The organism is Streptomyces azureus (assembly GCF_001270025.1).
GTDB lineage: Bacteria > Actinomycetota > Actinomycetes > Streptomycetales > Streptomycetaceae > Streptomyces > Streptomyces azureus.
The window spans coordinates 57,196-98,882 of record NZ_DF968198.1 but is presented as its reverse complement, the minus strand read 5'-3'; the positions used below and the strand labels follow the sequence as shown (position 1 = coordinate 98,882).

Here is a 41,687-nt window from a genome sequence, read left to right as displayed (position 1 = left end):
GCCGGTCGCCGGTGCGGGCTGCGCGGCCAGCGGGCCGGGCGCACCGGTCGTCGGCAGATTCGGGCCGACGGGACCGCCGCGGTGCACGTGCCCGGAGCCGGCCGGCGGCTCGGGCAGCTCCCGGCGGACCGGGTCGCGCTGGTCGTAGTCGGGGCGTGACGCGTCGTAGTCGGAGCGCGGCTGGTCGTAGGAGGGGCGCTCCATGGACTGTGGGCGGTAGTCCTGGGACGGGGAGCCGTAGGCGTCCTGGGAGGACGAGCCGTACGAGTCCTGCGACCCATGGGATCCCTGCGACCGGTGTGATCCCTGTGATCCATGGGATCCGTACGACTCCTGCGAGGACCCACGGGAACCGTACGAGTCCTGGGATCCGTACGAGTCCTGTGAGCCGTAGGCGTCCTGGCTCGGTGACGCGTACGGATCACGCTCGGGGAAGCCGAGGCGCTGCTGCTGCCAGCTGTACTCGTCCTGTGTCGGCCGCGGCCAGGAGCCGGGCTCGGGGCGCTGGTACTCGGACGGGTACGCGGGACGGGGGCTGGGAAGTTGATCTCCGCGCGTAGGCGGGAGCTGATCGCCGGCCGTTCCCGGCAGTTGGTCGGCGCGGTGGCGGCCGTACCCCTCGTAACCGTCGCGGTCCTGCCGCGCGGCCGGAAGCTCGGGCTCCTCGTAACGCGACTGGGGCCGGGCCTGGGGCGCCGGTGTGGCCGGGGGCTCGCCCGCGGAGTCGTCGACGGTGATCGCGATCCGGATCGGGCGGCCGCACTCGCGGCTCAGGGTCTCGCTGACGACGGGAGCCAGGCGGCCCTCGAGTACGCCCTTCGCGAATTCGTTCGGTACGGCGAGCAGGGCCGTGTCCGCGACCAGCGCGAGCGGCTGGCAGCGGCGGATCCAGTGCTCGTCCTTCGCCTCGACGCCCTGGCCGCGGCCCTCCCCGAGGAGCTGCTCCAATACGCGTGGCCACACTGCGGCAAGATCGGCAGGTACGTCAGCCACAGGGCACGCTCTCTCACAGGTCCCACGAACGTGTGGTTCTGGGACGGCTCGGGATGTAAATCGGGTGGGGCAGGGATAAGGGAACGAATCGGAGTTCCGTCACGGTAGTCAGGGCGGCCACTGCGGTTCAAGTTGTTGTCCCCAGCCTGTGGACAAGTGTCTCCGGGTGGCTGCTGGTTTGACCGGATGGCGTAGCCGCGCGTACCGTAACCAGGTCGAGTTGTCGATGGCTGCTGCCGCCTGCCTCCGATGGGCACAGATCATTTGGGTGATCGGTAAGCGGTGCACTCGGGCGTAACTGCGAGCTACTCGTGGGCGCACGGTGACAGCCAGGACGGCACCCCGCAACTACCGATTTCTTCTGGAGCCCCCGAGTGAGCAAGCGCACCTTCCAGCCGAACAACCGTCGTCGCGCGAAGACCCACGGCTTCCGGCTGCGTATGCGCACCCGTGCCGGCCGCGCGATTCTCGCGTCCCGCCGTAGCAAGGGTCGCGCCCGTCTGTCCGCCTGATCCCGGTCAGGTCATGACATCGTGCTGCCCACCGAGAACCGGCTGAGGCGGCGCGAGGACTTCGCGACCGCGGTGCGGCGAGGACGCCGGGCAGGACGCCCGTACCTCGTCGTCCACCTTCGAAGCGGTGCCACGGACCCGCATGCGCCTGGGGAGAGCGCTCCCCCGACGCGTGCGGGTTTCGTCGTGAGCAAAGCCGTGGGCGGTGCGGTCGTACGCAACAAAGTGAAGCGCAGGCTTCGCCACCTGATGCGCGACCGAGTCGCCCAGCTGCCCCCCGGTAGCCTGGTAGTGGTACGAGCGCTGCCCGGTGCGGGCGACGCCGACCATGCACAGCTGGCCCGAGACCTGGATGCCGCCCTCCAGCGGCTGCTGGGAGGGGGCGCGCGATGAAGTACCCGCTGCTTGCACTGATCAAGCTCTACCAGTGGACGATCAGTCCGCTGCTCGGGCCGGTCTGCAAGTACTACCCGTCGTGCTCCCACTACGGCTTCACGGCCATCGACCGGCACGGTGCCATCAAGGGAACGGCACTCACGGCCTGGCGCATCCTGCGGTGCAACCCGTGGTCGCTGGGCGGTGTGGACCATGTCCCGCCGCGCAAGCGCCCGCGGTGGCACGAAATGCTGCGGAACGCGTGGCGTGCACGCAAGGGCGGGCCCTCCGCCGCCGTCCCGGCCACCGAGGGACAGACTTCTCCCACAAGTCGGTCCAGTCCTTCGAGCCCGGCCGCAGAGACACCGTCCCATGCCCAAGGAGCATGATTAGTGGACACGATTGCCAGCCTCTTCAGCTTCATCACCACACCCGTCTCCTGGGTCATCGTCCAGTTCCACTCGGTGTACGGCGCCCTCTTCGGGCCTGACACCGGGTGGGCCTGGGGCCTGTCGATCGTGTCCCTGGTGATCCTGATCCGTATTTGCCTGATCCCGCTCTTCGTGAAGCAGATCAAGGCGACCCGGGCCATGCAGACGCTCCAGCCCGAGATGAAGAAGATCCAGGAGCGCTACAAGAACGACAAGCAGCGTCAGTCCGAAGAGATGATGAAGCTGTACAAGGACACGGGTACCAACCCGCTGTCCTCGTGTCTTCCCATCCTGGCGCAGTCCCCGTTCTTCTTCGCCCTGTACCACGTGCTGAACAGCATTGCGTCGAACGACACCATCGGCGTGATCAACACCAGCCTTCTGGAGAGTGCCCAGAAGGCGCACATCGTCGGTGCGCCGCTGGCGGTGAAGTTCACCGACAGCTCGTCGAAGGTGGAAGCACTCGGTGCCTCCCTCACCGATGTCCGCGTGGTCACCGCCGTCATGATCGTCCTGATGTCGGCGTCGCAGTTCTTCACCCAGCGCCAGCTGATGACGAAGAACGTCGACACCACGGTGAAGACGCCGTTCATGCAGCAGCAGAAGATGCTGATGTACGTCTTCCCGATCATGTTCGCCGTCTTCGGCATCAACTTCCCCGTCGGTGTCCTCGTCTACTGGCTGACCACCAACGTGTGGACCATGGGCCAGCAGATGTACGTCATCCACAACAACCCGACGCCGGGTTCCAAGGCCCAGGCCTCGTACCTGGAGCGGCTGCACAAGCACGTCACCACTCACGGCAAGGTCAGCCGGCGCCGCGACCGGGCCATCGTCAAGGCGATCGTCGTCAAGGGACGCGACCGCAACGAGTTCGAGCGCAAGTTCATCAACGGCCTGAACAAGGCCGGCCTCGCCGCCCAGGCCGACGGCACTGTGATCAAGAGCGACACCGCTGTCGCCGTCGAAGCCGAGGACGGTACGCCGACCACCGGCACGCCGAAGCGGCAGCAGCCCAAGCGGCAGACCAAGGCTAAGCGGCAGTCCGGTGCCACGAAGGCGGCCGGCGAGTCCGAGCCGAAGACGTCGCTCACGAAGTCCGACGAGCCCGAGGACGCCAAGCCCGCCGCCGCTGCCAAGAAGTCCGGCAGCGGCACCCGCAGCAAGGCCCAGTCCGGACAGCGCAAGGGTCCGCAGCGGCCCAAGTCCCCGTCCAAGAAGTAAGAAGGAGTCCATCCCGTGACGGAAGGCACCACCTCCGCCGCTGCCGAGGGTGCAGACACCCTGACCCGCCTGGAGCAGGAGGGCGAGATCGCGGCGGACTACCTGGAGGGTCTGCTCGACATCGCCGACCTCGACGGCGACATCGACATGGACGTCGAGGCCGACCGTGCCTCTGTCTCGATCATCAGCGACACGGGCAGTCGCGACCTGCAGAAGCTGGTCGGCCGTGACGGTGAGGTGCTGGAGGCACTCCAGGAGCTCACCCGTCTGGCCGTGCACCGTGAAACCGGTGACCGCAGCCGTCTGATGCTCGACATCGCGGGATACCGGGCCCGGAAGCGCTCCGAGCTGTCCGAGCTGGGCGCCAAGGCCGCGGCCGAGGCCAAGAGCAGCGGTGAGGCCGTGAAGCTGGACCCGATGACGCCGTTCGAGCGCAAGGTCGTGCACGACGCCGTCAAGGCCGCGGGCCTGCGCAGCGAGTCCGAGGGCGAGGAGCCGCAGCGCTTCGTCGTCGTGCTTCCCGTCTGATCGGCCCCTACGTTTCCCGGCCCCGTCTGTTGCGCAGGCGGGGCCGAAGTTTGTCAGCCTGATAGTTCTGGTGGTTCTGGTGTCGGCGCTGTGTGCGCTGACGCGTACGGAAGGACGGTCCCCCGTGACGGAGGCAGCGGAGCTTCCCCCCGCGCCCGAGCAGGCGCGCGAGGTGTTCGGTGATCGCTTCGCGGATGCGGTGCGGTACGCCGAACTGCTCGCTGAGGCGGGCGTGCAGCGCGGTCTCATCGGCCCGCGTGAAGTGCCCCGCCTGTGGGAGCGGCACCTGCTGAACTGCGCGGTGCTCTCGGAGGTCGTGCCCGAGGGCGTGACGGTGTGCGATGTCGGCTCGGGCGCCGGCCTCCCCGGCATTCCGCTGGCGCTGGTCCGGGAGGACCTGAAGATCACGTTGCTGGAGCCGCTGCTGCGGCGTACCAACTTCCTCTCCGAGGTCGTGGAGCTGCTCGGCCTCGATCATGTGACCGTCGTGCGCGGCCGGGCCGAGGAAGTCATGGGGAAGATCCAGCCCGTCCACGTCGTGACGGCCCGAGCCGTAGCGCCCCTCGACCGCCTTGCCACGTGGGGCATCCCTCTGCTGCGGCCGTACGGGGAGATGCTCGCGCTCAAGGGCGACGCCGCGGAGGAGGAGCTGAAAAGCGCGTCAGCGGCCCTGAGCAAGCTCGGTGCGGTGGAGACGTCCATCCTGCATGTCGGTGAGGGCGTGGTGGACCCGATGTCCACGGTGGTACGGGTCGAGGTCGGGGAGAGCCCCGGCGGTGTGCGCTTCGCCGCGAAGCGCGCCAAGGCGGCTCGCACGGGGCGTGCCCGCCGCCGACGCTGATCCGTCCTGGGAACGCCGATCCCGTCCGACGACGCTGATCCGTCCTGACGACGAGACGTACTCCACACAAGCTGCCAAACCTATGCATGCCGGAGTGTCGCGACAATCCGGCAACGACTGCTGTGCATCGTGTTTCACGTGAAACGTCGCTCACTGCTGCACGGCATCATCAGTCGTGGCCGCGCTGCGGCCGAACCCCGCGACCGTAAGCCTCTCGGGTCACTCGATGAGGGAACTGAGTTGTCCACAGAGGTGGAATTCTCCACAGAACGGAAGGCCTCACTGGTTCACGACCCCGAAGACATGGGAGGCTCTGTTCATTGCGAGCCTGAAGTCGAGGAGAGTGAATCCTTGCGGTCCGACGCCAACATCGCGGGACCGATGACCGATCCGGTCCCCGGTCCCCGTACCGAGTCGATGGGGGCGGATGTTTCACGTGAAACACCGCCTCCGATGGACGACACTCCCATCGGTCGTGCTGCCCAACTGGCGGTGGAGGCTCTAGGCCGCGCCGGCGAGGGCCTGCCACGGCCCGAGCAGACCCGAATCATGGTGGTCGCCAACCAGAAGGGCGGTGTGGGCAAGACGACGACGACCGTCAACCTTGCCGCGTCATTGGCCCTGCATGGTGGCCGGGTTCTGGTGGTCGACCTCGATCCCCAGGGCAATGCGTCCACCGCGCTGGGGATCGATCATCACGCCGAAGTTCCGTCCATCTACGACGTGTTGGTGGAGAGCAAGCCGCTCTCCGAGGTCGTCCAGCCGGTCCCCGACGTCGAGGGCCTCTTCTGTGCCCCTGCCACGATCGATCTCGCCGGTGCGGAGATCGAGCTGGTGTCCCTGGTGGCACGGGAGAGCCGGTTGCAGCGCGCCATCCAGGCGTACGAGCAGCCGCTGGACTACATCCTCATCGACTGTCCGCCCTCGCTCGGCCTTCTGACGGTCAATGCGTTGGTGGCGGGCCAGGAGGTTCTGATCCCGATTCAGTGCGAGTACTACGCGCTGGAAGGCCTGGGTCAGTTGTTGCGTAACGTCGACCTGGTGCGGGGGCATCTCAACCCCGCCCTGCATGTGTCGACCATCCTGCTCACCATGTACGACGGCCGGACGCGACTCGCGTCCCAGGTCGCGGAAGAGGTGCGCACCCACTTCGGCGACGAGGTGCTGCGGACGAGCATTCCCAGGTCCGTCCGTATCTCCGAGGCGCCGAGTTACGGACAGACGGTCCTGACCTACGATCCTGGATCAAGTGGTGCCCTCTCTTACCTTGAGGCGGCACGAGAGATCGCGTTGAAGGGTGTGGGCATCAGCTATGACGCCACGCATGCCCACATCGGCGCACAGCAGAACGACCCGAGCATGGTGGAGGGCATCCAGTGAGCGAGCGACGGAGGGGGCTGGGTCGTGGTCTCGGCGCACTGATCCCTGCTGCACCGACGGAGAAGTCGGTGGCCCAGGCTGCGGCGGGGGGCGCCGCTTCGACATCCCCTGCGGCAGTGCCCGTGCTGCCGAACGACCGTGGGGTGGCCGCGGCGAAGGTGGCGACGCTGCCGACTGTTTCACGTGAAACAGAGGAGCCGGCGCAGCCCAGTGCTCCCGCCGCGCCTGCGGCGCCCATCGGTGCGCACTTCGCCGAGATCCCCATCGACTCCATCACGCCGAACCCGCGACAGCCGCGTGAGGTCTTCGACGAGGACGCGCTCGCCGAGCTCATCACCTCCATCAAGGAAGTGGGGCTCCTCCAGCCGGTTGTCGTACGGCAGGTGAGTCCCGCCCACTACGAGCTCATCATGGGCGAGCGCCGCTGGCGGGCCTGCCGCGCAGCGGGGCTGGAGGCGATCCCAGCGATCGTGCGGGCCACGGAGGACGAGAAGCTCCTCCTGGACGCTCTGCTGGAGAACCTGCACCGGGCCCAGCTGAACCCTCTGGAAGAAGCAGCCGCCTACGACCAGTTGCTGCGGGACTTCAACTGCACGCACGACCAGCTTGCGGACCGCATCGGCCGATCCCGCCCGCAGGTCTCGAACACCCTGCGTCTGCTGAAGCTCTCGCCGGCGGTGCAGCGCCGGGTCGCCGCCGGGGTGCTCTCCGCCGGCCACGCGCGGGCCCTGCTGTCCGTCGAGGACTCGGAGGAGCAGGACAGGCTGGCCCACCGCATCGTGGCCGAGGGGCTGTCGGTGCGGGCCGTCGAGGAGATCGTGACCCTGATGGGTTCGCGTCCCCAGAAGGCCCAGAGGCCCAAGGGCCCGCGTGCCGGTACTCGTGTCTCTCCCGCGCTGTCCGAGCTCGCCACGCGGCTCTCGGACCGCTTCGAGACGCGGGTGAAGGTCGACCTGGGCCAGAAGAAGGGCAAGATCACCGTCGAGTTCGCCTCCATGGAGGACCTTGAGCGGATCCTCGGCTCACTCGCTCCGGGCGAGGGACCGGTTCTGCAGAAGAGTCTCCTGGAGGGCGACTCCGAGGAGGACGAGTCCTGAGCCTCCGGCAGGAGCCTCTGTTGCGGACGACAGAGCGGGCCATGTCCGGTGTGTGACGGAACGTGGCCCGTTCTTTCCTTTCTGGCGGTATCGATGGAATCGCATCGTGGATACGATGCGTTCGGATACGGCGCAGCCACCCGACACCACCTCTGAGAGGGAAGGCAGGGGCCATGCGAACGATGAGCCGCACTGGACTGGTGAGCGCCGGTTTGGGGCTGGGAGCGGTCGGTGGGTTCATCGGCAGTCTCCTCAGGGAACGGAGCGCTCTGACAGCCGCCCGCGACGCGGCAGGCCAAGGAAGCGAGGAACAGCCTTCATGGGGCGCCGACTCGTACCGCTCACGCTGGACAACCTTCAGGACCTTCCCAAGCGCTGCCGCTCGTGTGTCTTCTGGGAGCTCGACCCGGTCAGCGGTGAGGCCGCGGTAAAGGCGGGCGAGTCCGCTCTGGAGAAGGAAGCCTGGATCTCGGCCGTTCTGCTGGACTGGGGGTCCTGCGGTCGGGTCGTGTACGTCGACGACGTACCGGTGGGCTTCGTGCTCTACGCTCCTCCCGCCTATGTCCCGCGCTCCACGGCGTTCCCCACGAGTCCCGTCTCCCCCGACGCGGTTCAGCTGATGACCGCGTTCATCGTGCCGGGGTACCAGGGGCAGGGGCTGGGCCGGGTGATGGTCCAGACGGTCGCCAAGGATCTGCTGCGGCGCGGGTTCAAAGCGATCGAGGCGTTCGGAGATGCGCGCTGGAAGGAACCGGCCTGTGTGCTGCCCGCCGACCATCTCCTGGCGGTGGGTTTCAAGACGGTCCGGCAGCACCCCACCTATCCCCGGCTGAGGCTGGAACTGCGGTCGACGCTTTCCTGGAAGGAAGACGTCGAGATGGCGCTGGATCGGCTCCTGGGAGCCGTACAGAAGGAGCCGGCGCTGCGACCGTTGTAGAGGAAGCAGTCAAACGAATGGGCCAACCCTTCCGGGTTGGCCCATTCGTGTTTCACGTGAAACATGCACCGTCGCTCAGACGGCACCGCCGGCTCACTCGGCGATGAACTCCTCGAGGTCGCGAACGATCGCGGCCTTCGGCTTGGCGCCCACGATGGTCTTGGCGACCTCGCCACCCTGGTAGACGTTCAGCGTCGGGATGGACATGACGCCGTACTTGGCGGCCGTACCCGGGTTCTCGTCGATGTTCAGCTTGACGATCTCGATCTTGTCGCCGTATTCGGAGGCGATCGCTTCGAGGGACGGCGCGATCTGGCGGCACGGACCGCACCAGGCGGCCCAGAAGTCCACCAGGACGGGCTTGTCGCTCTTGAGGACGTCCTGCTCGAAGGAGTCGTCGGTCACATTCTTCAGGGTGCCGGCCACGGCGGGCTCCTTAACTGGTTGGTGCGTGGGGCGGGTAGGGAGAGAGGTCAGACAGCGGTCTTCTCGGGCTCGGGCTGCTCCTCGTCCGCGAGGGCGGCCAGGTAGCGCTCGGCGTCGAGAGCGGCGGCACAGCCGGTACCGGCCGCCGTGATCGCCTGACGGTAGGTGTGGTCGACCACGTCGCCCGCACCGAAGACACCGGTCAGGTTGGTGCGCGTCGACGGCGCGGTCACCTTCAGGTAGCCCTCGTCGTCCAGGTCGAGCTGACCCTTGAAGAGCTCAGTGCGGGGGTCGTGGCCGATGGCGATGAAGAGACCGGTCACCGACAGGTCCGAAAGCTCGCCGGTCTTGAGGTTGCGCAGCTTCAGGCCCGAGAGCTTCGGGTCGCCCTGGATCTCGGCGACCTCGCTGTCCCACACGAACGTGATCTTCGGATCGGCGAAAGCGCGCTCCTGCATGGCCTTGGAGGCACGCAGGGTGTCACGGCGGTGGACGACGGTCACGGACTTGGCGAACCGGGAGAGGAAGGTGGCCTCCTCCATGGCGGTGTCGCCACCACCGATTACGGCGATGTCCTGGTTCTTGAAGAAGAATCCGTCACAGGTGGCGCACCAGGACACCCCACGGCCGGAGAGGGCGTCCTCGTTCGGCAGACCGAGCTTGCGGTGCTGCGAGCCGGTGGCGACGATGACGGCCTTGGCCCGGTGGACGGTACCGGACGTGTCCGTGACGGTCTTGATCTCACCGGCCAGGTCGGCGGCGACGATGTCGTCCGGGACGAGCTCGGCCCCGAAGCGCTCCGCCTGAGCGCGCATGTTGTCCATGAGCTCGGGACCCATGATGCCGTCCTGGAAGCCAGGGAAGTTCTCGACGTCGGTGGTGTTCATGAGAGCGCCGCCGGCGGTGACGGCGCCCTCGAACACCAGCGGCTTCAGCGACGCGCGCGCGGTGTAGAGCGCCGCCGTATAGCCGGCGGGCCCGGAGCCGATGATGATCACGTTACGGACGTCGCTCACGGCTTGATTCCTCGTCTCTGGACTGCGTCGTTCGACCGGGGGGAGCTTCTCTCGGAGCTCTCACCCCACCCAACGGATCCTAAGGGGCGCGCATTCCCGCTGTGTCCGGGCACACGGAGATGCGGTCCTGTGCCGGGTTCCGCGCGCGATGAAGACGAAGACGTACCTCAGGCGGACGGGTAAGAGCGCTGCAGAAGGACCTTGCCCGCGGCGGTCGCCGCCGAGTGATCCACACAGGTCGCGTCGACGATGTAGGCACTGACCCGCGTGGGGTCGGATGCGTCGGGGAGCAACACCAGCATGGCCTTCTTCCCCTGATACCTGCCGTTCTCGACAGCAAGGGCTGTGTCCTTGCGCCCGATGCCGTCGCGGACGCAGCCGGGCACTGTGGGCGCCTTGTAGACCTGGGGATGGTCGGTGCCGGGGGCGGTCGCCGCGCCGAAGGGAGTGCGGGAGCCGCCCTTCTTGCTCTGGTTCTCGGTCAGGAGATCGGTGACCTGCTTCTCGAGTTTCCCCTCGGAGAAGGTGTCCGCGGGGGCGGTCTGCTGTCCACCCGCCGTGTCATCCGAGGGCTTGCCGTCGCCCAGTGACGACACCAGGACGGAGCCCAGTCCCAAGGCGGCGACGGTGAAGACGGTCCCCAGGACGGCGATCCTGCGACGCCCGTTCCGCGTGCGGTCCTTGCGCCCCGGGCCGGTGGTGGAAGAGCGGGGGCGCCCGGCGGGCCGGTCGGCGAGCGTCGATGTTTCACGTGAAACATGCGCACCGCTGTCGTCTTGGGACGTGGAACGAGGAGCACTCACCGGCGTCTGGCTCTCTGCTGCCTCCGGCCCCGTGGCGTTCAGCAGAGCCTCGGCGGCGAGGGCGGCATCGATGCGGCCTGCGACATCGGCGGGCATGTGCGGCGGACCCGGCAGCGTGCCGAGCAGTCCCCGGATCTCCTCCAGGGACGCGTAGACGTCCGCGCAGAGCTCGCACCCGTCTAGGTGCCGGCGTACGTCGGTGCTCTGGGACGGTGGGAGGAGGCCCTCGGCCAGGTCGGAGATCTCCGCGACGTCCGGGTGCCCGGCCATGTCTGTCGTCGATGTCACGCTCGTCCACCTCCGCCCTTCACTGCCGCTGGGTCGCTCGGTCCTGTGTCCGGTGGTTCCGCTCGGCGCGGTCCCGCTGCGGGTGGGACGGCTGGCCCCTGCGTCCGGTTCCGCTCCTCGCGCGGCTTCTTGCTCTCACCGTTGCTGTCCGGCCGTAGATGAGTCAGCAGCGGCAGGAGTCTGGCTCTGCCGCGCGCGCATCGGCTCTTCACCGTGCCGGTGGGCACGTCGAGGATGCGGGCCGCCTCCGCGACCGGGTAGCCCTGCATGTCCACCAGGACGAGCGCCGCGCGCTGGTCGGCCGGCAAGGTCCCCAGGGCTTCGATGAGCTGGCGGTGGAGATCATTGCGCTCGGCGGGCGCCGAAGCCGACTCGTGTGGCTCCAGCAGCTGCTCCAGGCGTTCGGTGTCGTCGACGGGAGAGGTCTTCCGGGAGGCGACCTTGCGGGCGCGGTCCAGGCAGGCGTTCACCGTGATCCTGTGCAGCCAGGTCGTGACGGCCGACTGGCCCCGGAAGGTATGGGCGGCCCGGTAGGCGGAAACGAGGGCGTCCTGCACCGCGTCAGCGGCCTCCTCGCGGTCTCCCAGTGTCCGCAGGGCCACGGCCCAGAGACGATCGCGATGCCGCCGCACGATCTCACCGAAGGCGTCGGGGTCGCCTTCCACGTGGCGGGCGAGGAGGTCCTGATCACTCACTCCGTCGTACCCGGTGCCGTCTGCCATCGGCCTCCTTCCTCGAGGCAGATGCCGTCAGCTGGTCACCTTGATGTCCGCCACACGGCCGCGCCACTTGCCGTCGTCCGCCTGTATGGGCAGCTCGGTCAGCCACACCAGGAGATAGCGGCTCTTGAGGGACTTGCCGGGCTTGAGTTGTACCGTCGTTCCGGTGCCCTCGGCGACCTTGGTGTAGGCGTCGAAAGACGTCGGCTCCGAGCCTGCGTCCGCGCTCGCGCTGCGGAGCTCGACAGAGGTGTTGCCGACGAAGGTGACCGTCACCTTCCCGACCTGCTGGGTCTTGCCGAGGTCGAGGATTATGCCGACACCCGGCTTCAGGCGCCCGAAGTCCGCGCTGAGGTAGAAGTCCGTCTGCCAGTACGTGGCGGTGCTGCTGTCGTAGACCTTCCCAACGTCGGAAGGCTTCTCCGTCTGATCGCCGCCGAAGGGATCGAAGTCGCGGGCACCGCTGATGGTGATGGGCTTGCCGCTCGCCGGCTTCTTGGGGCTCTTGTCGTTCCCGTCGTTCGTCTGCGTCTGGCCCGGGTCCTCGTTCTTGCCTCCCTGGTCCATGAGCGCGTCCGCCAGCTGCCAGCTCCCGAGGCCCAGGGCGGCGATGAGGAGCGCGGACACGGCCCACTTCAGGGCCTTGCCCGTGCGGCTCTGCAACGGGGGCGGCGGGGTCGTGATCGGCTGGGTGGCACCGGGGCGCGGGGCCTGGCGGCCGTACGTGCCCTGCTGGTACGACGTGCGCTGGTACTCGGGCGGGGCGGTGAACGTCGGCTCCGGCGGGCGGATGCGGGGCATCTCGCCGATCGCCTTCACCAGCTCCTCCGGAGTGGTGCACGGCGACTCGTGCCGGGAGGCGGTGGCGCCGTCGTTGACGAGCGCGCGCATGGAGAGTTCGGAGAGGCCGCGGTGCACACCGGCACGCACCTGGTCGGGCGCGATCAGGCCGATGTCCTTCGGCAGGCCGGACAGCCCGTAGGCATCGCTCTCGTACGGCCAGCGCTGAGTGAGCGCCGCGTACAGCAGAGCGCCGATGGCCTCGGTGTCGGTGCGCTGCGGGGTGTCGGACGCGACGCCCCGCAGCGCGGCGTTCACCGCGAGTCCGCGGATGCGCCACTGGCCGGTCGAGGCACGCAGAACGGCGTTGGGGTTCAGCCGCAGATGGGCGAGACCCTCGCGATGGGCGGCGGCCATGGCGGAGGAGACCTGGCTGACCATCTGGAAGGCGTCGTACGGCTCCAGCGGCCCGGAGGCGAGGAGCGTGGTCAGTTCCGTCGCGTCCGGAAGCCACTCGTGGACGACGTAGACGAGGTCGTTCTCCTCCACGGCGTCCAGCACCTGGACGAAGCGCGGGTCGCCCAGCAGGGCGGAGGAGCGGGCGGCGGCCAGGACGGACCGGGCCCGTGAGTGGTCCGCGGGCAGGATGTGCACGCCGACGGCACGGCGGAGCTTCTCGTCCACGGCACGCCAACTGCTGAAACCGTCCAGACGGGTGACGCACTCCTCGAGGCGGTAGCGTCTGGCGAGTTTGTGACCACTGTGCAGTTCAGGCGGCGAGGTCTTCCCGGAACTGTCGGTCCGGGTGTTCTCCTGTACCTCGTCGCTGTCCGTGTCCCGCTCCCGGTTCTTGGCCACCCCGTCGGCCGTGGACTGGTCCGCCTGTGCGGTCAGCGACTTCTCGTCGCTGTTGTCTGCCACGTCGACGGCAGCCGTACTCCGTTCCGCCACCGTCGTTCCTGCCTCCCCATCCATTGCGCGCCGTCCGGCATCCGTTGTACGCCGTCCGACGCCGAAACCAATTGTGCCCACAGTCCGCCGCTATGCACGACACGCGGTGGCTGACGATGGTTGTGCGCCTCCCCCCCCCGACTCAGCGTCCCAGCCGTCCGCGGACCATGCCGACCAGCGAGTTGAGTTCCTCGATGCGCATGCGCCGGGCGGCGATGAAGAAGATCACGAGCAGAACGGCACCACCCGCCAGCACCGCGGCGAGCGAGCCCACGACGCCCTGGCCGAGCGTGCGGCCGATGCCGTAGCAGGCCGCGCCGCTGAGCAGGGCTGCCGGGATCGACGCGATACACAGCCGGGCGTAGGTCCGCAGGACACGGGCGCCGTCGAGGTCCCCGCCCAGCCGCTTGCGCAGGCGGCGCCAGGCGACGCCGACGCCGATCGCGTAGGCCAGGCCGTACGAGGCGGCCATGCCGACCACAGCCCAGCGCGACGGGATGACGAAGTAGCAGACCGCCGAGGCGCCCGCGTTGACCGCGGCCACGATGACCGTGTTGTAGAAGGGAGTTCGGGTGTCCTCGTAGGCGTAGAAGGCGCGCAGGACGACGTACTGCACGGAGTACGGAATCAGGCCGAGACCGAACGCCATCAGCATGAAGCCCATGTTGGTGGCCTCGCTGGTGCCCGAGGAGCCGAACATCAGCGTGCACATGGGGATGCCGAGCGAGAGGAAGCCGAACGCGATCGGCACGATGGCGACCGCCGTGTTGCGCAGGCCCTGGGAGATGTCGTCGCGGACGGCGCCGCCGTCACCCTCGGCCGCCGAGCGTGCCAGGCGCGGCAGCAGGGCGGCCATGAGGGAGACCGTGATGATGGCCTGCGGCAGGCCCCAGATCAGCTGTGCGTTGGAGTAGGCAGAGAGGCCGGTGCCGTCGACGGGCGAGGCCTTGCCCGCCGCGGTGGACAGCCAGACGACGACCATGGCGCCCGCCTGGTTGGCGAGGACGAACAGAACCGTCCACTTGGCGAGCGTGACGGCCTTGCCGAGGCCCTGACCCTTCCAGTCGAAGCGCAGCCGCAGCCGGAAGCCGGTCTCGCGCAGGTAGGGGATCATCGCCAGCGCCTGGACCACGAGGCCGAGCAGCACACCGACGCCGAGGAGGCGCTGGCCCTCCGGCGGGATGGTCGTGACATTCATCTTGGAGTCGGCGGCGGTGCCGTAGACGTAGATGAACATGCCCAGCGTCACGATGATGACGATGTTGTTCAGGACCGGGGTCCACATCATCGCGCCGAACTTCCCGCGGGCGTTGAGGATCTGACCCATCACCACGTGGACGCCCATGAAGAAGATCGAGGGCAGGAAGTACTGGACGAAGGTGATGGCGACCTGGTTCGCCGCGGGGTCGCTGGCGATCGAGGGGGACATCACGCGGATCAGGAGCGGCGCGCCGACGATCCCCAGCGCGGTGAGTGCGCCGAGCGCCACCATGACGAGGGTCAGCAGGCGGTTGGCGTACGCCTCGCCGCCGTCCTCGTCGTCCTTCATGGCGCGGACGAGCTGCGGAACGAAGACGGAGTTGAGGCCGCCGCCGACGGTGAGGATGTAGATCATCGTCGGCAGCTGGTAGGCGACCTGGAAGGTGTCACCGAGGAAGCCGACGCCGATGGCCGACACGATCAGAGCGGAGCGGATGAAGCCGGTGAGGCGAGAGACCAGCGTGCCCGCCGCCATCACGGCGCTGGATTTCAGCAGGCCGGCGGCGCGGCCGCCCTTTTTCGGCGCGGGCGGGGCAGCGGGCTCCGGGGCGGCGGTGTCGTCCACTGCCGGCGTCGCCACGGTCTCGCCGGGAGCCGGGTACTGGCCCGCCGCGTACGGGCTCTGCGCCGCGTACTGCCCTTGCGCCATCTGCCCCGGGGCCGGGGACGGGCCGGGGACCGACGGGGACTCATAGGACGGGTGGCCGCTTCCCTGCTGCTGGTCCCGGAAGAGGTGCGCGAACGCGTCCGGCTCCTGGCGCGGCTCGCCCGCCTGGGAGACGAGGTCGTCCACGCCTACGAACTGGGTGGTCCGGGCTTCGTCGCCGTACGGCAGGTGCCGCGTCGGTCCCTCCGGCTCCGGCGGGGGCGTCTGCGCCCACACCCGGGGGTCGGGCGCGTACGGCGACTGCGGCGGCTGGGCGTACAGCTGCTGCTGCGGCTCGTACGTGCCCGGCGGGGGCGGGGGGTGCGCGGCGCGGTCGTAGCGCGCCTCGGCGACCGGGTCCTGGGCGGAGAGGTCCTGTGCCCGGTAGGGGTCCTGGGCGTAGGCGTCCTGGAGGTACATGTCCGCGGGCGGCTGCGGCGGCACCTGGCCGTGCTCGGGCGGCGGGCCCTCGGGCTCGCCCGACTCGGGGTAGCCCGAGCTGCCCACGCCACGGCCGTGGTCACCGTCGTACGGCGCGTTCATGGTTACCCCACCTCATCGTCCCGGGCCCACCGGCCACGACATCTCAACGGTCCACTCTCTCACCCGTGCCGGGCGGGTCGGCGCTTTCCGCTGCGGTGTCCGGGGCCGGGTCACTCGGCTGCTGCGGGGCGTCTGCCCGCGAGCCGGCCCCGGACTCCTCCTTGAGACGGTCGCCCGGGGCTTCTGGGTTCTGGGGAGCGCCGACCGGGTTGTCGACGTCGTCGTCCGCCTCCCCGGCGGTGTCCTCGGCGGCCTCGCGGGCGGCGGCGCGCTTGCGCTGGGTGTACATACGGAAGCCGGCGAGGACCAGGAGCAGGACGCCGCCGCCGATGACCAGCATCACGGTGGGCGTGACCTCGGTGACCTTCACGTCGAAGGTGACGGGCTCGCCGTACGTCTGGCCGTCCTCCGTGTACAGCTGGGCCTCGACCTTCGCCCGCCCGTTGGCGTTGGCGGACGTGGTGAACTTCACCGACTGGCTGTGCCCGCCGTTCACGGCGACCCGCTGCTCCTCGTAGGCGTTGCCGCCGATCTTCAGTCGCGTCGGGTTCTGGGACGTGAGCCGCAGCTTCAGGTGCTCGACGCCCTGGACCAGGTTGTTCTGGACGGTCACCGGGATCGTGGCGCTGCGGCCGGAGAGCTTGGTCTCCGACTTCTTGATCAGCTTCACTCCGTCGATCAGCCCGTCGAGGTAGGACTTGACGTCGTCGCGGTATCCCAACGCCGCGACGCCCCGGCCACGCCACGACGTGGACATCTCGCGGTTCATGGCTCGCCCGAAGGGGGTGACCACCCGGGACTGGTCGGTCAGGATCACCTTGAAGTTGTCGAGGTTCTTCTGTGTCTTCGCGATCTGCTCGAAAGCGGCTCGCGGCAGCTCCTGCTTGCTCAGCGAGGGGGGGTATGCGGAGGCGGGCGGCACCTTCCTGTTGGCCGCCGGGTCCGGCTTGGCCTTGGCGGCGGCCGTGAGGTCCTCTGACTCGGACCAGTTCCCGCCCTGGAGAGCCCCCAGCGCCTCGGCCATCGCCTGCGCCTGGCTCACGGAGGGCGTGCGCTGCGGGGCGACGACGACGCTGCGCTGCTTGCCGGTCTGGAGGCCGAGCGTCAGGCTCTGCGCCAGGAAACGCTGCACGGCGAGCGTGGACGCGGAGGCCTGCGTCAGGTCGCCCTGGAACGCAGTGGACATCCTGGCGTCCGCGACGACCGCCGTGGTGCCGCCGCCGATGGGCCGGGCCGCGGAGGGCGTGTACGACAGATTGTCCTGGAGGCTGTCGCTGCGGGCGATCACCTTGTCGGCGCCCGCGGAGGTCGCGACCTTCATGATCGACGGGTCGACGGCGCCGTCCACGGGCCAGGCGAAGTCCGTGGACGGTTTCATGTGGAGGATCGTCGGCACCGTGTTGTCGACGGCGTCGGTGGCCTCCTTGAGGTGGCTCAGCGAGCCCGTGACGCTCGTGCCGTTGTGGGCGAGGGAGGCCAGGTCCGGATCGCCGAACGGCAGGGCGACGACCTCCTTGCCCGCCACCGCCTGCTGGAGCTCGGAGAGCCACTGCTTGGCGACCGCCTGGCTCCGGCCGGAGGTGGTGGTGCCGTCCTCGCCCCTGACCTGGTAGTTCTTCGTCATCGCGTCGACAGACGCCAGCAGGTCCGGGTCGATCACCCAGGTGAGGTCGAGACTCTTGCCCAGCGACACCATCTGGTCGAGGCGGCCGCCTGGGGAGATCTCCTCGGCGAGGTCGTCGTTGCTGAAGACCGGCGTCTGCTGCTCGTTCGACCCCGTCTCGGCCGTCATGTGGACGTCGGAGACGAGCGGCCACAGGAACGTGGTCTTCGTCTTGGTGCCGGCCTCCTCCGGCTGCCACGGCAGGAACGTGCGCTGGATGCCGAGAACCTGGTCCCAGGGCTGCGCGGCTGTCTCACCGGAGAGCGCGACGGCCACCTGGTAGACGCCGTCCTGGCCGAGGTCCAGCTCGTCGACCGGCACGGAGATGTTGAAGGGCTCCGCGACGCCGGGGGTCAGCTTGGAGAACTTCTCGGTGTACTTGCCGCCGACCGCCTCACCGGCGGGGCCCTGGACGTCGTCGCTCTTCTTGGCGAGGGCGTCGATGGACGAGCGGGTCTCGAGCGAGGGCCCCACCCGCAGGTCGACGTGGGCGTCGGTGACCGGCTGCTTGCCGTTGTTGGTCACCGTGCCCGTCACGCTCACCGTGTCCCCCTCGGTGGGGGCGCTGGGGGTGAGCGAGTCGACAGCGACGGACACCGAGCCCGCGCCGGAGGCAGCCTGCGGGGACTCCTGCCCGGATGCGTCCGCCGGCGTCGCGGCGGGCAGCTGGAGGAGTCCGGCCAGCAGGGGCGCGCTGGCGAGCAGTGTCCCGGTGCGCCGTAGCCACCGGCGGGCAGGTGAGGCACTGGTCCCCTGGAAGTCTGCCGCCTCGGCCACGCGCTCGCCCGTCCCTCGTCGTCGTCAGTGGTCGTCGGAATGTGCGTCCACGCATGGTAACGATGCGCGCTGAGGGGAAGTGCCGCGGTCCGCTCCACAAGATCGCGGCCCGACGCCGTGCTGTCCGGAATGTCGCCGTATGGCAGACAGTGGTTTTCTACAGGGCAAGGGCATCCTTTGTGCGCGTATTGACGGACGTGTCTGCACGCGGAATAGGGGGGCTCGGGGGCGTCCGGGCCACGTACCCTCTTCTGTTGTGCCGAACGCCAACGAAGAGATGCCCAGTGCCCTGAGCCAGGTGCAGAACCGCGCGGTGAGTGAACTGCTGCGGGTCGAGCCTGTCGCCGACGACCTTGCCCGCCGCTTCCAGGAGGCCGGGTTCTCACTTGCCCTGGTCGGCGGCTCGGTCCGGGACGCGTTGCTGGGCCGGCTCGGCAATGACCTGGACTTCACGACCGACGCCCGCCCCCAGGACGTACTCAAGATCATGCGCCCGTGGGCGGATGCCCTCTGGGAGGTGGGGATCGCCTTCGGTACGGTCGGAGCGCAGAAAAGCGCCCGCGTCGGAGACGCTGATCGACACTTTCAGATCGAGGTGACCACCTACCGGTCGGAGGCGTACGACCGGACCTCGCGCAAGCCCGAGGTGTCGTACGGCGACTCCATCGAGGAGGACCTCGTCCGCCGCGACTTCACGGTGAACGCCATGGCCGTCGCGCTGCCGGCGAAGGAGTTCATCGATCCGCACGGCGGGCTCGAGGACCTCGCGTCGCGTGTGCTGCGTACTCCTGGCACCCCGGAGGAGTCCTTCTCGGACGATCCGCTGCGGATGATGCGGGCCGCGCGATTCGCGGCTCAGCTCGACTTCGAGGTCGCCCCCGAGGTGGTCGCGGCGATGCACGAGATGGCCGGGCGTATCGAGATCGTCTCGGCCGAGCGGGTGCGGGACGAGCTGAACAAGCTGATCCTGTCGCCGCACCCGCGCAAGGGCCTGTCGCTGCTCGTCGAGACGGGCCTCGCCGACCGCGTGCTGCCCGAGCTGCCGGCCCTGCGCCTGGAGCGTGACGAGCACCACCGGCACAAGGACGTCTACGACCACACGCTGATCGTCCTGGAGCAGGCGATGGCGCTGGAGGACGACGGTCCCGACCTGACCCTCCGTCTGGCCGCCCTGCTGCATGACATCGGCAAGCCCCGCACGCGTCGCTTCGAGAAGGACGGCCGGGTCTCGTTCCACCACCACGAGGTGGTCGGGGCAAAGATGACCAAGAAGCGCATGACGGCGCTGAAGTACTCCAACGAGTTGGTGAAGGACGTCTCACGTCTGGTCGAACTTCACCTGCGCTTCCACGGCTACGGCACCGGCGAGTGGACGGACTCGGCGGTCCGCCGCTACGTCCGTGACGCCGGCCCGCTTCTCGACCGCCTCCACAAGCTGACCCGCTCGGACTGCACTACGCGCAACAAGCGCAAGGCGGCGGCCCTGTCGCGTGCGTACGACGGTCTGGAGGAGCGGATCGCCAAGCTTCAGGAGCAGGAGGAGCTGGACTCGATCCGCCCGGACCTCGACGGCAACCAGATCATGGAAATCCTCGGTGTCGGTCCCGGCCCGGTCATCGGCCGCGCGTACAAGCACATGCTGGAGCTGCGCCTGGAGAACGGGCCGATGGAGCGCGACTCCGCAGTGGCCGCGCTCAAGGAGTGGTGGGCCGAGCAGGAGGGCTGAGGCTGTGAAAACGGGGTCATGTTTCACGTGAAACATGACCCCGGGAGACGGATCGAGGGGCGGTGTTTCACGTGAAACACCGCCCCTCCCTGTATCTGTCTTACTTCTTCTCCTTCAGGCAGAGCAGGAAGTCCTTGCCGTCACCGCTCTCGGTGTACGTGTACTGGAAGCCCTTGGCTTCGGCCGCACACTTGCTCGACGCCATTGTCTGCGTGAGGTATGCGCCCTCGATCTTGGCCAGCACCACGAACCGAGCCTTCGCATCACTGCACTCGACAACTTCGAGGTCCGGGTTGTTGTCGTTGGTGCTGCCACGGTGCATGCAGTCGCCGACGGCCGCCGTCTTGGCGTCGTCCCGGCTGGTTATGTAGCCGCCGACGGCAATGCTCGCCACGGCGATGACGATGGCGATGTTCTTGATGGTCTTGAAGCTGAGCTTGCGACCGGTCGGCTGCGGCGGAACCGGCGCATAAGGAGCCGCACCCTGGGGCGGGAAGCCAGGCTGGCCGGGCTGCTGGGGGTAGCCCCCCTGCGGCGGGTACGGGGCCTGGGGCTGACCCACGGGCTGGCCCTATGCGAACGGGTTGCCCTGGGGCGGCGGAGTAGTCACTAGGGGGTCCCGCTTGAACATGGGTGAGTGACGCGAACATGTCGCGAGATAAGACCCACGTGAGTTATCGGTCCCCACTGACAGCGCAGTTGTCGGATGTGGCTCTGTGTCATTGATGTGACACTTACTGGCGGCCAAACCGGCCCATAGTCATAGCTACTGCCGCGTAGATAACGGCGATCGTGATCACCAGCGGCACGGATCGGCCGTCCGGCGGCAGCATCAGGGCGGCGACAGCGGCGGCACCGACGAAAGCGACGTTGAAAAGGACGTCGTAGACCGAGAAGATCCGGCCACGGAAGCCGTCCTCGACGGAGGACTGGACGATTGTGTCCGTGGCGATCTTCGCCCCCTGAGTGGTCAGACCCAGGACGAAGGCCGCAGCCAGCAGAGGGGCAGTGGCGAACGGCAGTCCCAAAGCGGGCTCCAGGAGGGCAGCGGCACCCGCGCACACGACGATCCAGCGGCCCGGCCCGAGCCGTCCGGCGGTCCAGGGCGTCACCACCGCCGCCGCGAAGAAACCGGCGCCGGAGACGCCCAACGCCAGCCCCAGCAGGGCGAGTCCGTCGTCCGTGGTCGTGGTGAGCGCGTACCGGCAGAGCATCAGCAGCATCACCAGCAGGGCGCCGTAGCAGAAGCGCATCAGCGCCATCGCCACGAGCGCCCAGGCCGCTTCCCGGCGCTGCGGCGCGGCCAGGTGACGTACCCCCGCCACCAGGTCGCGAACGGTGCCCCTGAGAGCCGCACCGATCCGCTCGCCCACCAAGTTCCGGTCGGGGCCCAGGAGTTCCCGCGCCATGCTGAGTGACGCCAGGGCGGCGCACAGATACAGCACGGCTCCCACGAGCACCACGGCGGCATCGGAGTCCGCCACGAACAAGCGGACGACGAAGGCGATACCGCCGCCCGCGGTCGCCGCCAGCGTCCCGGCGGTCGGGGAGAGAGAGTTGGCGATGACGAGGCGCTCGGCGTCGACCACGCGGGGCAGCGCGGCGGACAGGCCGGAGAGGACGAAACGGTTGACGGCGGTGACGCACAGGGCGGAGACGTAGAAAAGCCAGTCCGGAGCCGGACTGAGTATCAGCAGAGCCGTGGCGGCAGCCAGCAGGGCGCGCAGCAGGCTGCCGTACAGCAGGACCTGGCGGCGCCGCCAGCGGTCCAGCAGGACACCGGCGAAAGGGCCGACAAGGGAGTACGGGAGCAGCAGCACCGCCATGGCGGAGGCGACCGCGGCCGCCGAGGTCTGCTTCTCCGGCGAGAAGACCACGTACGCGGCGAGCGCGACCTGGTAGACGCCGTCGGCGCCCTGGGAGAGCAGGCGCACGCCGAGCAGGCGCCGGAAGCCCTGGAAGCGCAACAGGACGCGCAGGTCACGGACGACGGCCATGGGGCCCAGCCTCACATACGGAGAGGGTCCCCGGGTCGTACGACCCGGGGACCCTCCCAGCCCTGGCAGGAGCGATCAGTTGCGGCGCGTCAGCGCTCGACCTCACCCTTGATGAACTTCTCGACGTTCTCGCGGGCCTCGTCGTCGTAGTACTGGACCGGCGGGGACTTCATGAAGTAGCTCGACGCGGAGAGCACGGGGCCGCCGATGCCGCGGTCCTTGGCGATCTTCGCGGCGCGCAGGGCGTCGATGATGACGCCGGCGGAGTTCGGGGAGTCCCAGACCTCCAGCTTGTACTCCAGGTTCAGCGGGACGTCACCGAACGCGCGGCCCTCCAGGCGGACGTAGGCCCACTTGCGGTCGTCGAGCCAGGCCACGTAGTCGGACGGGCCGATGTGGACGTTGTCCGCGCCCATGTCGCGGTCGCGGATCTGGGAGGTGACGGCCTGTGTCTTGGAGATCTTCTTGGACTCCAGGCGGTCGCGCTCCAGCATGTTCTTGAAGTCCATGTTGCCGCCGACGTTCAGCTGCATCGTGCGGTCCAGGACGACGCCCCGGTCCTCGAACAGCTTCGCCATGACCCGGTGCGTGATGGTGGCGCCGACCTGGGACTTGATGTCGTCACCGACGATCGGGACGCCCGCCTCGGTGAACTTGTCCGCCCACTCCTTGGTGCCGGCGATGAAGACCGGGAGGGCGTTGACGAAGGCGACCTTGGCGTCGATGGCGCACTGGGCGTAGAACTTCGCCGCGTCCTCGGAGCCGACAGGCAGGTAGCAGACAAGGACGTCGACCTGCTTGTCCTTGAGGACCTGGACGATGTCGACCGGCTCCTCGGCGGACTCCTCAATGGTCTCCCGGTAGTACTTGCCGAGGCCGTCGAGGGTGTGGCCGCGCTGCACCGTCACGCCGGTGCTGGGTACGTCGCAGATCTTGATGGTGTTGTTCTCGGAGGCGCCGATGGCGTCCGCCAGGTCGAGACCGACCTTCTTGGCGTCCACGTCGAACGCGGCGACGAAGTCGACGTCGCGGACGTGGTAGTCGCCGAACTGGACGTGCATCAGGCCCGGCACCTTGGACGCCGGGTCGGCGTCCTTGTAGTACTCGACTCCCTGCACCAGCGATGCGGCGCAGTTGCCCACACCGACGATGGCTACGCGAACCGAACCCATTCCGGTTGCTCCCTGTGTGTACGAGTGAGGCCCTTCAATGGGCTCTCACGTGGCGGTGTCGTCGGGCGTATCCGGACGGGGGTCGTCCCCCGGCCGGGGCAGGCCGCCCGACGCTCCAGATGTGGTGTCACGCGAAGCGGGCTCCCCGGAGGCGGGGCCCTTCAGGTCCCGTCCCGCCCGCTCGCTCTCGATGAGCTCGTTCAGCCAGCGCACTTCGCGCTCCACGGACTCCATCCCGTGGCGCTGGAGCTCAAGCGTGTAGTCGTCGAGGCGCTCCCGGGTCCGGGCCAGGGAGAGGCGCATCTTCTCCAGGCGCTCCTCCAGCCGGCTGCGGCGGCCCTCCAGCACGCGCATGCGCACGTCGCGTGAGGTTTGCCCGAAGAAAGCGAAACGGGCGGCGAATGTCTCGTCCTCGTACGCGTCGGGCCCGGTCTGCGAGAGCAGCTGCTCGAAGTGCTCCTTGCCTTCCGCCGTCAACCGGTAGACGATCTTGGCGCGGCGGCCGGTGAGGTGAGCGGCCTCGGTGTCGTTCCCCGGCTCCTCGATCAGCCAGCCGTTGGCGACCAGTGTCTTGAGGCAGGGGTAGAGCGTCCCGTAGCTGAACGCACGGAACACACCCAGTGACGTGTTGAGTCGTTTGCGCAGCTCATAGCCGTGCATCGGAGATTCGCGGAGCAGGCCGAGTACGGCGAACTCGAGGATTCCGGAACGCCGGCTCATCGTCGCCTCCTCTCTGCCGCGGTACCCGATGTCTTGATCCGAGGTCTCGGTCCTAGGTCTCGGACCGATGTGTCAGTCCGATGTGTCGGCCCGATGTGTCGCGCTGATGTATCGACTCGATACATCACGACGATAGAACGGCCTTCCGGATGCGACAAGAGGGGGTGTGGTGAACGGGATCACATCACCGATTCATCGGACACGAGTTGCCTGATTTGAGGTGAAGTTCAGGCCTCGGCAGGTTTTGGCGGTGCGTAGTCTGTGCGCCATGCACATCACCGGGAACCAAGTGACGCCTGAGAGCGTCGTCGTCTTCGGTGTAGTACGGGTGCATGCGGGACCGATGAATGCGGAGCCGACCGCATCCGTACTTCGGGGGGACCGGAAACCAGCCGCCGTTTCCAGGCGCGCAAGGGTGCGCCTGCCCGAGGAGTAGTCGTTCGATGAGCGAGCACCGTCGCAAACCGCCGCAGCCGCAGGGAGGCGGACGTGCCGCGGCCCGACGCGGCCAGTCCGGCTCGTCCTCCGGCCGCCGCGCGGCCCCGCGAGGCGCCACAGGGTCTCCGTCCGACTCCTATGGGTCGGGCTCCTATGACGCGGGGGGTGAGGAGCGTACGTACGGCGGCCGTGCCGAGGCCCGGCGTGCGGCGCAGAGAAGCACCGGAGGCGGCCGCCGCAGAGCGGCCGAACCGAGCCGTGGTGGCCGCCGCGCCGCCCCGGGCGGCCCTGCGGGTCCCGGGCGGGGCCGAGGGCGCGCGGCTGCCGTCTCAGACAGGAAGCGGCTGATCGACTATCCGCGGGCCGGCAAATACGGCTGGCAGCGCTGGCTGCCGTCCTGGAAGCTCGTCTCCGGTCTGTGCATCGGCTTCTTCGGCAGCCTGGTGGCCGTGGCGGGCATCGGTTACGCCATGGTGGGCGTCCCCAACGAGGAGAACGCGGCGGCCCTGTCGCAGAACAACGTCTACTACTGGTCGAACGGCAATCAGATGGTCGCGACGGGCAGCGGCCAGAACCGGCAGAACGTCACGATCGAGCGGATCCCTCCGGCCATGCGGCAGGCGGTGATCTCGGCCGAGAACAAGACCTTCTACAAGGACTCGGGCGTCGACCCCATGGGCATCGCCCGCGCCTTGGCGAACATGGCCCGGGGCGGCGACACCCAGGGCGGCTCGACGATCACCCAGCAGTTCGTCAAGAACACGTACCTGAGCCAGGAACAGACGATCACCCGTAAGTTCAAGGAGATGTTCATCTCGATCAAGGTGGGCACGAAGCTCACCAAGGACGAGATTCTCCAGGGGTACCTCAACACTTCGTACTACGGGCGTGGCGCCTACGGCATCCAGGCCGCCGCCCAGACGTACTACGGCAAGAACGCGGAAGATCTCAAGCCGAGTGAGTGCGCCTTCCTCGCCGCGCTGCTCAAGGGCCCGACGTACTTCGACCCCGCGGGAAACAAGAGCCTCGACCCTTCGGCGAGCGCCGAAGCCAACCGCAAGCGCTCCGAGCAGCGCTGGGGCTGGATCCTCCAGCAGATGCACAACGACAAGAAGCTCACGGACGCCCAGTATCAGGAGGCGATCAAGAGGTACCCCGAGCCGCAGGGCCGCAAGGCGACCAAGGGCATGAGCGGCCAGATCAGCTACCTGGTGGACACGGCCAAGAAGTACGTCCTGAACAACTCCAACATCACGGAGCAGGACTTCGACCGGGGCGGCTACCAGATCAGGACGACCTTCGAGAAGGCCAAGGTCGAGGCGCTGGCCAAGGCCGTGAAGAAGGTCGAGAAGGAAAAGCTGGACCCGGAGAAGCGTGAGCTGGACAAGCACGTCCAGTTCGGTGCGGCGTCGGTGAAGCCCAATGACGGCGCGATCGTCGCGCTCTACGGCGGTGCGGGCTACGAGAAGGGCCACTTCAACAACAACGCGGACACCTCGGGTGTCCCCGTCGGGTCGACGTGGAAGCCGTTCGTGCTCGCCGCCGCGATGGAGTACGGCACCTATCGGAGCGACGGAGTCGGTGTCTCGCCGCTGAGCAAGTACAACGGCAACGACGACCTGAAGGTCAGGAAGCCGGACGGCTCCTATTACCTGCGCAAGGACAACTCGATTTTCCGGCAGCAGAACGAGAGCGACCACCCGTGGGGCTACATCACCCTGCGCAAGGCGATGGAGCAGTCCGTCAACACGCCGTTCGTGCAGCTCGGCGTGGATGTGGGCATGGCGCGGGTGCGGGAAGTCGCCAAGCGATCCGGGATCCTGGACCAGAGCATGGTGCAGGAGCTCAATCCGTCGTTCGCGCTCGGTACGTCGACCCCCAGCGCGATCCGCATGGCCGACGCCTACGCGACGTTCGCCGCCGCAGGCAAGCAGGCCGCCCCGTACTCGGTGACCAGCGTCAAGTTCAACGGTAAGGAGATCGAAGGGTTCGAGAAGCCGAGGGTCACGCGGGCGATGCCCGAGAACGTGGCGAACAACGTCACGAACGTTCTGGAGAACGTCATCCAGAACGGTACGGGTAAGAACGCCCTGTCCCTGGGGCGTACGGCGGCCGGCAAGACCGGTACGACGGACGAGAACAAGTCGGCCTGGTTCGTCGGTTACACCAAGCAGCTGTCGACCTCAATCGCCATGTTCCGTGAGGACCCCAAGAGCGCCAAGCTGCTCTCCATGAACGGCACGGCGGGTGAGGAGTCCATTCACGGCGGTGACGTCCCCACGCTGGTGTGGACCGAGTACATGAAGGCCGCGCTGAAAGGCAAGCCCGACCTCGGCTTCCCGGATCCCGAGACGATCGGCAAGATCCAGGACGCGGTGGGTGCTCCGACTCCGACCCCGACCCCGAGCATTACGCCCAGCGAAACCCCGTCCTCGTCGCCGAGCGCCACGCCCAGCGAGACCCCGACGCTTCCGTCGCCCTCGCCGAGTGACACCTGTGGGTTCTTCGGCTGTGAGAACGACGGCGGTACGGAGAACGGCGGCAGTACAGGCGGAGACGTGTCGCCCTCGCCCTCGCCGAGCGATACGAGCGAGGACGGCGGCAACACCAGAGGAAACGGCAACGGCGGCTTCTTCGGAGGCCCCGCCGGATAGCCCACCGATCGCCCGGCTTGGGTGTTTCACGTGAAACGCGAAGGCGTTTCACGTGAAACAGGGGCCGCCGCACCTACCCGGTGTGGCGGCCCTCGGCGTATGGACAGACGCGTACGGCAGGATGTGCGGCATGGCCAGTGCAGAATCGACGCAAGCGAGCGTCCACGAGCCGGGCCCGGTGCGGCCGACCCAGGAGGACGAGGTCGCCGCGGCCGGCAGCGAGCTGATCGGCGGCCCGCTCGGGCGGCGTGCCCTGCTCGGGGCGTCCAGGTGGACTCCCGTGCGGGTGATCGCGCTGGTGGCGATCGGCATGTTCGCCCTCGGCCTGGTCCAGAAGGCGCCCTGCTACAACGGCGCCTGGTTCTTCGGGGCCAGCTCCCAGTACACGCACGCGTGTTACTCGGACATCCCGCACCTCTACCAGGGGCGTGGCTTCGCCGACGGGCTCGTGCCGTACTTCGACAAGCTCCCCGGTGACATGCAGTACCTGGAGTACCCGGTGCTCACCGGCGTCTTCATGGAGGTCGCCTCCTGGCTCACGCCCGGCAGCGGCACCATCCAGGACCAGGAGCAGTGGTACTGGATGGTCAACGCCGGGATGCTGATGGCGTGTGCGTCGGTCATCGCCGTCTGCGTGACCCGCACCCATGCCCGGCGTCCCTGGGACGGCCTGCTCGTCGCCCTGGCGCCTGCCGCCGCGCTGACGGCGACCATCAACTGGGACCTGCTCGCGGTGGCCCTGACGGCCGCGGCGATGCTGATGTGGTCGCGCGGCCGCTCCCTCGCCTTCGGAGTCCTGCTGGGACTCGCCACGGCCGCCAAGCTGTATCCCTTCCTGATCCTCGGGCCGCTGCTGGTGCTGTGCTGGCGCGCGGGCAAGTGGCGTGAGTTCGGGGCGGCTGTGGGCGGTGCGATCGTCGCCTGGGTCGTCGTGAACGGGCCGGTGATGCTCTTCGCGTTCGAGGGCTGGTCGAAGTTCTACACGTTCAGCCAGGAACGGGGCGTCGACTTCGGCTCCTTCTGGCTGATCATGGCTCAGAACTCGGACGACCCGCTCAGCACCGACACCGTCAACACACTCGCCACGCTGCTGATGCTGGTGTGCTGCGCGGGAGTCGCGGTGCTCGCGCTGACCGCTCCGCGCCGCCCGAGGTTCGCCCAGCTCGCCTTCCTGATCGTCGCGGCGTTCATCCTCACCAACAAGGTCTACTCGCCGCAGTACGTCCTGTGGCTGGTGCCCCTGGCCGCCCTGGCCCGGCCGAAGTGGCGGGACTTCCTGATCTGGCAGGCCTGCGAGGTGGCTTACTTCCTGGGGATCTGGATGTACCTCGCGTACACGACCAGCGGAGACGCCCACAAGGGGCTGCCCACCGACGGCTACCACTGGGCCATCGGCCTGCACCTGCTGGGCACGCTGTATCTGTGCGTCACGGTCGTGCGTGACATCCTCATGCCGGAGCGGGATCCGGTCCGCCGGTCCGGGGACGACGATCCCTCGGGCGGAGTGCTCGACGGCGCTCAGGACGTCTTCGTCCTCGGCCCCGCGGCCCGACCCGCCCGGCACGCGGCCGCTCAGTTCGACGGACCGCAGGTCGAATGGGGCAGGCGGGGCGCGACGGGCGGTTCGCTCTGAGCGAACGATGCGAAAGGCCGTACACGGGACACCGTGTACGGCCTTCTCGCTGTGCCGGGCCCGTCGGTGCGTGCGCCGGTCAGCGGTCCACGAGCCGGTCGAACTGCGTGGTGGTGTGCCGCAGATGGGCCACCAGCTCCTCGCCGACCTTCGGCTCCGGGGCGTCCGCGGGCACGAACAGGATCGAGACCTGCATGTGCGGCGGCTCGGCGAACCAGCGCTGCTTGCCGCCCCAGACGAAGGGAGAAAGGTTCCGGTTGACCGTCGCGAGGCCGGCCCGGGCGACGCCCTTGGCACGCGGCATGACGCCGTGCATCGCCTTGGGGGCCTCCAGGCCCACCCCGTGCGACGTACCGCCCGCCACGACGACCAGGAAGCCGTCGGAGGCCGCCTTCTGCTGGCGGTAGCCGAAGCGCTCGCCCTTGGCCACGCGCGTGACGTCCAGGACCGCGCCGCGGTACTCGGTGGCCTCGTGGTCCCCCAGCCACAGGCGCGTGCCGATGCGGGCCCGGAACCGCGTCTGCGGGAACTGCTGCTGGAGCCGGGCGAGATCCTCGGCCTTGAGGTGGCTGACGAACATGGTGTGGAGCGGCAGCCGGGCGGCGCGCAGCCGGTCCATCCAGCCGATGACCTCCTCGACCGCGTCCGAGCCGTCGGTGCGGTCCAGCGGCAGGTGGATCGCGAAGCCTTCCAGGCGGATGTTCTCGATGGCGGCGTGCAGCTGGGACAGGTCCTGCTCACCGATGCCGTGCCGCTTCATCGAGGACATCACCTCGATCACCACACGGGCGCCGACGAGGCCGTACACGCCGTCTATCGACGACACCGAGCGGATGACCCGGTCCGGCAGGGGCACGGGCTCCTCGCCACGCCGGTACGGCGTCAGCACCAGCAGGTCACCGCCGAACCAGTCCTTGATCCGGGCGGCCTCGTACGTCGTGCCGACGGCGAGGACGTCCGAGCCCAGCCGCGTGGCCTCCTCCGCCAGCCGCTCGTGCCCGAAGCCGTAACCGTTGCCCTTGCAGACCGGCACGAGGCCGGGGAACTGCTCCTGCACGTGCTTGTGGTGCGCCCGCCAGCGCGCGGTGTCGACGTAGAGCGTGAGCGCCATGGCCGGACCTGGAACCTTTCTCGTGGTTGCCGTGTATCAGAGGTATGGAAGCACTGAAGGTGACATCAGCGGCGCGACATGTAGATGTCGAGCGCCTTGTGCAGCAGCTTGTTCAGCGGGAAGTCCCACTCGCCGAGGTACTCGGCGGCCTGCCCGCCCGTGCCCACCTTGAACTGGATCAGACCGAAGAGGTGGTCGGTCTCGTCCAGCGAGTCGGAGATACCGCGCAGGTCGTAGACGGTGGCGCCGAGGGCGTAGGCGTCGCGCAGCATCCGCCACTGCATCGCGTTCGAGGGCCGGACCTCGCGGCCGATGTTGTCGGAGGCGCCGTAGGAATACCAGACGTGCCCGCCGACGATCAGCATCGTCGCCGCCGACAGGTTCACACCGTTGTGCCGTGCGAAGTACAACCGCATGCGGTTGGGGTCCTCGCTGTTGAGGGCCGTCCACATGCGCTGGAAGTACGACAGCGGTCGCGGGCGGAAGTGGTCGCGCACGGCTGTGATCTCGTACAGCCGCTGCCATTCCTCGAGGTCCTGGTAGCCGCCCTGGACGACCTCGACGCCGGCCTTCTCGGCCTTCTTGATGTTGCGGCGCCACAGCTGGTTGAAGTTCTTGTGGACCTCTTCGAGGGAGCGGTTGGCCAGCGGCACCTGGAAGACGTAGCGGGGCTGGACGTCGCCGAAGCCGGCGCCGCCGTCCTCGCCCTGCTGCCAGCCCATGCGGCGCAGCTTGTCGGCGACCTCGAAGGCGCGCGGCTCGATGTGGTCGGCCTCGATGTCGCGCAGCCGCTTCACGTCGGGGTTCTGGATGCCCTGCTTGATGGAGGTGGCGTCCCAGCGCCGGATGACCACCGGCGGCCCCATCTTCACCGAGAAGGCGCCCTGCTGCTTCAGGTGCGCCAGCATCGGCTCGATCCACTCCTGGAGATTTGGCGCGAACCAGTTGATGACCGGGCCCTCGGGCAGGTAGGCGAGGTAGCGCTTGATCTTGGGAAGCTGCCGGTAGAGGACCAGACCGGCACCGACCAGCTCGCCCGTCCTGTCGTCGAACCACCCGAGGTTCTCGGAGCGCCACTCCGCCTTGACGTCAGCCCAGGCCGGGACCTGCATGTGGCTCGCCGACGGCAGGCTCTGGATGTAGGCCAGATGCTGCTCGCGACTGATGGTCCTCAGGGTCAGGCTCATTTCGGGGCGCTCCTCGGGCTGGTGTGTCCCCATAGGGTCAGGGGCTCCGGCTCTCGCGCGAAGCCTACTGCGCCTTGGATGCGCGCCGGTTGGGCGTACGGGACCTTCGCCCCGGCCCGTGAGCGGCCGGGGCGTCGCCCGGTGTTCGGAAGGAGTGTCCCTGGCGTCAGTCGACGAGACCGCCGAAGAGACCGCCGTGCGCCATGCCCAGGAAGAACCCGACACCCGCGGCACCGAGGCCGAGGATCAGGCCGAAGCGCTCCCGGGTCGTCTCCGAGACCCACTGGCCGTACGCACCGGTGAGAATGCCCACCAGGCCGGTCCAGGAGCTCAGCAGATGCAGGTCCTCGTCGACGAGGGCCGTGATGAACGACGTGATGCCCAGCACCAGGGTTACCGCGAGCAGGATGTCCTGGAGGGGGTGGGGCTTGCCGTCCGTGGCGAAGAGGCCGCCGGCGGTGTTGGGTCGCATTGCCTGTGCCATAGGGCACCTCCTGCGAAAGTCGGCGCACCGTAGCGCCATACACACCCGATGTGTACAGATTGGCTGCCCTGACAGCCGGATTTCAACCGCAAGCCGCTGAGCGGGTAGTCTGTACCGTCCGCACCGGTGTCTGCCCATGTCACGGCAGGGGCTTCTCCACAGAACCCCCGATTGTCAGTGGTGGCCGATACCGTTGCCTACGCATCACAACCCTCCTGCCACGGAACGACCGTGGCCGCTGAGTCCAAAGGAGGTGGGTTCCACATGCGTCACTACGAGGTGATGGTCATCCTCGACCCCGACGTCGAGGAGCGCGCTGTCTCCCCGCTGATCGAGAACTTCCTCTCTGTCGTCCGTGACGGCGGCGGAAAGGTCGAGAAGGTCGACACCTGGGGCCGTCGTCGTCTCGCGTACGAGATCAAGAAGAAGCCCGAGGGCATCTACTCGGTCATCGACCTGCAGGCCGAGCCTGCGGTCGTCAAGGAGCTCGACCGCCAGATGAACCTGAACGAGTCGGTCCTCCGGACCAAGGTCCTCCGTCCCGAGACCCACTGAGCTCTCACGCTCAGCTGATCCCGGGATTCGAGTAGCAAGCAGCCAGAGCAAACCCGCCGAGAGGTTCCCCCATGGCAGGCGAGACCGTCATCACGGTGGTCGGCAATCTTGTCGACGACCCCGAGCTGCGCTTCACCCCCTCCGGTGCGGCCGTCGCGAAGTTCCGTGTCGCGTCCACTCCCCGCACCTTCGACCGCCAGACGAACGAGTGGAAGGACGGCGAGAGCCTCTTTCTGACCTGCTCGGTCTGGCGTCAGGCGGCGGAGAACGTCGCCGAGTCGCTCCAGCGAGGCATGCGCGTCATCGTGCAGGGCCGGCTGAAGCAGCGGTCCTACGAGGACCGTGAGGGCGTCAAGCGCACGGTCTACGAGCTGGACGTCGAGGAAGTCGGCGCCAGCCTGCGCAATGCCACGGCCAAGGTCACCAAGACCACCGGCCGCGGTGGCCAGGGCGGTTACGGCGGCGGTGGCGGTGGCGCCCAGGGTGGCGGCGGCTGGGGCGGCGGCTCCGGTGGCGGCCAGCAGGGCGGCGGCGCTCCCGCCGACGACCCGTGGGCGACCGGCGCTCCCGCCGGTGGCAACCAGGGCGGTGGCGGCGGCTGGGGCGGTGGCTCCGGCGGCGGTGGCGGTGGCGGCGGCTACTCGGACGAGCCCCCCTTCTAGGGCGGGTTCGCACCCCAACTTCTTGATCACACAGGAGATACACCATGGCGAAGCCGCCTGTGCGCAAGCCGAAGAAGAAGGTCTGCGCTTTCTGCAAGGACAAGGTCACGTACGTGGACTACAAGGACACGAACATGCTGCGGAAGTTCATTTCCGACCGCGGCAAGATCCGTGCCCGCCGCGTGACCGGCAACTGCACGCAGCACCAGCGTGACGTCGCCACGGCCGTCAAGAACAGCCGTGAGATGGCGCTGCTGCCCTACACCTCCACCGCGCGATAAGGGAAGGGTGACCGACACATGAAGATCATCCTGACCCACGAGGTCTCCGGCCTCGGTGCCGCGGGCGACGTCGTCGACGTCAAGGACGGTTACGCTCGCAACTACCTGATCCCGCGGAAGTTCGCTATCCGCTGGACCAAGGGTGGCGAGAAGGACGTCGAGCAGATCCGTCGTGCTCGTAAGATCCACGAGATCCAGACCATCGAGCAGGCCAACCAGGTGAAGGCCCAGCTCGAAGGCGTCAAGGTCCGTCTGGCTGTCCGCTCCGGCGACGCCGGTCGTCTCTTCGGTTCCGTCACCCCGGCCGACATCGCTTCCGCGATCAAGGCTTCCGGTGGCCCCGAGGTCGACAAGCGCCGCATCGAGCTGGGCTCGCCGATCAAGACGCTGGGCGCTCACGAGACGTCCGTGCGTCTGCACCCCGAGGTTGCCGCCAAGGTCAACATCGAGGTCGTCGCGGCCTGAGTGTCGCGCTCGCTGAGGCAGTGAGCGATGGGGTCGCACCCTTCGGGTGCGGCCCCATCGTCGTTCCGGCACCATTGCCGTTTCACGTGAAACACGGTGTTTCACGTGAAACAGTCAGCGAGGGCCGAGCCCGGCGGTCAGCGGGTCGCGCCCGTCACGATCCAGCGGCCCGAGCGGGTCCGGAGCCCCAGCGTCACCATCCGCACGGTCATCATCAGCATCATGGTGGCCCAGAGGGCGGTGAGTCCACCGCCCAATACCGGCACCAGCAGGGCGACGGGGGTGAAGACCGCCAGAGTGAGCAGCATCGCCCAGGCCAGGTAGGGGCCGTCGCCAGCGCCCATCAGGACCCCGTCCAGGACGAAGACAATGCCGGAGATCGGCTGTGAGAGGGCGACGATGAGCAGGGCGGGCAGCGCCGAGTCCTTGACCGCGGAGTCACTGGTGAACAGGGGCAGGAATGCCGGTCGGGCGATGACGACCAGGATGCCGAGGACGACCCCGACGGCGATCCCCCACTCGACCATGCGACGGCATGCGTCGCGGGCGCCTTGTGCGTCACCGGCTCCGAGGTAGCGCCCGATGATGGCCTGTCCCGCGATGGCGATGGCGTCGAGGGCGAAGGCGAGCAGGTTCCACAGGGACAGGATGATCTGGTGTGCGGCGATGTCGGCATCACCGAGACGGGCGGCGACCGCCGTGGCGATCATCAGGATCGCTCGCAGGGAGAGGGTGCGAACCAGCAGGGGCACACCGGCCTGTGCAGAGGCCCTGATTCCGGCGGCGTCCGGGCGAAGCGAGGCACCGTGCTTGCGCGCACCGCGCAGAACCACTGCGAGATAGACCACGGCCATGCCCCACTGGGCGATGACGGTGCCCCAGGCGGATCCGGCGATCCCCAGGTCGGCGCCGTAGACGAGCCCCGTGTTGAGAGCACCGTTGGCGACAAATCCGGCGATGGCGACGTAGAGAGGGGTTTTGGTGTCCTGGAGGCCGCGCAGCACGCCGGTCGCGGCGAAGACGACGAGCATGGCCGGTATGCCGAGCGCGGAGATGCGCAGGTACGTGGTGGCATAGGGGGCCGCTGCGTCCGAGGCGCCGAAGAGGTCCACGACGGCGGACGCCGTCGGCATGACGACGGCGACGACGGCAGCGCCGAGGAGCAGTGCCAGCCAGATGCCGTCCATGCCCTGGCGGATGGCGGCCTGGAGGTCGCCCGCGCCGGCGCGGCGGGCGACCGCCGCTGTCGTGGCGTAGGCGAGGAAGACGAAGACACTGACGGCGGTCATCAACAGGGCCGAGGCGACGCCGAGGCCGGCGAGTTGGGCCGTGCCCAAATGGCCCACGATCGCGGTGTCCGCCATGAGGAAGAGGGGCTCGGCGACGAGAGAGCCGAAGGCCGGCACGGCCAACGAGACGATCTCTCGGTCGTGCTGTCTCCGGCCGGTTCGGTGACGCGCGGGGGCCTGTGTCATGTGCACCAATCTAATCGTCCACAGGTAAGAGATGCAAAGGTTTGTGCCCCTTACCTCCCGCCCAGCGGTACGCACTGCTGTGCACCATTCGAAGCGATCTTGCGCCGGTTGGGAAAGTTTTTCTTCTGCACAGCCGGTGGACGGCAAAGCCGCAGGTCACAGACGTACCTCTGGGGCGGCGCGGTGCTTGTTCACAGGCCTGTCCACCGGGTCGTGCACAGGTTTTGAGGAGTTCTCCACAGCATCTGGGCCGTCGTCCACATGGCCTGTGGATAACCAGATTGGCTGACGGTGCCGACAGGCCTAACGTGGTCCGGCGCCCGCTCCGTCCGCCGGTTTTCAAAACGTCACAAAACCGGCGCTGGCTAACCGGAGTTGGGCGTCTCATTTGTCAGTGCCGTGCCGTAGAAAAAGAGGGGCACGGCGAGGTCTGCTGCGGCGGACGGGAGGAGGTGGCTCGGTGAGCATTTCCGAGCCCTTGGACGACCCGTGGGCCGACAGCGGTCCCAGTGATCGTCTGCCCGCCTCCCGCCGACGCGGTGAGGGAGCCCGGGGCCGCGACGAGCAGCACGAACGCGGCAGGGACAGCGGGGCATGGGACGGCGGCGCCGCCCCGGCGTTCGAGCGGGTGCCGCCGCAGGACATCGAAGCCGAGCAGTCCGTCCTCGGCGGCATGCTGCTCTCCAAGGACGCCATCGCCGACGTCGTCGAGATCCTCAAGGGTCACGACTTCTACAAGCCGGCCCACGAGACGATCTACCAGGCCGTTCTCGACGTCTACGCCAAGGGCGAGCCGGCCGACCCCATCACGATCGCCGCCGAGCTCACCAAGCGCGGTGAGATCAACAAGATCGGCGGGGCCTCGTACCTGCACACCCTCGTCCAGACGGTGCCCACGGCCGCCAACGCCGCCTACTACGCGGAGATCGTCCATGAGCGGGCGGTGCTGCGCCGCCTGGTCGAGGCGGGCACGCGCATCACGCAGATGGGATACGCGGCCGACGACGACGTCGACGAGATCGTCAACCGTGCCCAGGCGGAGGTCTACGCGGTCACCGAGCAGCGCACCAGCGAGGACTATCTGCCGCTCGGCGACATCATGGAGGGTGCGCTCGACGAGATCGAGGCGATCGGCTCGCGCAGCGGTGAGATGACCGGTGTACCCACAGGGTTCACGGACTTCGACTCGCTCACGAACGGGCTGCACCCGGGCCAGATGATCGTCATCGCGGCTCGTCCCGCCATGGGTAAGTCCACGCTCGCGCTCGACTTCGCGCGGGCCGCCTCGATCAAGAACAACCTGCCGAGCGTGATCTTCTCGCTCGAAATGGGGCGCAACGAGATCGCGATGCGTCTGCTGTCCGCCGAAGCCCGGGTCGCCCTGCACCATATGCGGTCGGGCACGATGACGGACGAGGACTGGACCCGCCTGGCCCGGCGGATGCCGGACGTCTCGGCGGCCCCGCTCTACATCGACGACTCCCCGAACCTGTCGATGATGGAGATCCGCGCCAAGTGTCGCCGCCTCAAGCAGCGGAACGACCTGCGGCTGGTGGTCATCGACTACCTCCAGCTGATGCAGTCCGGCGGTTCCAAGCGGGCCGAGAGCCGTCAGCAGGAGGTCTCGGACATGTCCCGGAACCTGAAGCTGCTGGCCAAGGAGCTGGAGGTCCCGGTCATCGCGCTCTCCCAGCTGAACCGTGGTCCCGAGCAGCGCACGGACAAGAAGCCGATGGTCTCCGACCTGCGTGAGTCCGGTTCCATCGAGCAGGACGCTGACATGGTCATCCTGCTGCACCGCGAGGACGCCTACGAGAAGGAGTCGCCGCGTGCGGGTGAGGCCGACCTGATCGTGGCCAAGCACCGAAACGGCCCGACGGCGACGATCACGGTCGCCTTCCAGGGTCACTACTCGCGGTTCGTGGACATGGCGCAGACCTGAGCCGGTGTCGGCGGCGAAATGAGGTCGACTCGCCGGGTCGAGCCAGGTGGACTTGGGCCATGACGACACCCAAGGAAGAGCTGTTTCCCGCGACGAGTCGTGCGCTGCTGCACCGGATCGCCGTGGCACAGGCCCAGGGGCGGGCCCCGTCGCTGGTCGCGGCCGTCGTCCGGGACGGGCGGGCTGTGTGGCACGGCGCCCGGACATCGGTGGCCGGGGAAGAGCCCGACGAGCACGTCCAGTACCGCATCGGCTCGATCACCAAGACCTTCACCGCCGTTCTCGTGATGCGCCTGCGGGACGAGGGACTGCTCGGCCTCGAGGATCCACTGGAGAAGTACGTGCCGGGTACCGGTGCGGGGGAGGCCACGATCGCCGAACTGCTCGCGCACACGGGCGGGCTGGCGGCCGAGTCGCCCGGTCCGTGGTGGGAGCGCACGCCCGGATCCCTGCGGCCGGAACTGTCCGACGTGCTCGGTGAGCAGCCTCTCCTGCACCCCGTCGGCCGACGGCACCACTACTCGAATCCCGGCTACACGTTGCTGGGCGCGCTCGTCGAGGAGCTGCGGGGGACCTCCTGGGAGGATGCGCTACGGCGTGAAGTGCTCGAACCGCTGGGGCTCGATCGGACCGGCGTGCGACCGCGGGCCCCGCATGCGGGCGGTTGGGCCGTGCACCCCTGGGCCGACGTGCTGCTGCCCGAGCCCGCCGAGGACCTCGGTCGTATGGCACCCGCCGGTCAACTCTGGTCGACCACGGCAGACCTGGCCCGGTTCGCGGCCTTCCTGGCGAGGGGCGACGAGAGGGTGCTGAGTGCCGAGACCGTGCGGGAGATGCGTACTCCGGCGGCACCGGCGGAAGCCGCGGATGTGATGTCCGGTGACACCTACGGCCTCGGCATGCAGATTCAGCGCAGGCACGGCCGGCTGCTCGTGGGGCACAGCGGATCCCTGCCGGGCTTCCTGGCGAATGTGAGCATCAGCGTGGAGGACGACGTGGCGGCGGTCGTGCTCGCCAACTGCACCTCGGGCCCGTTGGTGTCCGGCATCGCCGCCGATCTCGTCCGTATCGTCGCCGAGGCGGAGCCGCGCATGCCCGCCCCATGGAGGCCGCTGAGTGACGTGGACCCGTCGATGCTGGAGCTGACGGGGCAGTGGTACTGGGGTACGTACGCCTTCGCCCTGCGGCTCACGGCCGACGGACTCGCCTCACTGGAACCGCTGTCGGGCAACGGGCGACGCTCGCGGTTCCGACCGAACGGCGACGGCACCTGGACCGGCCTGGAGGGTTACTACGCCGGAGAGCCGTTGAAGGCCGTACGGCGGCCGGACGGGTCCGTGAGCCATCTGGACCTCGGTTCGTTCGTGTTCACACGTCAGCCGTACGAGGAAGGGGCTCCGGTGCCGGGCGGGGTCGACCCTGAGGGTTGGCGTGGGATCGGTTAGACGGTGACGTGGAGGAGGGCGTGTTTCACGTGAAACAGGCCCTCCTCCACGTCGGTCACAACGAGAGTTTGAAGCCCGTGTGGGAGGCCGTGAAGCCGAGCCGTTCGTAGAAGCGGTGGGCATCGGTTCGTGTGTTGTCGGAGGTCAGCTGGACCAACTGGCAACCCTGATGCCGGGATTCATCGATCGCCCACTCGATGAGCTGTGTTCCCAGGCCGCTGCCGCGCTCGTCGGCATGGACGCGTACGCCTTCGATGATCGACCTGGTCGCACCGCGTCGGGACAGCCCGGGGATGATCGTGAGCTGGAGCGTGCCGACGACGCGGCCCTCCCGGACCGCCACGACCAGGCGCTGGTTCGGGTCGGCGCTGAGCCGCTCCAGCGCGGCCAGGTAAGGGGTGAGGTCGTCGGGTGACTCGCGCTGTGCACCCAAGGGGTCGTCCGCGAGCATGCCGACGATCGCGGGTACGTCGTCGGCGGTCGCGGGGCGTATCTCAAGATCTCCCATGGGCCGCACCCTACGCAGCGCCGGCCGGACCCTGCGCAGGAACGGCCGGATCCTCCGCAGGAACGGCCGGTGCGAGCGGACTCTAAACGGGCACCGGAGCCTTCAGCGTCTCCACGACCCGGACCAGCGGGGCCAGCTCCGGATTCTTCGCCGCCTCGTCGAGGGCCTCGCGCAGGGCGGCGTCGTTGGTCGGCCGGGCCTCCTCCAGCAGCTTGAGGCCTGCCTCGGTGACGTTCGTGTAGATGCCTCGGCGGTCGGTGGGGCACAGGTAGCGCTCCAGGAGCCCGCGGTCCTCGAGCCGGGTGACCAGACGTGTGGTGGCGCTCTGGCTGAGGACGACCGCGTCGGCGACCTGCTTCATCTGGAGGTGGCCTCCGTCCCCGTCGTGCTGTCGGCTGAGCACGTCGAGCAGGGAGTACTCGCGCGCGCTGAGGTCGTGCTTGGCCTGTAGAGCGCGCTCGATGTGGGCCTCGATCCTCCCGTGCAGCAGGGAGAGGGCGCACCAGCTCTGGGCGAGAGCGGTGAGTGCGGGGTCCGTCGCTGTCATTGGCGTTTCCTCCGTCCCGGAGCGGCTGACACCCAGGATAGAACAGATCCGCAATTGACGGCGTTGGCTTATAGGCAGCGTGTGCAACTATTGTATTCGCACGTAAAGCGCTCCTGCAATCGTCTGGGAAGGTGTACCCCTCCATGCCTCTCGCGCTTCTGGCCCTCGCGATCGGGGCCTTCGGGATCGGCACGACCGAGTTCGTGATCATGGGCTTGCTGCCCGAGGTCGCCAGCGACTACGGGGTCTCCATCCCCACCGCCGGCTACCTGGTGACCGGCTACGCGCTCGGTGTCATGTTCGGCGCCCCGCTGATGACCGTTCTGGGCACCAAGGTCTCCCGTAAGCGGATGCTGATGCTGCTGATGGGCCTGTTCATCGTCGGCAACCTGCTCTCGGCACTCGCTCCCGCCTTCACCGTCATGCTGATCGGCCGCGTCGTCGCCTCGCTGGCCCATGGCGCCTTCTTCGGGATCGGCTCGGTCGTCGCGGCGGACCTCGTCGCCCCGGACAAGAAGGCCGGAGCCATCGCGATGATGTTCACGGGCCTGACCGTCGCCAACGTCGTCGGCGTTCCACTGGGCACGCTCGTCGGGCAGTCCGTCGGCTGGCGGGTGACTTTCGGCATCGTCGCCGCCCTCGGCGTCGTCGGCCTGGTCGGCATCGCCCGGCTCGTCCCCGACATGCCCAAGCCGGAGGGGGTGCGCCTGCGGCACGAACTCGCTGCCTTCAAGAACGTGCAGGTGCTGCTCGCGATGGCGATGACCGTCCTCGGCTTCGGCGGCGTCTTCGCGGCCATCACCTACATCGCCCCGATGATGACCCACACAGCGGGCTTCGCCGACGGCTCCGTCACCTGGCTGCTGGTCCTCTTCGGTCTCGGCATGGTCGGCGGCAACCTCGTGGGCGGCAAGTTCGCCGACCGCGCCCTGATGCCCATGCTGTACGTCTCCCTGGGCGCCCTGGCCGTCGTCCTGGCGGTGTTCACCCTCACCGCGCACAACAAGCTGCTGTCGGCCGTCACGATCGCCCTGATCGGCGCACTGGGCTTCGCCAGCGTCCCGCCGCTCCAGAAGCGCGTCCTCGACCAGGCGCACTGTGCACCGACGCTGGCCTCCGCCGTGAACATCGGCGCCTTCAACCTGGGCAACGCCCTGTCCGCATGGCTCGGCGGCCTCGTGATCGCGGCAGGTTTCGGCTACACCGCCCCCAACTGGGTCGGTGCCGTCCTGGCCGTGGGAGCTCTGGGCCTGGCCTTCCTCTCGGCCGCCCTGGAACGCCGCGCCGGGGGCCCCATCACCGTCGTCACGGGATCCGTCTCGGCCGAGCAGCGGACCGCCATCCACTACTGAGCCACCGGGCCGACCAGATTCATCGCCTTCCCTGCGGCCCGGATCAGCACGATCCAGCGAGTTTCCAGGAGAACCACCTCATGAGCACCACCACCGCAGTCGCCCCGCTGACCACCCAGGACGCCGACGTCCTCGTCACCGCCGCCCGACGTGCCGCCGAGGCCGCAGGTGTCACGGTCAGCGTCACCGTCCTGGACGCGGGCGGCCATCTGCTCGCCTTCCGGCGTGACGACCGTGCCGTGCTGATCTCCGGCGAGACCAGCACCCGCAAGGCCTACACGGCTCTCCAGCTGAACACGCCCACTGCCGACCTCGTCGACGCCGTGCAGCCCGGAGGTCTCTTCCACACCCTGCCCACCGCGCTCGACCGGCCGCTGCTGTTCATCGCCGGCGGTGCGCCGGTGCATCGCGACGGCCGCCTGATCGGGGCGATCGGTGTCGGCGGTGGTGCGCCGGAGCAGGACCACGCCTTCGCCACGGCCGCCGTGGAGGCCGCCTGACGGGCCGCTTCAGTGAGACGACGCCGGTTTCCCGATCCCCGGGGGAGCCGGCGTGTCGGTATCAGGGCCCTTCAGCCCGCCGCGACCGTGACCGGGGCGAACCGACGGCTCCAGTCCCCGGGCAGCTCGGTGATCCCGTACGACATCACCGAGTTGAAGGCGACGGACGCCAGACCGCGCTCCTTCACCCACGCGAGCAGCTCGGTGTGCCGGACGTCGATGTCGGTGCGCAGGGGACGGTCGGTGTGGGCGGCGAGGGAGGCGATGAGGGCCCGGGCCACGGGCGTGTCACGCGCGATGAGCGGACCGACGACATGGGTGTCCATGTTCGGCCAGGCGGCCGCGTAGCCGATGATCCGCCCGTCCTCCTCCGCCACGCGCAACTGGTCGGCGAAGGCCGGCAGTCGGGTGACGATGTGGGTACGGTCGGTCCCGAACGCCTGCTCGTCGAGCCGGAGGATCGCAGCGAGATCCTCGGCGGTCGCCGCCCGGGTGGCGACCGCCGGCTGCGGCCCGCCAGGAGTGAAACGCCCGCACACCATCTCCGCCCGCCCGGTGACCTTGAAGCCGAGTTCCTCGTAGAGGGGTCGGCCGTACGGCGTGGCATGCAGGGTGAGGGGTGTGGTGCCCATCGCTGAGACGA

38 protein-coding genes and 1 pseudogene (1 of these 39 running past the window's edge) are annotated in these 41,687 nt (G+C 68.4%); 20 read left to right on the top strand and 19 right to left on the bottom strand.

What is annotated here, in order from left to right:
• Positions 1 to 237 (bottom strand): annotated as a pseudogene (gene dnaA, locus AOQ53_RS47945) (chromosomal replication initiator protein DnaA); the annotation flags it as partial.
• A gap of 1,130 nt (positions 238 to 1,367) precedes the next feature.
• Between dnaA and rpmH the strand changes: the two are divergent.
• From rpmH to AOQ53_RS03195, 9 genes are all read left to right on the top strand, one after another.
• Positions 1,368 to 1,505, top strand: a complete 138-nt coding sequence (gene rpmH / locus AOQ53_RS40235) for a 50S ribosomal protein L34 (RefSeq protein WP_003956500.1) — start codon at positions 1,368 to 1,370, stop codon at positions 1,503 to 1,505.
• Positions 1,506 to 1,526: 21 nt separating this feature from the next.
• Positions 1,527 to 1,898 (top strand): ribonuclease P protein component, encoded by a 372-nt coding sequence (gene rnpA, locus AOQ53_RS40230; protein WP_010032713.1) that lies wholly within the window; start codon positions 1,527 to 1,529, stop codon positions 1,896 to 1,898.
• A complete protein-coding gene (yidD, locus tag AOQ53_RS03225; RefSeq protein WP_059414789.1) occupies positions 1,895 to 2,269 on the top strand; it encodes a membrane protein insertion efficiency factor YidD in 375 nt (124 codons plus the stop codon). The genes rnpA and yidD overlap by 4 nt, the downstream gene beginning before the upstream one ends.
• A gap of 3 nt (positions 2,270 to 2,272) precedes the next feature.
• Positions 2,273 to 3,535: a membrane protein insertase YidC gene (gene yidC, locus AOQ53_RS03220; RefSeq protein ID WP_059414787.1), complete on the top strand. Its 1,263-nt coding sequence runs from the start codon at positions 2,273 to 2,275 to the stop codon at positions 3,533 to 3,535.
• Between the two features lie 15 nt (positions 3,536 to 3,550).
• The gene (locus AOQ53_RS03215; protein WP_059414786.1) at positions 3,551 to 4,063 is read left to right on the top strand and encodes a Jag family protein; all 513 of its coding nucleotides are present in this window, start codon (positions 3,551 to 3,553) and stop codon (positions 4,061 to 4,063) included.
• 124 nt (positions 4,064 to 4,187) lie between these two features.
• On the top strand, positions 4,188 to 4,904 hold the full coding sequence (gene rsmG / locus AOQ53_RS03210; RefSeq protein WP_059414784.1) for a 16S rRNA (guanine(527)-N(7))-methyltransferase RsmG: 717 nt from the start codon (positions 4,188 to 4,190) through the stop codon (positions 4,902 to 4,904).
• Between the two features lie 303 nt (positions 4,905 to 5,207).
• Positions 5,208 to 6,284 carry a ParA family protein gene (locus tag AOQ53_RS03205; RefSeq protein ID WP_078945117.1) on the top strand — a complete coding sequence of 359 codons (1,077 nt, stop codon included), beginning with the start codon at positions 5,208 to 5,210 and terminating at the stop codon, positions 6,282 to 6,284.
• Positions 6,281 to 7,381, top strand: a complete 1,101-nt coding sequence (locus AOQ53_RS03200) for a ParB/RepB/Spo0J family partition protein (protein WP_059414781.1) — start codon at positions 6,281 to 6,283, stop codon at positions 7,379 to 7,381. The genes AOQ53_RS03205 and AOQ53_RS03200 overlap by 4 nt, the downstream gene beginning before the upstream one ends.
• A 319-nt stretch (positions 7,382 to 7,700) precedes the next feature.
• A complete protein-coding gene (locus tag AOQ53_RS03195) occupies positions 7,701 to 8,318 on the top strand; it encodes a GNAT family N-acetyltransferase (RefSeq protein WP_059414780.1) in 618 nt (205 codons plus the stop codon).
• A 93-nt stretch (positions 8,319 to 8,411) separates the two neighbouring features.
• Here the strand turns inward: AOQ53_RS03195 and trxA are convergent, their stop codons facing one another.
• From trxA to AOQ53_RS03160, 7 genes are all read right to left on the bottom strand, one after another.
• Positions 8,412 to 8,744, bottom strand: coding sequence for a thioredoxin (trxA, locus tag AOQ53_RS03190; RefSeq protein WP_030847066.1), 333 nt, complete (start codon positions 8,742 to 8,744; stop codon positions 8,412 to 8,414).
• Between the two features lie 47 nt (positions 8,745 to 8,791).
• A complete protein-coding gene (gene trxB, locus AOQ53_RS03185; protein WP_059414779.1) occupies positions 8,792 to 9,760 on the bottom strand; it encodes a thioredoxin-disulfide reductase in 969 nt (322 codons plus the stop codon).
• A 167-nt stretch (positions 9,761 to 9,927) separates the two neighbouring features.
• Complete coding sequence (locus tag AOQ53_RS03180; RefSeq protein WP_059414777.1) at positions 9,928 to 10,851, bottom strand: anti-sigma factor family protein; 924 nt, start codon at positions 10,849 to 10,851, stop codon at positions 9,928 to 9,930.
• On the bottom strand, positions 10,848 to 11,573 hold the full coding sequence (gene sigM / locus AOQ53_RS03175) for an RNA polymerase sigma factor SigM (RefSeq protein ID WP_059414775.1): 726 nt from the start codon (positions 11,571 to 11,573) through the stop codon (positions 10,848 to 10,850). The genes AOQ53_RS03180 and sigM overlap by 4 nt, the downstream gene beginning before the upstream one ends.
• Before the next feature lie 27 nt (positions 11,574 to 11,600).
• Positions 11,601 to 13,301, bottom strand: a complete 1,701-nt coding sequence (locus AOQ53_RS03170) for a protein kinase family protein (RefSeq protein WP_059414773.1) — start codon at positions 13,299 to 13,301, stop codon at positions 11,601 to 11,603.
• Positions 13,302 to 13,443: 142 nt separating this feature from the next.
• The gene (gene murJ, locus AOQ53_RS03165) at positions 13,444 to 15,750 is read right to left on the bottom strand and encodes a murein biosynthesis integral membrane protein MurJ (RefSeq protein WP_059414772.1); all 2,307 of its coding nucleotides are present in this window, start codon (positions 15,748 to 15,750) and stop codon (positions 13,444 to 13,446) included.
• 43 nt (positions 15,751 to 15,793) lie between these two features.
• Complete coding sequence (locus AOQ53_RS03160) at positions 15,794 to 18,190, bottom strand: DUF6049 family protein (protein ID WP_059414770.1); 2,397 nt, start codon at positions 18,188 to 18,190, stop codon at positions 15,794 to 15,796.
• A 256-nt stretch (positions 18,191 to 18,446) separates the two neighbouring features.
• Between AOQ53_RS03160 and AOQ53_RS03155 the strand changes: the two genes are divergently transcribed.
• On the top strand, positions 18,447 to 19,916 hold the full coding sequence (locus tag AOQ53_RS03155) for a CCA tRNA nucleotidyltransferase (RefSeq protein WP_059414768.1): 1,470 nt from the start codon (positions 18,447 to 18,449) through the stop codon (positions 19,914 to 19,916).
• A gap of 100 nt (positions 19,917 to 20,016) precedes the next feature.
• On the opposite strand, the gene AOQ53_RS03150 is transcribed toward AOQ53_RS03155, so the two are convergent.
• From AOQ53_RS03150 to AOQ53_RS03135, 4 genes are all read right to left on the bottom strand, one after another.
• Complete coding sequence (locus AOQ53_RS03150; protein WP_236711539.1) at positions 20,017 to 20,478, bottom strand: DUF1720 domain-containing protein; 462 nt, start codon at positions 20,476 to 20,478, stop codon at positions 20,017 to 20,019.
• 172 nt (positions 20,479 to 20,650) lie between these two features.
• Positions 20,651 to 21,913: an MFS transporter gene (locus tag AOQ53_RS03145; RefSeq protein ID WP_059414766.1), complete on the bottom strand. Its 1,263-nt coding sequence runs from the start codon at positions 21,911 to 21,913 to the stop codon at positions 20,651 to 20,653.
• Positions 21,914 to 22,002: 89 nt separating this feature from the next.
• A complete protein-coding gene (locus AOQ53_RS03140) occupies positions 22,003 to 23,085 on the bottom strand; it encodes an inositol-3-phosphate synthase (protein WP_059414764.1) in 1,083 nt (360 codons plus the stop codon).
• 45 nt (positions 23,086 to 23,130) lie between these two features.
• Positions 23,131 to 23,805 carry a PadR family transcriptional regulator gene (locus AOQ53_RS03135; RefSeq protein WP_059414762.1) on the bottom strand — a complete coding sequence of 225 codons (675 nt, stop codon included), beginning with the start codon at positions 23,803 to 23,805 and terminating at the stop codon, positions 23,131 to 23,133.
• Between the two features lie 443 nt (positions 23,806 to 24,248).
• Between AOQ53_RS03135 and AOQ53_RS03130 the strand changes: the two genes are divergently transcribed.
• A complete protein-coding gene (locus tag AOQ53_RS03130; RefSeq protein ID WP_236711538.1) occupies positions 24,249 to 26,897 on the top strand; it encodes a transglycosylase domain-containing protein in 2,649 nt (882 codons plus the stop codon).
• A 121-nt stretch (positions 26,898 to 27,018) separates the two neighbouring features.
• Positions 27,019 to 28,530: a glycosyltransferase family 87 protein gene (locus AOQ53_RS03125; RefSeq protein WP_059414760.1), complete on the top strand. Its 1,512-nt coding sequence runs from the start codon at positions 27,019 to 27,021 to the stop codon at positions 28,528 to 28,530.
• A gap of 79 nt (positions 28,531 to 28,609) precedes the next feature.
• On the opposite strand, the gene AOQ53_RS03120 is transcribed toward AOQ53_RS03125, so the two are convergent.
• The 3 genes from AOQ53_RS03120 to AOQ53_RS03110 form a co-directional block, all read right to left on the bottom strand.
• The gene (locus AOQ53_RS03120; RefSeq protein WP_059414758.1) at positions 28,610 to 29,641 is read right to left on the bottom strand and encodes an alanine racemase; all 1,032 of its coding nucleotides are present in this window, start codon (positions 29,639 to 29,641) and stop codon (positions 28,610 to 28,612) included.
• A gap of 65 nt (positions 29,642 to 29,706) precedes the next feature.
• Complete coding sequence (gene femX / locus AOQ53_RS03115) at positions 29,707 to 30,828, bottom strand: peptidoglycan bridge formation glycyltransferase FemX (protein ID WP_059414756.1); 1,122 nt, start codon at positions 30,826 to 30,828, stop codon at positions 29,707 to 29,709.
• A gap of 166 nt (positions 30,829 to 30,994) precedes the next feature.
• Entirely contained in the window at positions 30,995 to 31,312 is a 318-nt protein-coding gene (locus tag AOQ53_RS03110) for a hypothetical protein (protein WP_059414754.1), read from the bottom strand.
• Positions 31,313 to 31,576: 264 nt separating this feature from the next.
• Between AOQ53_RS03110 and rpsF the strand changes: the two genes are divergently transcribed.
• The 4 genes from rpsF (at position 31,577) to rplI (ending at position 33,275) form a co-directional block, all read left to right on the top strand.
• A complete protein-coding gene (gene rpsF, locus AOQ53_RS03105) occupies positions 31,577 to 31,867 on the top strand; it encodes a 30S ribosomal protein S6 (protein ID WP_003991486.1) in 291 nt (96 codons plus the stop codon).
• Between the two features lie 71 nt (positions 31,868 to 31,938).
• Positions 31,939 to 32,529, top strand: a complete 591-nt coding sequence (locus tag AOQ53_RS03100; RefSeq protein WP_059414752.1) for a single-stranded DNA-binding protein — start codon at positions 31,939 to 31,941, stop codon at positions 32,527 to 32,529.
• A gap of 44 nt (positions 32,530 to 32,573) precedes the next feature.
• A complete protein-coding gene (rpsR, locus tag AOQ53_RS03095; protein WP_003949403.1) occupies positions 32,574 to 32,810 on the top strand; it encodes a 30S ribosomal protein S18 in 237 nt (78 codons plus the stop codon).
• Between the two features lie 18 nt (positions 32,811 to 32,828).
• Positions 32,829 to 33,275 carry a 50S ribosomal protein L9 gene (gene rplI, locus AOQ53_RS03090; protein WP_010032778.1) on the top strand — a complete coding sequence of 149 codons (447 nt, stop codon included), beginning with the start codon at positions 32,829 to 32,831 and terminating at the stop codon, positions 33,273 to 33,275.
• A 137-nt stretch (positions 33,276 to 33,412) separates the two neighbouring features.
• On the opposite strand, the gene AOQ53_RS03085 is transcribed toward rplI, so the two are convergent.
• On the bottom strand, positions 33,413 to 34,750 hold the full coding sequence (locus AOQ53_RS03085; protein WP_059414750.1) for an MATE family efflux transporter: 1,338 nt from the start codon (positions 34,748 to 34,750) through the stop codon (positions 33,413 to 33,415).
• A 460-nt stretch (positions 34,751 to 35,210) separates the two neighbouring features.
• Between AOQ53_RS03085 and dnaB the strand changes: the two genes are divergently transcribed.
• Positions 35,211 to 36,692 carry a replicative DNA helicase gene (dnaB, locus tag AOQ53_RS03080; RefSeq protein ID WP_059414747.1) on the top strand — a complete coding sequence of 494 codons (1,482 nt, stop codon included), beginning with the start codon at positions 35,211 to 35,213 and terminating at the stop codon, positions 36,690 to 36,692.
• A gap of 59 nt (positions 36,693 to 36,751) precedes the next feature.
• Positions 36,752 to 38,137, top strand: a complete 1,386-nt coding sequence (locus AOQ53_RS03075) for a serine hydrolase domain-containing protein (RefSeq protein WP_059414745.1) — start codon at positions 36,752 to 36,754, stop codon at positions 38,135 to 38,137.
• Between the two features lie 55 nt (positions 38,138 to 38,192).
• On the opposite strand, the gene AOQ53_RS03070 is transcribed toward AOQ53_RS03075, so the two are convergent.
• Together AOQ53_RS03070 and AOQ53_RS03065 are read right to left on the bottom strand one after the other, a co-directional pair.
• Positions 38,193 to 38,645: a GNAT family N-acetyltransferase gene (locus AOQ53_RS03070; protein ID WP_059414744.1), complete on the bottom strand. Its 453-nt coding sequence runs from the start codon at positions 38,643 to 38,645 to the stop codon at positions 38,193 to 38,195.
• A gap of 82 nt (positions 38,646 to 38,727) precedes the next feature.
• Positions 38,728 to 39,192 carry a MarR family winged helix-turn-helix transcriptional regulator gene (locus tag AOQ53_RS03065; RefSeq protein ID WP_059414743.1) on the bottom strand — a complete coding sequence of 155 codons (465 nt, stop codon included), beginning with the start codon at positions 39,190 to 39,192 and terminating at the stop codon, positions 38,728 to 38,730.
• 143 nt (positions 39,193 to 39,335) lie between these two features.
• Between AOQ53_RS03065 and AOQ53_RS03060 the strand changes: the two genes are divergently transcribed.
• A complete protein-coding gene (locus tag AOQ53_RS03060; protein ID WP_059414740.1) occupies positions 39,336 to 40,544 on the top strand; it encodes an MFS transporter in 1,209 nt (402 codons plus the stop codon).
• 80 nt (positions 40,545 to 40,624) lie between these two features.
• Entirely contained in the window at positions 40,625 to 41,044 is a 420-nt protein-coding gene (locus tag AOQ53_RS03055; RefSeq protein WP_059414739.1) for a GlcG/HbpS family heme-binding protein, read from the top strand.
• 71 nt (positions 41,045 to 41,115) lie between these two features.
• On the opposite strand, the gene AOQ53_RS03050 is transcribed toward AOQ53_RS03055, so the two are convergent.
• Positions 41,116 to 41,687, bottom strand: partial view of a GNAT family N-acetyltransferase gene (locus AOQ53_RS03050; protein WP_059414738.1) — the 3' portion only. It continues 295 nt past the right edge of the window; only the last 572 of its 867 coding nucleotides appear in the window; its start codon lies off the right edge, out of view; it ends in the stop codon at positions 41,116 to 41,118.

Coding starts and splice junctions, on each gene's coding strand:
- murJ (WP_059414772.1), bottom strand. CDS start 15,750: ATGAACGCGCCGTACGACGGTGACCACGGCCGTGGCGTGGGCAGCTCG.
- AOQ53_RS03195 (WP_059414780.1), top strand. CDS start 7,701: ATGGGGCGCCGACTCGTACCGCTCACGCTGGACAACCTTCAGGACCTT.
- AOQ53_RS03130 (WP_236711538.1), top strand. CDS start 24,249: ATGAGCGAGCACCGTCGCAAACCGCCGCAGCCGCAGGGAGGCGGACGT.
- AOQ53_RS03205 (WP_078945117.1), top strand. CDS start 5,208: ATGGGAGGCTCTGTTCATTGCGAGCCTGAAGTCGAGGAGAGTGAATCC.
- sigM (WP_059414775.1), bottom strand. CDS start 11,573: ATGGCAGACGGCACCGGGTACGACGGAGTGAGTGATCAGGACCTCCTC.
- AOQ53_RS03085 (WP_059414750.1), bottom strand. CDS start 34,750: ATGACACAGGCCCCCGCGCGTCACCGAACCGGCCGGAGACAGCACGAC.
- AOQ53_RS03065 (WP_059414743.1), bottom strand. CDS start 39,192: ATGACAGCGACGGACCCCGCACTCACCGCTCTCGCCCAGAGCTGGTGC.
- AOQ53_RS03125 (WP_059414760.1), top strand. CDS start 27,019: ATGTGCGGCATGGCCAGTGCAGAATCGACGCAAGCGAGCGTCCACGAG.
- AOQ53_RS03075 (WP_059414745.1), top strand. CDS start 36,752: ATGACGACACCCAAGGAAGAGCTGTTTCCCGCGACGAGTCGTGCGCTG.
- AOQ53_RS03100 (WP_059414752.1), top strand. CDS start 31,939: ATGGCAGGCGAGACCGTCATCACGGTGGTCGGCAATCTTGTCGACGAC.
- AOQ53_RS03145 (WP_059414766.1), bottom strand. CDS start 21,913: ATGGCCGTCGTCCGTGACCTGCGCGTCCTGTTGCGCTTCCAGGGCTTC.
- rplI (WP_010032778.1), top strand. CDS start 32,829: ATGAAGATCATCCTGACCCACGAGGTCTCCGGCCTCGGTGCCGCGGGC.
- AOQ53_RS03070 (WP_059414744.1), bottom strand. CDS start 38,645: ATGGGAGATCTTGAGATACGCCCCGCGACCGCCGACGACGTACCCGCG.
- rpsF (WP_003991486.1), top strand. CDS start 31,577: ATGCGTCACTACGAGGTGATGGTCATCCTCGACCCCGACGTCGAGGAG.
- femX (WP_059414756.1), bottom strand. CDS start 30,828: ATGAGCCTGACCCTGAGGACCATCAGTCGCGAGCAGCATCTGGCCTAC.
- AOQ53_RS03140 (WP_059414764.1), bottom strand. CDS start 23,085: ATGGGTTCGGTTCGCGTAGCCATCGTCGGTGTGGGCAACTGCGCCGCA.
- AOQ53_RS03055 (WP_059414739.1), top strand. CDS start 40,625: ATGAGCACCACCACCGCAGTCGCCCCGCTGACCACCCAGGACGCCGAC.
- AOQ53_RS03120 (WP_059414758.1), bottom strand. CDS start 29,641: ATGGCGCTCACGCTCTACGTCGACACCGCGCGCTGGCGGGCGCACCAC.
- AOQ53_RS03060 (WP_059414740.1), top strand. CDS start 39,336: ATGCCTCTCGCGCTTCTGGCCCTCGCGATCGGGGCCTTCGGGATCGGC.
- rpsR (WP_003949403.1), top strand. CDS start 32,574: ATGGCGAAGCCGCCTGTGCGCAAGCCGAAGAAGAAGGTCTGCGCTTTC.
- AOQ53_RS03135 (WP_059414762.1), bottom strand. CDS start 23,805: ATGAGCCGGCGTTCCGGAATCCTCGAGTTCGCCGTACTCGGCCTGCTC.
- AOQ53_RS03110 (WP_059414754.1), bottom strand. CDS start 31,312: ATGGCACAGGCAATGCGACCCAACACCGCCGGCGGCCTCTTCGCCACG.
- yidD (WP_059414789.1), top strand. CDS start 1,895: ATGAAGTACCCGCTGCTTGCACTGATCAAGCTCTACCAGTGGACGATC.